Origin of the sequence: Luteibacter sp. Sphag1AF, from assembly GCF_014192715.1 — a bacterium.
Lineage (GTDB): Bacteria > Pseudomonadota > Gammaproteobacteria > Xanthomonadales > Rhodanobacteraceae > Luteibacter.
In genome coordinates this window covers 1-57,671 of sequence record NZ_JACHYH010000001.1, presented here as the reverse complement: position 1 = coordinate 57,671, position 57,671 = coordinate 1, and the positions used below count along the sequence as shown (strand labels likewise).

The 57,671-nt window shown below is 62.7% G+C and carries 47 protein-coding genes and 1 pseudogene (1 of these 48 running past the window's edge); 22 read left to right on the top strand and 26 right to left on the bottom strand.

The window, feature by feature from the left end; all coding sequences use genetic code 11:
- On the top strand, positions 1–440 hold the end of the coding sequence (cgtA, locus tag FHW69_RS00240; protein WP_183420998.1) for an Obg family GTPase CgtA. Its footprint begins 628 nt before the window's first position; 440 of the gene's 1,068 nt are visible here — the last part of the coding sequence; the start codon falls outside the window, past its left edge; it ends in the stop codon at positions 438–440.
- A gap of 412 nt (positions 441–852) precedes the next feature.
- On the opposite strand, the gene FHW69_RS00235 is transcribed toward cgtA, so the two are convergent.
- A complete protein-coding gene (locus FHW69_RS00235; RefSeq protein ID WP_183420997.1) occupies positions 853–3,333 on the bottom strand; it encodes an FtsX-like permease family protein in 2,481 nt (826 codons plus the stop codon).
- Positions 3,330–4,016: an ATP-binding cassette domain-containing protein gene (locus FHW69_RS00230; RefSeq protein WP_183420996.1), complete on the bottom strand. Its 687-nt coding sequence runs from the start codon at positions 4,014–4,016 to the stop codon at positions 3,330–3,332. The genes FHW69_RS00235 and FHW69_RS00230 overlap by 4 nt, the downstream gene beginning before the upstream one ends.
- Here FHW69_RS00230 and FHW69_RS00225 point away from each other — a divergent pair.
- From FHW69_RS00225 to FHW69_RS00210, 4 genes are all read left to right on the top strand, one after another.
- The gene (locus FHW69_RS00225; RefSeq protein ID WP_183420995.1) at positions 4,015–4,626 is read left to right on the top strand and encodes an arylesterase; all 612 of its coding nucleotides are present in this window, start codon (positions 4,015–4,017) and stop codon (positions 4,624–4,626) included. The genes FHW69_RS00230 and FHW69_RS00225 overlap by 2 nt on opposite strands.
- Before the next feature lie 133 nt (positions 4,627–4,759).
- Positions 4,760–5,488, top strand: coding sequence for a response regulator transcription factor (locus tag FHW69_RS00220; RefSeq protein WP_183420994.1), 729 nt, complete (start codon positions 4,760–4,762; stop codon positions 5,486–5,488).
- 25 nt (positions 5,489–5,513) lie between these two features.
- Positions 5,514–6,512 carry a HAMP domain-containing sensor histidine kinase gene (locus tag FHW69_RS00215; protein ID WP_183420993.1) on the top strand — a complete coding sequence of 333 codons (999 nt, stop codon included), beginning with the start codon at positions 5,514–5,516 and terminating at the stop codon, positions 6,510–6,512.
- A gap of 32 nt (positions 6,513–6,544) precedes the next feature.
- Positions 6,545–7,564, top strand: coding sequence for an isoaspartyl peptidase/L-asparaginase (locus FHW69_RS00210; protein ID WP_183420992.1), 1,020 nt, complete (start codon positions 6,545–6,547; stop codon positions 7,562–7,564).
- A 25-nt stretch (positions 7,565–7,589) separates the two neighbouring features.
- On the opposite strand, the gene FHW69_RS00205 is transcribed toward FHW69_RS00210, so the two are convergent.
- From FHW69_RS00205 to FHW69_RS00185, 5 genes are read right to left on the bottom strand one after another with little or no spacing between them, the layout of a single operon-like run.
- A complete protein-coding gene (locus tag FHW69_RS00205) occupies positions 7,590–8,054 on the bottom strand; it encodes a hypothetical protein (protein ID WP_183420991.1) in 465 nt (154 codons plus the stop codon).
- Positions 8,051–9,244, bottom strand: coding sequence for a sialidase family protein (locus FHW69_RS00200; RefSeq protein WP_183420990.1), 1,194 nt, complete (start codon positions 9,242–9,244; stop codon positions 8,051–8,053). Before FHW69_RS00200 ends, FHW69_RS00205 begins: the two co-directional genes overlap by 4 nt.
- 14 nt (positions 9,245–9,258) lie before the next feature.
- A complete protein-coding gene (locus FHW69_RS00195) occupies positions 9,259–9,840 on the bottom strand; it encodes a response regulator transcription factor (protein ID WP_183420989.1) in 582 nt (193 codons plus the stop codon).
- A complete protein-coding gene (locus FHW69_RS00190; RefSeq protein ID WP_343203933.1) occupies positions 9,837–11,120 on the bottom strand; it encodes an ATP-binding protein in 1,284 nt (427 codons plus the stop codon). Before FHW69_RS00190 ends, FHW69_RS00195 begins: the two co-directional genes overlap by 4 nt.
- Before the next feature lie 58 nt (positions 11,121–11,178).
- Complete coding sequence (locus FHW69_RS00185) at positions 11,179–12,729, bottom strand: oligopeptide:H+ symporter (RefSeq protein ID WP_183420987.1); 1,551 nt, start codon at positions 12,727–12,729, stop codon at positions 11,179–11,181.
- Positions 12,730–13,004: 275 nt separating this feature from the next.
- Here FHW69_RS00185 and FHW69_RS00180 point away from each other — a divergent pair, with 275 nt between their 5' ends.
- The 4 genes from FHW69_RS00180 to FHW69_RS00165 all read left to right on the top strand — a co-directional run bounded on the left by FHW69_RS00180 (position 13,005) and on the right by FHW69_RS00165 (position 15,478).
- Positions 13,005–13,376 carry a diacylglycerol kinase gene (locus tag FHW69_RS00180; RefSeq protein ID WP_183420986.1) on the top strand — a complete coding sequence of 124 codons (372 nt, stop codon included), beginning with the start codon at positions 13,005–13,007 and terminating at the stop codon, positions 13,374–13,376.
- 85 nt (positions 13,377–13,461) lie between these two features.
- On the top strand, positions 13,462–14,085 hold the full coding sequence (locus FHW69_RS00175) for a LemA family protein (RefSeq protein ID WP_183420985.1): 624 nt from the start codon (positions 13,462–13,464) through the stop codon (positions 14,083–14,085).
- Positions 14,085–14,978, top strand: coding sequence for a YgcG family protein (locus tag FHW69_RS00170; RefSeq protein WP_183420984.1), 894 nt, complete (start codon positions 14,085–14,087; stop codon positions 14,976–14,978). Before FHW69_RS00175 ends, FHW69_RS00170 begins: the two co-directional genes overlap by 1 nt.
- Positions 14,978–15,478, top strand: a complete 501-nt coding sequence (locus FHW69_RS00165; RefSeq protein WP_183420983.1) for a TPM domain-containing protein — start codon at positions 14,978–14,980, stop codon at positions 15,476–15,478. The genes FHW69_RS00170 and FHW69_RS00165 overlap by 1 nt, the downstream gene beginning before the upstream one ends.
- Positions 15,479–15,611: 133 nt before the next feature.
- Here the strand turns inward: FHW69_RS00165 and FHW69_RS00160 are convergent, their stop codons facing one another.
- From FHW69_RS00160 to FHW69_RS00145, 4 genes are all read right to left on the bottom strand, one after another.
- On the bottom strand, positions 15,612–18,851 hold the full coding sequence (locus FHW69_RS00160) for a DUF6543 domain-containing protein (RefSeq protein ID WP_183420982.1): 3,240 nt from the start codon (positions 18,849–18,851) through the stop codon (positions 15,612–15,614).
- 211 nt (positions 18,852–19,062) lie between these two features.
- Complete coding sequence (locus tag FHW69_RS00155; RefSeq protein WP_183420981.1) at positions 19,063–22,098, bottom strand: TonB-dependent receptor; 3,036 nt, start codon at positions 22,096–22,098, stop codon at positions 19,063–19,065.
- A 311-nt stretch (positions 22,099–22,409) separates the two neighbouring features.
- Positions 22,410–25,358, bottom strand: coding sequence for a TonB-dependent receptor (locus tag FHW69_RS00150; RefSeq protein WP_183420980.1), 2,949 nt, complete (start codon positions 25,356–25,358; stop codon positions 22,410–22,412).
- A gap of 124 nt (positions 25,359–25,482) precedes the next feature.
- Positions 25,483–27,453 carry a prolyl oligopeptidase family serine peptidase gene (locus tag FHW69_RS00145; RefSeq protein WP_183420979.1) on the bottom strand — a complete coding sequence of 657 codons (1,971 nt, stop codon included), beginning with the start codon at positions 27,451–27,453 and terminating at the stop codon, positions 25,483–25,485.
- Between the two features lie 151 nt (positions 27,454–27,604).
- Here FHW69_RS00145 and lgt point away from each other — a divergent pair, with 151 nt between their 5' ends.
- From lgt to FHW69_RS00125, 4 genes are all read left to right on the top strand, one after another.
- Complete coding sequence (lgt, locus tag FHW69_RS00140; protein WP_183420978.1) at positions 27,605–28,432, top strand: prolipoprotein diacylglyceryl transferase; 828 nt, start codon at positions 27,605–27,607, stop codon at positions 28,430–28,432.
- 13 nt (positions 28,433–28,445) lie between these two features.
- Positions 28,446–29,240, top strand: coding sequence for a thymidylate synthase (locus tag FHW69_RS00135; protein WP_183420977.1), 795 nt, complete (start codon positions 28,446–28,448; stop codon positions 29,238–29,240).
- Between the two features lie 136 nt (positions 29,241–29,376).
- A complete protein-coding gene (locus FHW69_RS00130) occupies positions 29,377–29,865 on the top strand; it encodes a dihydrofolate reductase (RefSeq protein ID WP_183420976.1) in 489 nt (162 codons plus the stop codon).
- Positions 29,865–30,803 (top strand): Nudix family hydrolase, encoded by a 939-nt coding sequence (locus tag FHW69_RS00125; protein ID WP_183420975.1) that lies wholly within the window; start codon positions 29,865–29,867, stop codon positions 30,801–30,803. The genes FHW69_RS00130 and FHW69_RS00125 overlap by 1 nt, the downstream gene beginning before the upstream one ends.
- A gap of 272 nt (positions 30,804–31,075) precedes the next feature.
- Here FHW69_RS00125 and coaE read toward each other — a convergent pair whose 3' ends face one another.
- From coaE to pilB, 4 genes are all read right to left on the bottom strand, one after another.
- Positions 31,076–31,693: a dephospho-CoA kinase gene (gene coaE / locus FHW69_RS00120; RefSeq protein WP_183420974.1), complete on the bottom strand. Its 618-nt coding sequence runs from the start codon at positions 31,691–31,693 to the stop codon at positions 31,076–31,078.
- Positions 31,690–32,559: an A24 family peptidase gene (locus FHW69_RS00115; RefSeq protein ID WP_183420973.1), complete on the bottom strand. Its 870-nt coding sequence runs from the start codon at positions 32,557–32,559 to the stop codon at positions 31,690–31,692. Before FHW69_RS00115 ends, coaE begins: the two co-directional genes overlap by 4 nt.
- 105 nt (positions 32,560–32,664) lie before the next feature.
- A complete protein-coding gene (locus FHW69_RS00110) occupies positions 32,665–33,930 on the bottom strand; it encodes a type II secretion system F family protein (RefSeq protein ID WP_183420972.1) in 1,266 nt (421 codons plus the stop codon).
- Positions 33,931–34,059: 129 nt separating this feature from the next.
- A complete protein-coding gene (pilB, locus tag FHW69_RS00105; RefSeq protein ID WP_183420971.1) occupies positions 34,060–35,787 on the bottom strand; it encodes a type IV-A pilus assembly ATPase PilB in 1,728 nt (575 codons plus the stop codon).
- 170 nt (positions 35,788–35,957) lie between these two features.
- On the opposite strand from pilB, the gene FHW69_RS00100 reads away from it, so the two are divergent.
- From FHW69_RS00100 to FHW69_RS00090, 3 genes are read left to right on the top strand one after another with little or no spacing between them, the layout of a single operon-like run.
- Entirely contained in the window at positions 35,958–36,812 is an 855-nt protein-coding gene (locus tag FHW69_RS00100; protein WP_183420970.1) for a glycosyltransferase family 2 protein, read from the top strand.
- Entirely contained in the window at positions 36,812–38,023 is a 1,212-nt protein-coding gene (locus tag FHW69_RS00095; protein ID WP_183420969.1) for a glycosyltransferase, read from the top strand. The genes FHW69_RS00100 and FHW69_RS00095 overlap by 1 nt, the downstream gene beginning before the upstream one ends.
- The gene (locus FHW69_RS00090) at positions 38,023–39,042 is read left to right on the top strand and encodes a glycosyltransferase family 4 protein (RefSeq protein WP_183420968.1); all 1,020 of its coding nucleotides are present in this window, start codon (positions 38,023–38,025) and stop codon (positions 39,040–39,042) included. The genes FHW69_RS00095 and FHW69_RS00090 overlap by 1 nt, the downstream gene beginning before the upstream one ends.
- On the opposite strand, the gene FHW69_RS00085 is transcribed toward FHW69_RS00090, so the two are convergent.
- The 9 genes from FHW69_RS00085 to FHW69_RS00045 all read right to left on the bottom strand — a co-directional run bounded on the left by FHW69_RS00085 (position 39,012) and on the right by FHW69_RS00045 (position 50,059).
- The gene (locus FHW69_RS00085; RefSeq protein WP_183420967.1) at positions 39,012–40,322 is read right to left on the bottom strand and encodes an oligosaccharide flippase family protein; all 1,311 of its coding nucleotides are present in this window, start codon (positions 40,320–40,322) and stop codon (positions 39,012–39,014) included. The genes FHW69_RS00090 and FHW69_RS00085 overlap by 31 nt on opposite strands.
- The gene (locus tag FHW69_RS00080) at positions 40,322–41,173 is read right to left on the bottom strand and encodes a hypothetical protein (protein ID WP_183420966.1); all 852 of its coding nucleotides are present in this window, start codon (positions 41,171–41,173) and stop codon (positions 40,322–40,324) included. The genes FHW69_RS00085 and FHW69_RS00080 overlap by 1 nt, the downstream gene beginning before the upstream one ends.
- Before the next feature lie 18 nt (positions 41,174–41,191).
- Positions 41,192–41,506 carry a hypothetical protein gene (locus FHW69_RS00075; RefSeq protein ID WP_183420965.1) on the bottom strand — a complete coding sequence of 105 codons (315 nt, stop codon included), beginning with the start codon at positions 41,504–41,506 and terminating at the stop codon, positions 41,192–41,194.
- 19 nt (positions 41,507–41,525) lie between these two features.
- Positions 41,526–43,490, bottom strand: coding sequence for a hypothetical protein (locus FHW69_RS00070; protein WP_183420964.1), 1,965 nt, complete (start codon positions 43,488–43,490; stop codon positions 41,526–41,528).
- Positions 43,487–45,490, bottom strand: coding sequence for a tetratricopeptide repeat protein (locus FHW69_RS00065; protein ID WP_183420963.1), 2,004 nt, complete (start codon positions 45,488–45,490; stop codon positions 43,487–43,489). Before FHW69_RS00065 ends, FHW69_RS00070 begins: the two co-directional genes overlap by 4 nt.
- A 36-nt stretch (positions 45,491–45,526) precedes the next feature.
- The gene (locus tag FHW69_RS00060) at positions 45,527–45,988 is read right to left on the bottom strand and encodes a pilin (protein WP_183420962.1); all 462 of its coding nucleotides are present in this window, start codon (positions 45,986–45,988) and stop codon (positions 45,527–45,529) included.
- 315 nt (positions 45,989–46,303) lie between these two features.
- Positions 46,304–46,741 carry a pilin gene (locus FHW69_RS00055; protein WP_183420961.1) on the bottom strand — a complete coding sequence of 146 codons (438 nt, stop codon included), beginning with the start codon at positions 46,739–46,741 and terminating at the stop codon, positions 46,304–46,306.
- A gap of 115 nt (positions 46,742–46,856) precedes the next feature.
- Positions 46,857–48,101 (bottom strand): hypothetical protein, encoded by a 1,245-nt coding sequence (locus FHW69_RS00050; protein WP_183420960.1) that lies wholly within the window; start codon positions 48,099–48,101, stop codon positions 46,857–46,859.
- A 140-nt stretch (positions 48,102–48,241) separates the two neighbouring features.
- Positions 48,242–50,059, bottom strand: a complete 1,818-nt coding sequence (locus FHW69_RS00045) for a peptide MFS transporter (RefSeq protein ID WP_183420959.1) — start codon at positions 50,057–50,059, stop codon at positions 48,242–48,244.
- 116 nt (positions 50,060–50,175) lie between these two features.
- On the opposite strand from FHW69_RS00045, the gene FHW69_RS00040 reads away from it, so the two are divergent.
- On the top strand, positions 50,176–52,263 hold the full coding sequence (locus tag FHW69_RS00040; RefSeq protein WP_183420958.1) for a S9 family peptidase: 2,088 nt from the start codon (positions 50,176–50,178) through the stop codon (positions 52,261–52,263).
- A gap of 109 nt (positions 52,264–52,372) precedes the next feature.
- Here FHW69_RS00040 and FHW69_RS00035 read toward each other — a convergent pair whose 3' ends face one another.
- A complete protein-coding gene (locus FHW69_RS00035) occupies positions 52,373–53,257 on the bottom strand; it encodes a methylglyoxal synthase (RefSeq protein ID WP_183420957.1) in 885 nt (294 codons plus the stop codon).
- A 458-nt stretch (positions 53,258–53,715) separates the two neighbouring features.
- Between FHW69_RS00035 and FHW69_RS00030 the strand changes: the two genes are divergently transcribed.
- The 4 genes from FHW69_RS00030 (at position 53,716) to FHW69_RS00015 (ending at position 55,810) form a co-directional block, all read left to right on the top strand.
- Positions 53,716–54,291: a hypothetical protein gene (locus FHW69_RS00030; protein ID WP_183420956.1), complete on the top strand. Its 576-nt coding sequence runs from the start codon at positions 53,716–53,718 to the stop codon at positions 54,289–54,291.
- Positions 54,292–54,434: 143 nt separating this feature from the next.
- Positions 54,435–54,674 (top strand): hypothetical protein, encoded by a 240-nt coding sequence (locus tag FHW69_RS00025; protein WP_183420955.1) that lies wholly within the window; start codon positions 54,435–54,437, stop codon positions 54,672–54,674.
- Between the two features lie 147 nt (positions 54,675–54,821).
- Complete coding sequence (locus FHW69_RS00020) at positions 54,822–54,962, top strand: hypothetical protein (RefSeq protein ID WP_183420954.1); 141 nt, start codon at positions 54,822–54,824, stop codon at positions 54,960–54,962.
- 212 nt (positions 54,963–55,174) lie between these two features.
- Positions 55,175–55,810: a hypothetical protein gene (locus tag FHW69_RS00015; protein WP_183420953.1), complete on the top strand. Its 636-nt coding sequence runs from the start codon at positions 55,175–55,177 to the stop codon at positions 55,808–55,810.
- Between the two features lie 65 nt (positions 55,811–55,875).
- On the opposite strand, the pseudogene FHW69_RS00010 reads toward FHW69_RS00015, so the two are convergent.
- Positions 55,876–56,973: pseudogene (locus FHW69_RS00010) on the bottom strand (IS3 family transposase).
- A 146-nt stretch (positions 56,974–57,119) separates the two neighbouring features.
- On the opposite strand from FHW69_RS00010, the gene FHW69_RS00005 reads away from it, so the two are divergent.
- The gene (locus tag FHW69_RS00005; RefSeq protein WP_343203983.1) at positions 57,120–57,593 is read left to right on the top strand and encodes an RHS repeat-associated core domain-containing protein; all 474 of its coding nucleotides are present in this window, start codon (positions 57,120–57,122) and stop codon (positions 57,591–57,593) included.
- Positions 57,594–57,671: the final 78 nt, after the last annotated feature.

The window sequence follows — 57,671 nt, the reverse complement described above, 5'->3', positions numbered from 1 at the left end:
TCATCGCCGACATTCCCGGCCTGATTGAAGGCGCAGCCGATGGTGCGGGTCTGGGCATCCAGTTCCTGCGTCATGTGTCGCGCACGAGTCTGCTGCTGCATGTGGTCGACATTGCGCCCATCGACGGTTCCGATCCGGTGGAGCAGGTGCAGACCATCGAGCAGGAACTGGCGAAGTTTGATGAGGAACTGGTCACGCGTCCGCGCTGGCTGGTCATCAACAAGGCCGACGTGTTCTCCGACAAGGACGAACTGAATCGTGTGGCCAACGACATTGTCGAGCGCCTGAACTGGACGCAGCCGTGGTTCCTCGTGTCCGCTGCTGGCGGTGAGGGCACGTGGGATGTCTGCATGCAGGTGCAGCAGTTCTTCGACGCTGAGCGTGCTGCTGCACGTCAGCGCACGGAAGAGCTTGACGACGTGCGCATGCGCGGCGAGTAAACGCCGCTTTACGCAACGCTGTTTTGAATCAGAACATCCCGCAGAAGACTGGCGTCTTCTGCGGGATTTTTTTGCGTGCATTGTTATCCACAGCGCATGTGGACAGTCACTGCATAAGCATGTGGATAAGTGCAAAGCAGCCTTGGCCGGCAGTGACTTGCGTTGCGCTGCTTAAAAATCGACCACGCACGGAGCATCACGTTGCTGCGGTGAGAACGAGCTTGCCCCCATGGAAAAGCGCGGTTATCCACAGCAGGTGTGGACAGTCACTGCATAAGCATGTGGATAAGTGCGATGGGGCCTTTGCGGCCAGTGACTTGCGTTGCGCTGCTTAAAAAACAACCGCGAAACGGTGACTCTGCGGTGGGAGTGAGCAGGCTCACTACACTCCCACAGGCAGCAGTGGCCTTGCCTATTCGCGCAGCAGTTCCATCGGCGATGTGCGCAGCACGCGGCGCGTACCCAGCAGACCGATCAGCATCACGACGAACGCGGCGAGTGCTGCTGAACCGATGAGTGGCCACACGGGTGGCACGAAGCCTTCGATGCGGAAGATCGCGGTGCCTATCCATAATCCGGCACCGGCCGCACCCAGTGCGGCCGTGAGCCCGGCGACCAGCCCGAGTAGCGCGAACTCGCATGCCGCCGCCGCGCGCAGCTGACCGCGACGTGCGCCCAGCGTGCGCAGCAGTGCGGCTTCGTGGCGACGCTCCTGCGCGCTGGCAGCCAGCGCAGCGGTAAGCACCAGGGCACCGGCAAGCAGGCTGAAACCGAGCACCCAGCGAACAGCGGTTCCCACGCGATCAACAATCTCGCGTACGCGATCGAGCAGCGCATCGACATCAATGAGGCTGAGGTTGCCGTAGTCACGCGAAAGGCGGGCCAGATCGTCCGCGTGCCCGCGCGACAGATAAAAGCTGGCCAGCCACGTGTGTGGCAGATCCGCCGAGTGCTTCGGGTCCAGCAGCAGGAAGAAGTTGACCCGGAACGAACTCCAGTCGACCTGGCGAACATTGGCCACGCGTGCCTCCACATCACTTTCGCCGATGACGAAGTGCATGTGATCTCCGACCTTCAGACCGAACATGTCCCGCCACGACGTGTCGATGGACACTTCCGCTTCCTCTGGCGACGCGCCGGACCACTGGCCTTGCACCACCTTGTTCGATGGCGGCAGATCGCCGCTCCATGACAGGCGCAACTGGCGATCCGCCCATTCTCTGGCGCGCTCATCGGTGAAGGTGAGCTGGTCGATGGGGCGGCCGTTGATCGCGGTGAGCTTGCCTACGGCCAGTGGCAACATGTTCAGCTTGTTGGCGCCGAGTGTGCCGAGGCGTTGCTCGAAGGAGTGGCGCTGATCGTCCTGAAGATTGAGGGCAAACCAGTTCGGTGTGTCGGCGGGCAGCTCGCGCCGCCAGCCGTCCAGCAGCGCGGGGGCAACGACGGCCAGCAGCAACAGCGCACACAGTCCCAGCGACAAGGCAGTGGCCTGAATCAGGCTGAGGCCACGGCGACGCGCCAGCGCCGCAAGGCCGAGACGCAACGCAGGATGCGCGCCAGGCGCCACGCGTCGTGCTACCCACAGCAGCAACGCGCTGAGGCCGGCGGCGACCAGCGCGACGCCGCTCAGGCTGACGGCGAGGATACCGGCCAGACGCGCGGAGTCGCTTTGCAGCCACACGAGCGCCAGTGCGACGACCAGCGGCACGAGATACAGCGCGTCAAACCGGCGCGCACGCCGTGTGACGCTGTCGCGGAACACGGCGACGGGCGGCACTTCGGCCAGGCGCACAAGCGGCGGCAACGCAAAGCCCGCCAGTACGGCCAGCCCCACGGCAGCAGCGGCGAATGCCGGGCCCAGCGGCAACGTGGTCGGTACGCCTGCAAACAACTGGCTGGCGAAGTACCAGGCACCCTGTGCCAGCGCCAGCGAAAGAGCCACGCCGATGGCTGCCGCGGGGAGGGCGAGCGCGGCCAGTGTGGTGACCAGCAGGGCTGCCACGCGACGGCGTGGGGTTCCCAGCGCGCGCAGCAACGCCACTTCAGCCGTCTTGCGGCGTGCATAGCGCGACGCCGCCAACGCAATGGCCACGCCAGCCAGCAGCGCGGAAAGCAGGGCGGTCAGGCGCAGGAAAGAGCTGGCGCGATCAAACGCGGTGCGCATGCGCTCCTGTGTCTGCTCCGGCGTGATGAGTTCGGCGCCCTGCGGAAGCGTCTGGCTTTCCACGAAGCTGCGCCAGCGCGCTACCTGCGTTGGCGCGCCCGACACCAGCAGGCGATGACGCGCGCGGCTGCCGGTGGCCAGCAGGCCGGCGGCGTTGGCGTCGTCCAGGCTCATCATGGCGCGCGGTGCCAGCGCGAAGAGTTCGCCGCCATCGGGAAGCCGCATGAGTTCCGCCGTGACTTTCAGGTCGCGGCCACCCAGTTGCAGGGTCTGTCCCGGCTGCACGCCCAGTCCCACCATCGCGCGATGATCGAGATACACCTCGCCCTGGGCCGGGCCATGGGCCACGCGATCCTTGCCGTCGATGCCACGGATTTCCAGCGTGCCGCGCAACGGATACGACGCGTCGCTGGCCAGCACGTCCACCAGCTGGCTGCGCTGATCGACGAACGCCACGCTGGGAAAGGTGGCGCCGCGCGTGACCGCCAGGCCATCGTTGCGTGCGGCCTCGGCCAGCGGGGCAGGCAGCGACGAAGGCGCAGAGATGCCCATGTCGCCACCAATGAGTTCGGCAGCACTGGCCAGCACGCCCCGCTCGATGCGCGTGGACAAGGTGGAGACCACGCCGAGCGCCACCACCGCCAGCACCAGCGACGCGGCCAGCGTCCTGAGTTCAACCAGATGCCATTCGCGCCTCAGCGTGCGGACGGCCAGGCGAAGGACGTTCACGCGCCCACTCCGAGGCGGCCATCATGTAGCGCGGCGCTGCGTGTACAGCGTGCAGCCAGCTTGGGATCGTGAGTCACCAGAATCAGGGTGGTGGCATGCGTCTTGTTCAACTCGAACAAAAGATCACCCACGTGCTCACCCGTGTGCTGGTCGAGGTTGCCGGTGGGCTCGTCGGCGAAGAGCACCCGCGGTCGATGCACGAAGGCGCGCGCCAGCGCCACGCGCTGCTGCTCACCGCCGGACAGCTGCGCGGGATAGTGACGGCGTCGTCCGCCAAGCCCCACTGATTCCAGCGCCACGCGGGCGCGTTCTCGGGCGTCATCGTTGCCTTCCAGCTCCAGCGGCAACATGACGTTTTCTTCCGCCGTGAGGGCGGGCAGCAGATGGAAGGACTGGAACACGAAGCCCACGAGGCGGCGGCGCACGGCGGCGCGCTCTTCCTCGTCCATCGCCTCCAGTGCGCCCCCGTCCAGCCGGATGCTGCCGGAGGTGGGTACGTCCAGCCCGGCGAGAAGGCCGAGCAGGGTGGTCTTGCCAGACCCTGAGGCGCCAACGATGGCGAAGCTTTCGCCGGCGGCCACCGCGAGGTTCACGCCGGTCAGGATATCGAGGCGGCCCTCCGGGCCTGAAACCGACTTGCTAACATCGACCACTTCGAGAAGAACACGGGAAGAATCGCTCATGCGTCGTTGCCTGATCCTGTTGCTGGTCCTGTGGTGCACCAGCGCCATTGCCGCGGCGCCTTCGCCGCGCAATGTGCTGGTGCTCGGGGATTCGTTGTCGGCCGCGCACAACATTCCGGTGGAGGCCGGATGGGTGCATCTGCTGGAAGCGCGCACGTCGAAGATGGTGCCGCCGTGGACGCTCGTCAATGCCAGCATCAGCGGGGAGACCTCGCTGAGCGGCCGCAACCGCATCGCGGGGCTGCTGGAAAAGTACAAGCCAGGTGTCGTGGTGATCGAGCTGGGCGCCAACGACGGGCTGCGAGGGCTGTCGCTGACCCAGTTCGCGGACAACCTGGACACCATGATTTCGGCGAGCAGGAAGGCCGGTGCGAAGGTGCTTTTGCTGGGTATCGAATTGCCGGTCAACTACGGCCCGCAGTATCGCGACGGGCTGCGCAAGGTGTATGCGGATGCGGCTGCCAGGCACCAGGCAACACTCCTGCCCTTCCTGCTGGATGGCGTGGCAACGAACCCTGCGGTGATGCAGGAAGACGGCCTTCATCCCACAGCGCAGGGCGAGCCACGGGTGGCGGAAAATGTGTGGTCGAAACTGCAGGCACTGCTATGACGACCACTGCGGTTCCCACACCTTTCGTGCACATCCCTCGCCGGAAAATGAATGGCATTTCCGGTCTTCACGCTGCTCTCACCGGCCCGACCGTTAACTCTTCACATTTGTGAATCAGCAAAGGAGCAGGTTGATGAGTGCACACGACTTACAGAGCGGGATGATCCTGCTGATTGAGGACCACCGCCAGATCGCCGAGATGGTGGGTGAGTTTCTTGAGCGCAAGGGCTACACGGTCGACTACGCCCAGGACGGCGTCATTGGCCTGCATCTTGCCGTTGCCAACAGCTACGACGTGGTTGTGCTGGACCTCATGCTTCCGGGCATGGACGGTCTGGACGTATGCCGCAAGATTCGCAAGGACGGCAAGAAATCGACGCCGGTGCTGATGCTGACCGCGCGTGACACGCTGGAAGACAAACTGGTTGGCCTGGAAGCCGGTGCCGACGATTATCTGGTGAAGCCCTTTGAAGTACGCGAACTGGAAGCGCGCCTGCGCGCCCTGATTCGCCGCGACCGCCGCCAGGTCTCCTCCGAAGTGCTGACGGTTGGCGACATGACGCTGGACACGGCCACCCTGCGCCTGACCCGTGGTGGTTCGGAACTGACGGTTTCGCCCATTGGTCTCAAGCTTCTGGCCATCCTCATGCGCGAATCTCCGCGTGTGGTCAGCCGTCGTGACATCGAACGCGAAATCTGGGGCGACACGCTGCCCGATTCGGACACGCTGCGTTCGCACCTGTACAACCTGCGTCGGGTGATCGACAAGCCGTTTGATCATCCACTGCTGCACACCATTCATTCGGCGGGTTACCGTCTGGCCGACCTCGATTCCGAAGTCGCCGCCTCTCAATCAGCTTGAATCAGGAAGGCTGGGTGTAGACAGGATGGAAGGCAGGGTCAAACAGGCAGTGGCGCGGCGTGGGACATTTGCCCACCGGCTGGCCATCGTATTCGTTCTCCAGATTGCCGTCGTCGTTGTGGCGATCTTCATGGGGATGAATAACGTTGCGCCGGTGTGGGCAGTCCTCGCCGTGGTTCTTTGCTCCGGCGGCCTTTCGTGGCTGGCGGTGGCACGGGAGTGGCAGCCGGTGTCCGCACTGGCCCGCGCCATGGAACGCTGGGATCCGAATCAGCCGGATATGGATGTGTTCGGCGCGGGCAGCTATGCGCGCAGGTCCGATCACGACGTGATCTCGCTGGTGAAAAGCCTCCAGGGGTTTGCGTCGCGCATCGAGAGCTTTGGTGAACGCGAGCGCAACTTCACCCGCGACGCCAGCCACGAATTGCGCAGCCCGCTCACGGTCATCAAGATGTCGTCGGACATGCTCTCCGATGAACCCGCACTCAGTGAGTTCGGCCACCGTTCTCTGGAGCGCATCCGCCGCTCCACGCGTGAACTTGAGGCGCTGGTGGAAGCCTTCCTCATTCTGTCGCGCGAGTCGGACAAGGGCCTGGTCGAAGAAGATTTCATCGTCAACGACGTGCTGCGCCAGGAAGTGGAGTACGCACGCGAGTTGACGGTGGGTCGCCCGGTCGAGCTGGTATTGGATGAGCCGGCGACGTTTGCCCTGCATGCGTCCCCGCGCGTCTTTGCCGTGCTCTGCGGTCAGCTGATCCGGCACGCGCTGCAACAGACCGATCAGGGCAAGATCGTGGTGACCGTGATGCCGGGCAGCGTGAGCGTCATCAATCCGTCCATCGATGCGCCGGGCTCGCAGGCTGTACGCAAGGCGCATGCCTCGGTCGACCGGCATGGCTTTGATCTGGCTATCGCCCGTCGCCTCAGCGACCGTTTCCAGTGGCCGCTGGAGCTTCGCGCATTGCCGGGTGCGGCGCGTGTGGCCAGCATTCGTTTTCCGCATCCGCAGGCCGTCGACGGCTAGCTATACTCGCTCCCGTCTCCAGGGAGTTAGCCATGAAGCGTCACATTTCATTTGCTCTGGCCATCGCGTCGATGGCGGTCGCAGGATGGGTATCCGCCGCGACGCCGGTTCTGGTCATTCATGGCGGCGCTGGCGTCATCAAGCGCGACATGTCGCCCGCCAGAGATAAGGCAGTGCGCGCGGCGCTGACTCAGGCGCTGACCGCAGGTTATGCCGAACTGAAGTCGGGCAAGGCGGCCGTGGATGCAGTGAGCGCAGCGATCGTGGTTCTGGAGAACGATCCGAATTTCAACGCGGGCAAGGGTGCCGTCTTCACCCACGAGGGCAAGAACGAACTCGACGCAGCCATCATGGATGGCTCCACGTTGAAGGCGGGCGCGATTGCAGGTGTACAGCGGGTCAGGAATCCGATTCTGCTGGCGCGCAGCGTCATGGACCACTCACCGCACGTGATGCTGGCTGGCGCAGGCGCTGAAGCATTCGCCAAAGAGAACGGCGTGGAACTGGTCGATCCATCCTATTTCCGTACCGAAGAGCGCTGGCAGCAATTGCAGAAGGCGCTGAAAGAAGACGCGCAGAAAGTGCCGCACGCGGATGAGGAAACAGCGAAGCATTTCGGCACCGTGGGCGCCGTGGCACTGGATGCCGCAGGTCATCTGGCGGCAGGCACCTCGACCGGTGGCATGACCGACAAGCGCTGGGGACGCATCGGTGATTCACCATTGATCGGTGCGGGCACCTATGCCAATGACGGCTGTGCGATGTCCGGTACGGGCTGGGGCGAGTTTTACATCCGCACCGTGGCCGCGCACGAGGTGTGCATGCGGGTGACGCAGATGCGTGTGCCGTTGTCGCGTGCCGCGGCGGAAGTCATCAATCAGGAAATTCCGTCACTGGGCGGCAACGGCGGCGCCATTGCACTGGACCGTGACGGGCATATCGCCATGCCGTTCAATACGGACGGCATGTTCCGTGGCTGGATCGGTGCGGACGGTGTGCCGCATGTGGCGATTTATGGCGACGAGGATGATGGATTGTCGGAGGCCGAGTGATTCGTTCGCGAGCGATCCGGCTCCCTCAGGGAGTCGCGATACGGCTCAGGGCTGCGGCATTCAACAGTCCACTGATTCCCATCCGTGACCCATCCGCCCGGATCACCAGCGTGCGCGGTGTTTCGCCACCCCAGCCCGGATCGATCAGAAAGTTGATGCGCTCCGGTGTTGCGTCGGCGTACGCGCGTGCGGTCAGCGTGGAAAGGCCCGCGTTGGCCAGCCGTGCGCGGATGAGTTCACGCTGGCTGATGCTGTCCGTGGCGACCGACACCAGCTCCATGTCAGCGTGGTCATGCGCGAGTTTTGCCAGCGCGCTCAGGTTCTCTTCGCAATAAGCACAGTCCAGTGCCCAGAGCGCGATGACGCGCTCGCCGCGTGCGGGCGGTGCGGTCAGTGCTTTCACGTCACTGGCAGACAGCACCGTGATGTCGCCGGCACACGCGGCGGCAGGTGCGAGACCCAGAACCAGCGCAAGCAAAAAGGCTTTCATTGCAGCGCCTCGGTGGGCACCAGACGAAACCCCTCTGCGGTATTCCACGCGACGAAGGCGCGGTCGCGCAGCAGCACCAGCTCGGGCCAGCCCGCGCTCGATGGTGTGCGGGCAATTTCCCGGGCGTCCTGGAACGATGTGCCGCCATCGGTGGACTCACGCACCATCAGCGAAAGGCCATCAGCCGACTGCTGGTGATAGACAATCCACACATGTTTGCCAGCGACGGCGATATCGGCATGGGAGGCGCCCTGCGTGGCCACATCCATGAGATGGACGGGTGACTTGCCCGGTTGCAGTTGTCCGTAGTGGATGGTCGCGTGTCCGTCCACCGCGCTGAACCACACGGCATGGCGTACGCCGCTGTTGCTGATGGCGAGCGACGGGCCGTGATGCGGACAACCTTCGATGTGCCATTGCTCGAACGTGGCACGCTGCGGCTGGACGGCAGCGTTGCTGGTCGGCAACACGGCGAAAGCGTGATCGCGGATATTGTCGCCATAGACCGCGCGGAAGAATGCGGCGACGTTGCCGTCCGGGGTCTTCGCCAGCGCGATGCGGCAACACTCGCAGCTGTGGTCGGTGATCTTTCGTTCCGGCCGGAATGTGGCGCCGCGGTCGTCTGACCACGTGTAATACGTGGCCGCGCCAAGATACGTTTTGCCTGCGGCGTTGGCCGCTTCCATGTCGCGCTTGTCGATCCACGCCACCACGATGCGGCCCTTGCCATCCAGGGCGATGGAATCGAAGCGGTGGGTGATTTCCTGGCGATCACTGTGCACGGTGACGGGGGTGTCGAAATGCGCGCCGCCGTCCAGCGAGCGCGCGAACCGCACGAAGCCGGTCCACGGCGCCTTGCGTGGCTGCGACCAGCTCACGTAGATCTCGTTGGCGGGGCCGATGAGGATCTTCGGCCGGTTCTCGCCTTCGGCATACACCGGTTCGGCCACCGCATTGACGATGGCCGGCTCGCTCAACGTGCGGCCCATGTCGTCGGAATGGCGCACCCGTACATGCTGGCCATCGACATCCACGACCCATAAGCGGCCATGGCTATCCAGCGCGGCGCTGAAGCCCAGCGTGGACGCGTGGCCTTCCATGGGCATGGCATGGTTCATGGACATGCCATCGTGACCCTGCGCGAGCGCAGCACACGGCAGAAGGCAGGCAAGCAGAAGTCGACGCCACATGGTTTTGTCTCCGGTCAGGATTCTTCGGGACGCTCGCGCACCGGATGCTTGCTGAGCTTGCGCTGCAGCGTGCGCCGGTGCATGCCGAGGCGACGGGCCGTTTCGGAAATGTTGCCTTCGCATTCGGTCAGCACGCGCTGGATGTGTTCCCACTCCAGCCGACGCAATGGCAGCGGGGCATCGGGAGCGTCCAGCAGGTCGTCGTTTTCAGTGCCGCTGTCGCCGTCCAGCAGGGCGCGTACCACGGCATCGGCGTCGACAGGCTTGGCCAGATAGTCGTGGGCGCCGCGCTTGATCGCTTCCACGGCCGTGGCAATGGAGGCATAGCCGGTGAGCAGCAGTACACGGATGTCCGGCACCAGTGCCTGCAATTCGGGAATCAGGCGCAGGCCATTTTCGTCACCGAGTTTCAGATCCAGCACGCAGTAGCGCGGCTGATGGCGACGGGTAAGGGCGCGCGCATCATCGGCGTTGTCGGTGGCGATGACTTCAAAGCCACGCGACGACAGCGCGCGGGTCAGCACCCGGGCAAACGTGGTGTCGTCGTCGATGATCAGCAGGGGACGGCCCGGAACGGGTACGGCGTGTTCACTCATGTGCGCTCTCCGATGACCGCAAGAGGCAGACGCAGTCGCATCTCGGCTCCCCGGTCAGTATTGGTGGCGGCCAGTTCGCCGTCGAGGCGTTCCGCCGTGGCTTCGGCCAGGGCGAGCCCAAGGCCGAGACCGGTGGTTTTGCGCGACTGGCCCAGTGTGCCGAGTTCGTCGTCTTCTTCGTCAAAGCCGGGGCCGTGGTCGCTGACGATCAGCTCCAGCCAGGCACCATCGACGCGGGCTTCCAGCGTCACGGCCACGCTGTCGTTGAGGGACGAAGCGTCCACGGCGTTGTTGAGCAGGTTGATGAGCGCGTGGCGCAATCCGGGCGGCGAACGCAGCAGGGTCGCGCCGGCAGCGTCACTGAGCAGCACTTCCAGGTCGGCTTCCGGGCGCAGCAACTGGAAGCGCTCCAGGCAGCCGTGCAGGAACGCGTCCAGCGTCAGCCGCTCAGGCACCTGAGACAGCTGCGCCTGACCGAAGGCCACCATCTCGCGAAGAATGGTGCGACAGCGATCCACCTGGCCCTGCAGCAATTCCAGGTCGTCGGCGAGCACCTTGTCCGCCGCGTGTTCGCGCTGCAACTCCGGCAGCAGCGTGCGCATAGTGGACAGCGGCGTATTCAGTTCGTGCGCCGCGCCGGCTGCCTGGGTGGCGATGGCGAGAATGCCTTCGTCGCGCAGGGCGCGTTCGCGTACACGCTGCACTTCGGACTGCTGCATGCGAAGCGTGCGTGCCAGGTTGCTGATGAACACGCCCAGCAGCACCGCAGTAACGATGAAGTTCACGCCCATGCCGGCCACGTGCAGATCGAAGTCGGTGGCCTGGCTGCCGCTGGTTGGCAGCGGCACGTGGAAAGGCACCAGAAGGACGTAAGCCAGACCGGCCAGCGCCGCAACGACCGATACGCCCCCCACCGTCAACGCCGCTGCCGCGAGCGCGATGGGTACCAGCAGCAGGGTCACGAAGGGGTTGCTGGCGCCGCCCGTGAAATACAGCAGATAGCCCAGCACCATGGTGTCGGCCGCGATGTGCACCACGGCTTCCCATTCGCTGAGCGGCCACGGCTGCAGCAGGCGCCAGGAGGCGTACGCGGCAAAGATGGCAAGCATGCCCACGCCGATGAACAGCGGCAGCAGCGCGACGTCCATGCCCATGACCGTGGAGCAGAACATGATCGCCACGCTCTGCCCGGCAATGGCACACAGGCGAAGCCACGCCAGGGTTCGCGCGAGGGCGAAGGGGCCTGAGCGGGGGCGCAGCGATTTGCGTTGATCGGTCACGGGGAAGGTGGCAATGCCATGAAGAAAAAGGCCACCCGGTGAGGGGTGGCCTTTTATTTTACAGGTCTTCGTTGTGTACCGGCGGAACGGGCGGGATATTCCCCAGCGCATGGCTCAGCGAGAGCTTCTTCATCAGCGGCAGCATGGCCACCGCGATGGCCGTGCAGAGCACGCCCGCAAAGCCCAGCTTGTTGAACAGGCTGGTGTAGATGGTCAGCGACTGCACCGGATCGGTCAGATCCTTCGGAATGGCCGCCAGATTGGCCACCACGCTGCCCACGTACTGGGCGACACCCACGGCCACGTAGTAGGCGCCCATCATGAAGCCACCCATGCGCGCCGGCACGTAGCGGGCGATCATGGCCAGGCCCAGGCCGCTGACCAGCAACTCACCCAGGGAGTACAGGCCATAGCCCCACACCATGTACCAGGACGACACCTGGCCGGCGATGGCCGAGTGGCTGCCCACGCCGTACATGAAGAAGCCGGCGGCAACGGCCAGGAAGCCCAGTGCGAACTTCGCGGCAATCGGGAGATCTTTGCCGGTGCGGCCCATCGTGTTGTAGATGAACACGAGGACGGGGCTGAGGACCACGATCCAGATCGCATTGAGCGACTGGAACTGTTCCGGAATCCAGTTGAACAGGTGCAAGCCGAACAGGTCGAACGAGAGGTTGACGTTGCGCTGGGCAAACAGGTTCAGCGAGGTCGACATCTGCTGGTAGAAGACGAAGAAGAAGATCGTCTGCACCGTCAGCACCAGTGCCGCCACCAGCCCCGCGCGCTCGTTGCGTGCGCTGGAGCGGATGAGGTGGGCGAAGATGAACAGGATCACCACACCGGCGGCGTATACGCAGGCCTGAGCGATGGCCTTGCTCTGGAGGATGAACGCAGAAGCGAGCACCAGCGCAATGCCGCCGAGGAAAACGCCCAGGGCGCGCGAGACGTTCAGCGGCTGCTCGTCCGGGGCGGAGCCCACGTGAGCCAGCGTGCGGCGCATCAGCGCATAGTTGATGAGGCCCAGCACGAGGCCGATCGAGCACACGCCAAACGCGGTGTGCCAGCCGAGGGCATCGCCATACTGCTTGCCCACGTAGTCGCGAATCCACGGGGTGAGCAGCATAGACACCGTGGAGCCGATGTTCACCGCCATGTAGTAAATGGTGAATGCGCTGTCGATGCGCACCTCGTCGCCCTCGTAGATCTTGCGCACGAGGTTGCCGGCGTTCGGCTTGAACATGCCGTTGCCGACGACGATGACGCCGAGCGCCATGTACAGGAAATACGGGTTGTTGGTCGGAACCCAGAGCAGGGCGTAACCCATTGCCAGGACCACGGCACCGGTAAGCATGGTGCGGCGGGTGCCCAGCAGTTTGTCGCCGATCCAGCCACCGATGGCGGGGGTGGCGTAGATCAGGGCCGCCGCAGCACCCCAGACGAGGTTTGCGTCACTGTCCCCGAAGCCGAGCTTCTTTACCATGTAGGTGACCATCAGCACCTGCATGCCGTAGAAGCCGAAGCGCTCCCACATCTCGATCAGGAATACGGTACTGAAGGACTTGGTCTGTGAAACGGGTGGTGTCTGGATTGCCGGGTTCTGGGTTGCCATTGGGTCTTCCGAAGTATTGCCGGGGACGAGGCGGCGCCGAAGTGCCGTCTCCCGCATCGCGAGCCTGAACCAGGCCACAACCGGTCAAGCGTAACCCAAATATTGCCGCCGGGCGTCATCGCAAGGACATGCGGGTGTGGCAGCCCCTGGCCGGGCCAAAGGGCCCTCCAGGCGAGTCGGGTGCTCCCCTATGGCATGATACGGGGCTTCCTGACGCACAGTCGGGCTTTGCATGCCACCCGCAATCTCCTGCATCACCGAGGGCGCCTGAATTCATGGCCAGTACCGAAAATCGAGGTCCGCGACAGATCGCGGCGGCCTTTGTCTGGTCGATGAAAGGGCTGGCCGCCGGCTATCGCCATGAGGCCTCCTTCCGGCTGGAGGTGTGGCTGGCCGTGGTTATCGTGCCCTTGGGCCTTTGGCTGGGGCACGGGCCGATTGAGAAAATTCTCCTCATCCTCTTCCCGATGCTGGTGCTGTCGGCTGAACTGCTCAATTCGGCCATCGAGGCCGTGGTGGACAAGGTCAGCCCTGAGTTCCACGAGCTGGCCGGGCGCGCCAAAGACATGGGATCGGCCGCTGTGTTCATCCTGATGACCATGGTGGTGGTGTCCTGGGCGCTGATTCTCGGGCCCCGCTGGATCTGAACGGCGCACCCCGTCATGACCGGGGCGATTGCATCGGCTGGCCTCGCGATGCTTCTATAGCGCTCCCATGCAAGGAGCCTTCGCCATGAAATTCCTGCGCGCTGCCGCAACGCTGCTCGTCGTCCTTCTTTTGTCCGGCTGTGGCTATAACGCCATCCAGCGAGAGGATGAGTCCGTCAAGGCCGCCTGGTCCGAAGTGCTGAACCAGTACCAGCGCCGTGCCGACCTGGTGCCCAACCTCGTCAATACCGTCAAGGGGTATGCCCAGCACGAAGAGCGCGTGCTTACCGAAGTGACCAATGCCCGTGCCAAAGTCGGCAGCGTGCAGGTCACGCCCGAACTTCTGAATGATCCGGAGGCGCTGGCCAAGTTCCAGGCGGCTCAGGGTCAGCTCAGCGGTGCGCTGTCCCGCCTGATGGTGGTCAGCGAAAACTATCCGCAGCTCAAGGCGGACGGTTCGTTCCGCGACCTTCAGGCCCAGCTGGAAGGCACGGAAAACCGCATCACCGTGGCGCGCAACCGTTACGTGGCCTCGGTTCAGTCCTACAACACGCTGATCCGGTCGTTCCCGAACAACCTCACCGCCAAGGTCATGGGCTACAAGATCAAGCCCAACTTCAGCGTCGAGAACGAAAAAGCCATCTCCACGGCGCCCACGGTCGACTTCGGCAGCACGCCCGCTGCTCCGGCGCCTGCGGCCACGCGCTGATGTTCCGCCTCCGGGGCCGGATGCTGGCCTGCCTGGCAGCCTTGCTGCTGCCATGGGCCAGCAGCGCGTGGGCCGATGAGGCCGCGGTCCCCACGTTGAGCCGTCACGTTACCGATCAGACCGGAACGCTGACGGCTCAGCAGATCGGCGAACTGGATGGCAAGCTCAGTGCGCTGGAAAAGGCGAAGGGTGCGCAGGTCATCGTGCTGATGGTCAATTCGACGCAGCCGGACGATATCGAAAGCTATTCGCTGAAAGTGGCCGAAGCCAACAAGGTGGGCCGCAAAGGTGTGGACGACGGCGTACTGCTACTGATCGCCAAGGGCGACCGGCGCGTGCGCATCGAAACAGGCTACGGGCTTGAAGGCGCGCTGCCTGACGCGATTGCGTCGCGCATCATCCGTGAATACATCGCACCGCGTTTCCGCAACAACGATTACTACGGCGGCATCAACGACGCGGTCGGCGCGATCACGCAGATCGTGCAGGGCGAAGCGCTTCCGCCGCCCGTGGCACCCGACGAATCGCACGAGCGTCGTCGCGGTGGCAGCAACTGGTTCTTCATCCTCATTGTGGTGGTGCTTGCCGTCAAAGGTTTCCTCAGCGCAACGCCCTGGTGGGTGCGCGCGCCCGTGGGCGGCGCTGTCGCGGGCGGGATTGTCTGGCTGATCGCAGCGTCGCTGGGTCTTGGCCTCGTGGCGGCCTTGGTCGGCGGCATTTTCGCGGCCATTCCCGGTGGCGCCTCCCGCTTCATCGGCGGGGGTGGTTGGGGTGGGTTTGGCGGAGGCGGGGGTTTTGGTGGTGGAGGCTTTGGCGGTGGGGGCGGCGGTGGCGGCGGTTTCAGCGGCGGCGGCGGCAGTTTTGGTGGCGGCGGTTCGTCGGGGAGCTGGTAATGGATATGCAGCGCGTGTTCGCCAATCTGTTCTCCGAATGGTTTCAGTTGCACCGCCAGTTTCCGGCCGACGTTCTGGATGCTATCGCGCGTGATGTGAGTGCCGGAGAAGCATCGCATCGCGGCGAACTTCGCGTGGTCATCGAATCCCGCTTGCCTGTGGGCGCCGTGCTTCGGGGCTATACCGTGCAGGCGCATGCTCTGGATGTGTTCACGCATCTGCGCGTGTGGGACACGCACGACAATTGCGGCGTGCTGCTTTACGTGTTGCTGGCCGAGCATCGCATCGAGATCGTGGCAGACCGCGGCATCGTGGCGAAGGTAGGGCAGGCCGAATGGGACACCATCACCGCACAGATGCGTCAGGCATTCAGTGCGGGACGCTGGCGCGAGGGCATGATCGCCGGGGTGGCTGCGGCCAATGCCCTGCTGGTACGCCATTTCCCGGCGGATGGAACGCCCCGGCGCAACGAGTTGCCAGATCGCCCGCTCGTTCTTTAGAGCGGGCACGTTTCTATCCACAGGCGCTGTGGAAACGCATGGCATAAACCTGTGGATAACCTTCGATACGAGTGATCTGCCAATGACTTGCGTTGCGCTGGTCAACGAGTGACCAGCGCAACGTCAGGAGTCGTTACAGGGGCTCCGCAGGCAGACTGGACAGGACTTCGTGCTCGCCCCGGTAGAGGTTGACCATCCGGTCAGTGTTGGTCCGCAACAAGTAGTGGTGTCCCTCACCACCTTCCCTGCGCAGCAAGTCGGCGTAGGGGGCCCCGGAGGGTTCGGTACGCGCGAGAACGCGCCGCGCGTTGATGCGGACGGCGAACGTTCGTATGCGCACCCTCACCGGCCCGGCTGAAACGGATCGGATCAAATGAAGCGGCGATGTCGGCGGGACGGTCGACAGGCGTATACCTTGCTGTCCCATGCCCAGGCTTTCCGTGTCGATGGCCGCCCAGTTGGGCCGGAATCCATGGTTGCTCGCGGCCATCGTTCTGTGGAGTGCGCTTGTCCGGAAGGGGCGGCTTCCGTAGTACCAGAGTTCCTCGGGAACGTCCGACGGCCGCACTGCGGTATAGCCCCGGGGTACTTCCGCCACGGGTCGCGCACCGGAGAGGTCTTGCGGAGGCAACGGATGCGCAGGCTGCGCCTGTCCGAGCCGGTGGCGTGCCGCGTTGAGGGCGGCGTGCCAGCGGTGCCGCTGTGTCTCACTGAGTTGGGCGGGCACGTGATGAAGCAGTTCGCGCTGCATCTGCGTATGGACCACGTCCAGTTCATGCGGATCGGGAAAGGCGCGCTCCATCTCGTCGGTGAATTCGTCATACACGTCGCGGCGCACAGCAATGCGTCCTTCACCGCGCCCTGTGCCCCCGCGCAGGCCGACGCGGTTGTGTGCCCAGCCCCCTGTGGCTGTGCGCTGGATCGCCGGCCCGCGGAATGCGGCCCCGCCGTTGGGGCGCGTGAGGCGCCAGGTGCCGTAGTCGGCGTCGTAGCGCACGGCGTACACCTGGCCGCCGTGTTCGATGTAATGCTTGCCCTCGCTGGTGAACACGCCTGCACGATTCGTGTCGCCTGTCCGCCGGACGCCTTTCGCCGCGAAGCGCGACTCGAAAACGACAACGGGCTGCACGGCGGGTCGCGCTTCGGCGAGGCGCCCGGCGTTCTGAAAGCGTGCGCCGGTGATGGAGTGAGCCAGCGCGGGCGTACTCAGCGCGTAGACGGGAGCCGCAGCGGTAAGCGAGGCGCTGTAGAAGTCAGCGAAGTCGACAAAGGCCTGCACGTCGTCGCCTGCCTTGACGTTGTCGTAGAAGCGCCACGCGGCCTGCGCTGCGCGCGCGGGTGCAGAGGCGATGCTGGTGATCGTGTCCTCGACGATGCGTGCGGTGAGCCCCGTGCGGTATCTGTCCACCAGCCAGGACCACTGAGCCTGTTCGGCGCTCCGCGTCAGCGTGTGAATGTTGCGCAGGGCGAGCTGGACCTCCACGTTGTAGGCAGCGTCAAGGAAATCGCCCGAGACTTCGCGCTCGCTGAAAGGCGCCTGGGTCTTCGTGTAGGCCGTGTCCGAGCCGGAGCCCAGTACCCAGTTGGCAAGATTGTCCCCGGCGAATGCTCGCGCGACGCCGTTGGGCAGCACCTGCGCAAAGTCGGCGGGCAGGCGGTCGAGCAGATATTCGCGGAAAGCAGGGTGATAGAAGAAGCGTCGTCCGGCTTCGGCCCGGTCTGCAAACTCGCGAAAGGTGATGCCGTCGGGCGCATCGGGCGTGTACAGCACCACGCTGCCCACACTTCGGGCGTCGCGCACGCTGATGGCCAGCACATCGCGCAGCGGTGTTTCCAGATACGTCATCTGGTTCACGACGATCTCGTGACCTTCGACGCGCGCGCGTCCCGCGGCGGCGGGATGGTCCAGCACAGCCTTGATCCACTGGTAGCCACGTTCGGATCGGTCAGGAAGGAATGATCGCGACGCGTCGTCCAGGTAGTACGACAGGCGCGCTTCCTGCGCGAGGAAAAACATGTGTGCCTGCTGCATGCTGACGGCGTGATTGCGACGCAGGGGTGCATCAGGTCCGCTGCGGAAGGTCGTGTCTGTGTAGGCGCGGTAGTGAGTATGCAGGTCGGCCGCTCGTATGATGCGGCGGATGGTCGCGTCGTCCAGTGCGGGAATGGGCTGCCCGTCGATGGTCTGGGCACTCAGTCGCGCCAGGTCGAAAGCGGCAACGTTCTGGCAGGCGAGCTCGATCAGGCTGATATGAGACGGCGTGGTGCCCTCGAACAGGGCTTGCAGCGACCCCAGGTAAGCGGCCGGATCATTCGAGGGGTCGATGCGGATGCGGATATCGGCCGGGTCCTGCGTGACGCCCTGTGCGTTGAGCGCATCGCGAAGCGCGCCGGTCGCATACTCGGCCAGGGACAGGGGTGCCGAAAGAAGGTTCGTATCCTCGAAGGTCACCGCATCCAGCGTTGCCTGGTGAATGGCTTCGGCTTCGCGCCAGTCGCTGGCCACCTGCACGGGAACACGCGTCAGGCGTTGTTCGTTGAACGCTTCGATCAGCGCGGCATGGCGCACGGCGAGCACCTGGCTGACATCAAGCATCTGATCCAGGCGCAGCGCATCAAACACGTTGTCTGCAAAGGCTGCGTTGCGTTGCTGTCCATCTTCACCGATCAGGAACTCAAACCACGCCTGGTTCAGCCTGCTGCGCTGAACGTCAATCATGCGTTCGGTCAGGGCGACGAAAGGCGAGGTGGCGACGTCACGCGAACTGACGACCGTGTCGATCGTCACCCGGGATGCGTCCTGATGCGCCATGCCGGGAAGATCATGCACCAGGGTCAGCGTGCGGCGCGCGCGTTGGCCCAGGGCGGCGTAGGCGGTGTCGGTATCCGGAAACGACTCCCAACCCTGTTCGACGGAGAAAGCGAGTACGCGCTCCGGAGCCTGATCGTCCTGTACGAGCAAGGTACCGGCATATGCCACGTCGCCGAACATCAGTTCGCTGACCCTGATGTGCGCCGGAAGTGGGGAAGGTCCCGCAGAGGTCATCTGACGGATGGTTGCCAGGGCAGCGTCGTCCATGTTGCCGTCCTGCCTGGCCAGTTGGCCAAGGTCGTAGGCTGCGACCGCGATGCGGTCTGCGAGCGCGGTACGTCGCGGCGTGCCATCTGTGGATGGCGCGTTCCAGTAAGCGGTGATGGCGTCCAGGAAGGGGGGCAGTGAGCCTGCGTCAATGACCTCGGGTGTGGACGGGATGGCGGCCTGCTCGGTGGCCAGCCATGCCTGCAATCCCACGAGGCGATCAAACGCCGCCGTGGCTTCCTGATGAACATTCCGGGTGATGGCAGGCGGGGCCTGCGGCGGCAGCATATCCATGTGCGTCCTTTGCGTGGGAAGGTCGCCAGAGTTTAGGAATGGGGTAGGCGGGCGTCGGTCAGCGCGCGCCAGATGGTGTGTCGGGTTTGCTCGTCGCGGTGGCGTGGCGTCGCCCGCGAGTGTTCGCTCCATTGCGAGCAACAAAAAAAGGGCCGCCCTTGCGGGCGGCCCTCCTTGTGCTCTTTGTCGCCGAGGCGACGCGGGGCGGGTATTACAGGGTGAAGTCGTACTGAGCCATCAGACGGAAGTAACGCGGCGTCTGGTAGTAGCTCGGCACGCGGTACGTGGTGTTGTACAGCGTCTGGCTGCCGCGCTCGCCGATTTCGTTGATCGCGATCGGCTTGCTGTTGTTCAGCACGTTGATCGCGTCGAACTGCAGCGTCAGACCCTTGGCAAATGCCGGGGTGTAGACGACGTTCGGGCTGAGCGTCCAGTTCCAGGGCAGGCGCTTCTGGGTACCGCGGTAGCTGATGTCGCCTTCGCAGTAGAAGTACGCCGAGTTGTAGCCCGGGATGTTGTACGGGATGTAGTTGCCACCGCCGAAGCAGTTGGTCGGACGACCCGACTCAACCAGCATGTTCAGGCCGACGGACCACTCGGACGAGAACTTGTAGCCGCCGTACGCCTTGATGCTGTGGCGACGGTCGTTCGGCAGGTAGCCGTTCGAGCCGATCATGACTTCCGGGTAATCGAAGTCGGTGGTCGTGCCGGTGTCGTCCTGGCCGTTGTCCGACTTCACCAGACCTTCGGTGTTGCCGTAGTTCTTCGACCAGGTGTACGACGCGTTGACGTACCACTTGTCCGACGCCTTCTCAGCCGTCAGCACCACAGCCTGGTAGCTGCGCTTCGCCTTCGGGCCGAGCTGGTTGCCCGGGATCGTGACGTTGCGGAGCGTGCCGCTGCCGTCCAGATCAATGTCGATGGAGAGCTTGCTGCCCGGGTTGTAGATGTAGCAGCCCGGCATCGTCGACGGCGGGGTGAACTCGTCGCCATTGGCGTTCATGTTCAGGCCGATGGACTGGCCGTAACGGTAGAACGGACGCCAGTCGCAGGTGTCGTCGATCGCGTTGTTGAGCTTGCGATAGATCATCTTGGCGCCGACAACCCAGTCGTTCAGGAACTCGTTGTCGCTGGTCAGGCGGTGCTGGAAGCCGAGGATGTACTCATCCTGCGAGTACGGCTTCAGATCCTTGGAGGCCACCGAGCGCGGGTCCGGCGTGCTGCCGTTCTCGCCGTTGACGATCTGGACCGGGCCCAGTGCGCCGCCGAGCGTCGGAACGCCCTTCGAGTCAACCGACGTGTAGGCGTAGTCCTGCGTCGTGAAGTACGACGAGGTAGCAGCGCGCAGAGCCACGTTGGCAGCGATGGGCAGCGAGTAACGACCAGCCGACGCGAAGATCTTGGTCGACGAGTCGCCGAACAGATCCCACGAGAAGCCCAGGCGCGGCTGCCAGATGTTGTTCTGCTTCACAAACGTCTGGTGAGCGCCGTTCATGTTGTCGAACGAGTCGTTACGCACGCCGATGTAGGCGAGGAAACGATCAGTGACCTGCCAGTTGTCCTGCAGGTAGAAGGACTTCTGGTCGATCGAGACCGAACCACCGGTGCGGTAGTTGTTCAGCTGGACGTAGTCACGACCCGGCTGGCCGTAAACGCCATCAGTGTCGGTCAGGTAGTAGTACAGCATGCCGCCGGCGTAGCTCTGGCCGGACTGCGAGCTCCACTTTTCCTTGCTGAAACCACCGGCGATGTCGTGATCGCCGACCTTCCAGTCAAGGTCGACGCGCCATGCGGTGCGCTGATCCTGGCCGTTGAAGATGTCGATGGTGCTGGCGGTGTAGCAGGAGCCGTACTTCGGCACGGAGCCGGCGATGGCGTTGTCACGTGCGTCGATGACGTACGGGCAACCGGCGTTGGCGCCGTTGATGTTGCCGTCGTACTTGGTCACGGTGCCATCGGGGCTGATGTACTGCGAAGAGTTCTTGCTCTTCATCTTGCCCCACTGGCCGGTGATCGTCAGATCATCGGTCACGTAGCTGGTGTACTTCAGCACGTCGACGTCGCCGCCGGTCTTCACCTGACGCTCGCCGCGGTACGTGGTTGCGTACGGCGTGCCGTCCGAACCATAGGCCGACGAATAGTAGTTATTCGTCTGGTGCTGGGTGTTGTTCATCCGCGTGTATTCGAGGATGTTGCTGTCGTTGATGTTCCAGTCCAGCTTGATCAGATAGAACGGGTCGTCAAACGAATTGCGCGTGGCGCCAGCGGTCGACGTCGCGGTCGGGTAAACCTGGGTGGTTTCCTTGTGCGACTGGAAGATGCCGTAGAAGAACAGCTTGTCCTTGATCAGCGCGCCACCGAGCCATGCCGAGTAGACATTGTCGTTGTCGTTGTTGCGCTCGTAGTTGCGGTACATCTTGCCGTTGTTGAGGTACGTCGTGTCCTGGCTGGAACGACCGTAGGCCGGGGTGTACACCCAGCTGGCGCCGCCCTTCCACTCATTCGTACCACGCTTGGTGATGACCGAGGTCACGCCGCCGGTGGAGAAGCCGTACTGGGCGCCGTAGCCGCCGGTCTGGACGTCGAGCTGCTGGATGGCCTGGAACGGCACTTCCGTGAACGACAGGTTGTTGTACAGGTTCGTGACGTTGAAGCCGTTCACGTAGTAGCTGTTCTCGGCAACGGAGGCGCCACCGAACGACGGCAGGTTGCCGAAGCGCGAGTCACCCTTGGTGGTGCCGGGGGTCAGCGCGGCAACGTCAACGACGTTACGCGGAACCGGGAGCTTGTCGAGCTGGTCAGCGGTGAAGCTGGTGCGCGACTCAACCGACGCGACGTCGATCGAAGCCAGGGCGTTGGCCGACACGGTAACCGTGTCCAGGGCCTGCGGGCTCGCATCGGCGCTGGTGGCCGGCGCGGTGAAGTTGATCTGTGCGTTCTGGCCGGCAACGACGTTGATGTCACGCGTGGTGACGGTCTGGCCGTTCTGCTGAACGTTGATGCGGTAGCTGCCGACCGGCAGCGACGAGACGCGGTAGCGACCGTCTTCACCAACAACAACCTGGCGGGTCTGGCCCGAGCCGAGGTTCTGGAGCTGGATCGTCTGCGAGGCCGTGGCGGTACCGTACACATCGCCAACGGTGCTCTGGGCGAAGGCGGAACCGGCGACGAGGCAGGCGCCAAGTGCGGACACGAGCGCAGTGCGCTTCAGCACGCGCGAACGCGTGAGCAGGGTGGAGCTTGACATTAGGTAAAATCTCCCTGGCCCTGCACACGGCAAGGCTGAACAGCTTGGAATTAGCACCGCGAACGGCACTGGTTGTGGGCAAAGAGGGATTGGGGATGGGGATCCCCACGTCGCGCCAAACCCCCGGGCGCTTTGCGACGTAACGCGAACATAACGCGCCAGTCACACGCATGCAAGGTTTTGGGAATGAATCCTATTTAGTTGCGATTCGGCGGGAATTCCGCCGGTTTCCCGTACGCACGCGTTTGTTCGTGCGGAAAACCACCGGTTCTCCACGAAAATCACGTGGTTTTGCGGCCTTCACAGGCGGCCTAAAACTTCTGGTTGTACCCGACGTACACGTAGCGGTCGATGTCGAACGCAGGATTGTACGGAGGGCTTCCTGTTCCTGCGGCGGTCACGGCGTAGTACAGCGGACCCTTCCGGTCGAAAAGATTGTTCACGCCCAGCGTGAACGTGCCATTCCAGCGCGCGCGGTAACGCACCTGCACATCGCTGAAGGTGACCGAGCCTTTGCGGCTTACTCCCATCCCTCCGGTGCGCTGGTTGAGCTCGTCAGGACGATTGCATTCAACGGTGGCGGTGTAGCAGGAGTCTTTCAGGCCGGAGTAATAGCGCAGTGTCCAGCTGGCACCGAACTGGCGGAAGTCCCAGTCGGCGCGCAGATTGCTGCGTACGCGGTACAGGCCCTGGGTGCCGTCCATGTAGCCGGCCAGTGCGCGCGAGGCGATTCCAGGGCCACTGGCGCGGTCGTAGCTGCTGAGGTACGTGCTGTCGGAGGCGACACGGAACGTGCCGATGGATGTTTCAGGTAGCCGGTAATGCAGGCCGAGGTCGTAACCGTCGGTGCTGAGGCGGCCGAGGTTGGCGAGACTTTCGTTCAATGCCGTGATCCGGCCATCCGGTGCGCGGGTGAAGCGCCCGCAGAACGTAGGGTCGTTGTCGATGTAGCAATAGGTGAGGATGTCGCTGGCCAGCACCGAGGAAATGATGTTGGCAACGTTGACCTTGTAGTAATCCAGCGTGACATCCAGCCCCGGCACGTAGGACGGGCTGTAGACGAGTCCTGCCGTGCGCGTGATGGAGGTTTCCGGTTGCAGACGGCTATTTGAACCGCTCTGGAAAGGCGTCAGCGACTGGCCCCCCGTGTTGGACACGATGGGCTTGCCTGCGGCATCTGTCTGTCGATAGTTCGCCGGCACGCCGGCGTTCGCGCAACGCGATGCAACCTGCGCATTGGTGGCGGCAGCGCCATACACGGCATCGCATGGATCAAGAAATGTTTCAAAACTTTCCGACGTGCCCGCGTACAGGTCGTCGATGGTGGGCGCGCGGAATCCGCGCGCGAAGGTGCCGCGCAGCAGAAGATCATCCACGGGCTTCCAGCGGAAGCTGTATTTGTTGTTGGTGTTGCCGCCGAACTCGCTGTAATGCGAATAGCGCGACGCCACGTTCACGGCGAGCTCGCGCGCGAAGGGCAGGTCGCGCAACAGCGGGACGTCCAGTTCGAGATAGGCTTCGTTGACGACGTAGCTGCCGCGCGTTGCGTCGGTGGCGAGGTTGGTGGTGAGGCCTGCTGCGTCGTTCGCGTCGGGGCGGAAGCTGCCGGTTTCTTTTCGGTGTTCGATGCCTCCTGCCAGATTCACCGTGCCGCCTTCGTCGGCATCGACAAGCCAGGGCAGGTCGATGATGCCGCCGGTGATGTTGGCGACGAAGTCGTTCGTCCGGCTCGTCTGTCGCGTGGTGCCCGTCGCGCCTATGTAATTCCACACGGCCTGTGGCGTGCCGCCAGGGCCTGCCAGCACATTCCATGGCAGGCAGCCTGCCGCGCGATCCGCCGCGCTGGCGCAGACGATCTGTCCGTTGATGACCGTGGTCGGCCCGAGCGCCTTTTCGGCATTCGGCAGATAAATGTTGCCCGTGCTGACCTGACGGCTTTTCGTTTCCGAATAGTTGTACGTCGCGTCCCAGTTCCACGTGTGGCTGCCAAGAAGGAAATTGCCTTCGGCGCCCACATCCACGTGGGCCATTTTTGCCTTTGACCACGTGATGCGCGGCATTTCCACGGTGCGCCGAAGGAATGAGGTGGCGTAGCCGGGGAACGGGTTGTATGCGTTGTCCGGATCAATGGTGAGGCCGCCACCGCGACCTGAGGCAGAGGTCAGCGGATAGCCTGCTACCTGACTGTCGCTGTCGCGCACGCTGTAGCTGGCCAGTCCGCGCAGGGCCACCGTGTCGCTGAGGTTGTAGCGCCCAGTGGCAAACAGGTTGCGCAGCTTGGAGCCCGCGCGGAACGTGCTGTCGCTTCGCGTGTTGTATTTGTCGGCGTTGCTGCTGGGGTCGTACGGGTGGTAGTTGGCCAGGTCGTTGGTCGCGGCAGCGACGCCACCGGGATGATTGATGACGTAGCTGTTGGGCACCCACGTGCCGTCAGTGCCATAGCTTCCGGCGCCTGCTGTGCCCGGTGCGCGCGGATCGGTCACCTGGCCATACGCGCCAAGCCCCAGGCCATCGCCCGGATGACGCGGTCCATCGGGGTAGGCGGTCAACTGGCGACGCGAGGCCATCATGGGAGCGGTGTCCAGATAGGACGCTCCCAGAATGATCGAACTGTTTTCCGTGCTGCGCCCCCAGGTGAAATCGCCTGCTTTCTGCGTGCCGTCGCCCTTGCTGTTGTCGCCATAGGACACGTTGGCTTCAGCACCTTCGAAGCGGTCACGGGTGATGATGTTCACCACGCCGCCGATGGCGTCGGACCCGTAGATGGACGAGGCGCCGTCTTTGAGGACGTCGATGCGCTCGATCATCGACACGGGGATGGTCGACAGATCGGTCAGGCCACTGAGGCTCGTACTCCAGCGTCGCCCGTTGACGAGCACCAGCGTGCGCTGCGAACCCAGATGGCGCAGGTTGGTATAGCGGCCGCCCGTGTCGGCGCCCGAGGTGAGAGTGTCCTGCGGCGTGATGTCAGCGGTGCCGACAGACGGAATCAGCGTGAGCAGATCGTCCACGCGCGTGAGGCCGCTGGCGCGGATGGCGTCGCGATCCAGCGCCACGATGGGCTGCGCGGTTTCCACGTCGGTGCCGCGAATGCGCGAACCGGTGACCGTGATGGTGTCGAGCATTTCCGAGCGGGAGGTCGCGGCCGGTGGCGCGTCCTGAGCCAGAACCGGCGGACACACAAGGCACGCACCCAGCGCCATGGCGAGCGCAGCACGACGAAACGCGGGGTACCGCGTCGGCGAGAAACCTGATTGCATGCTTGTAACACCCTCCCGAGGTCCCGCGGAAAATAGCGGGACTCGCGGGATTCTACGGGTTTGCCGCGCTTCGGGGGAGGGCCGCGTCACACCGTCTGACGGCGTGACGCGGCTCTTGCCGGATTTACTGCGTGGCGGCCGGGGCCTGCGGGTCGCCGATGTTGGCCTTCAGGAAGGCGTCCAGCTTGTCCAGGAAGGCGACTTCATTTTCCACCTTGTAGAAGCCGTGGCCTTCGCCATCAACGGCCATCCACTCATAGGTGCGATGTGCCTTGTCCAGCGCGTCGCGCATGGCCTTGGCCTGGGCAAACGGCGCCCGGTCATCCTCCTTGCCGTGGGCAAGGAAAACGGGCACGTCGATCTTGTCGGCCATGTTCACGGGCGAGTTGGCAGCAAGTTCGGCATCGTCGCGGCCGATGACCCGCTTGAGATAGCTGCGGCCGGTCTTCTGGTCTTTGACGTCGCCCTTGGAGTACATCATCTTCAGGTCGTAGATGCCCGCCACGCCTGCGGCACACCGGAACATGCCCGGTGCACGAATCACGGTCATCATGGCCGAATAGCCACCGAAGCTGCCGCCGTATACGCAGACACGCTTCGCATCGGCGTACTGCTGATCAATGCTCCACTTCACGCCGTCGATCAGGTCTTCCTGGATGCGCGTGCCCCACTGCAGATAGCCCGCTTCCAGGAAATCGCCGCCGCGCCCACTGGAGCCGCGATAGTTCACCTGCAACACGAGATAACCCCGGTTGGCGAGGAACTGCGCATCGGAGTCGAAGAACCAGTCGTCACTGACGCCGATGGGCCCACCATGCGGCATGAGTACCATCGGCAGGTTGGTTTCTGCCTTGCCCTTGGGGAAGGTCAGGATGCCTTCCAGCTCGCGGCCGTCACTCGCCTTGAAGTGCACAGGCCGGCGTTCGGCCATTTTTTCAGGATCAATCCACGGCATGGCGGCAAACAGGGGCTTTGCCTTGTAGGTGTGCATGTCCATGGTGAAATAACGGCCCGGATCGCGGTCGCTCTGCACGTAAGCGAGCAGCTGTCCGCCGTCTTCACTGAAATTGATGAAGCTGACCAGCTGCCCCGGGAATTTCTGGGACAACGCCATGTGCAGCTTTGCTGCGGGCAGCTGGGGGTCCAGGTACGTGACCTTGGGCACGCCGGTGGCCGGACGCGTGGCGAAAGGACGCGAAGGGGCCGGGGTCCAGAGGCCACCGGTACTGACGCTGCTGAAGCTGTCCTGCGCCAGCACCTTGCGGTTGCCGCCGGTCTCGTCCTGCTCAACCAGCTGCGACGGGCCACCCTCTGCGCTGTACGAGGCGAAGATGCGCGTGGAATCGGGAACCGGGGCGAGGGGGCTGAACGTGGCACCGGCCTGCGCGCGACCCCACTTTACCCAGCGCTCGCCTTCGCGATGGAACACGACGGTCTTGTAGTCGGTGTCCACGCCCCACGCAAAACGCGGCGTGCCGTCATCGGCCACCAGGAAGGAAATGTCGGACATTTCGAACTGGGCCAGCTGCCGGCGTGAGCTGCTCTCGGAGTCGACGTCGTACAGCAGCGTGCGTTCCTTGTTGTCCCAGGGCGTCGCGCGCATGAAGAAGTGGCCGTTGGTCTTGGACGGCAGCCCGTCCACAAACGCCCAGCCGCGATCAGAAGCGCGCGTGGCCGAGCGGCGACCGAAGGCTTCAAAACCGAAGAGATAATCCTGGCGCTTGCCGTTGAAATCGACGGCAAGCAACTCGCCGGTCAGCATCGGCTTTTCGACGGAGCCGAACTGGCGGCCTTTTGCCACCACGATGCGGGTGCTGCTCGTCCAGGTGATTTCCGCCGGTACTTCAAAGATCGGCAGGCGAATCAGGCTGACCGGGTTGTTCATGTCGCCGATGGCATAAATGGCCATGGAGTGCGACTTGCCATCCGGATCATCCACCTGCACGGCGATGTACTTGCCGTCGGGCGAGAGTTGCGGATTCAGGAACGTGGGCTTGCGCGCAAAATCAGCGGTCGGAATGAGATCCGCCGCCTGAGCAACAGGCACGAGCATGCAAGCGGCGGCCAGCAAGGACCGCGCATAACGTAACGACATCGAAGTTTTCCCCTGTAAAAGTGATTCCGTTCACCGCCATCCTCCCGGCGGCATGGACCGAGTATATGCAAGGCCGTCATGCTGTCCAATGCCGGTTGGCACACCCGCAGGAGCGGATACACTAGCGGCCTTCGGACCCTCCGGCGTGGTTATGACATCCCCTTTCGTTGTTTCTTTCGACCCTGTGGCTTTCAGCCTTGGCCCGGTGCAGGTGCACTGGTATGGCCTAATGTACCTGATGGGCTTTCTGGGCGCGTGGGGTCTTGGCGAATACCGTCGCCGCAAGGGGCGTTTGGCTGTCAGTGCGGATGCCTTCAGCGACCTGTGCTTCTACGCCATGATGGGCGTGGTGCTGGGTGGTCGCGTGGGTTACATGCTGTTTTACACGTCGATCAACTGGATCTGGACCGATCCGGCGGCGCTGTTCCGCATCTGGGATGGCGGCATGTCGTTCCATGGTGGCCTGGTGGGCGTGCTGGTGGCCGGCCTGTGGTGGTCGCGCCGTCACCGGGTGCATTTCATGGACGCCGTGGATTTCGTGGCGCCGGTGGTACCCATCGGCCTCGGGCTCGGACGCCTTGGCAACTTCATCAATGGCGAGTTGTGGGGCAAGCCCACGGACCTTGCCATCGGCATGATCTTCCCGCATGCCCCGGACGCCATGCCGCGCCACCCCTCACAGCTTTACGAATTCGCGCTCGAAGGCGTGGTGATGTTCACCGTGCTGTGGCTGTATTCGGCAAAGCCGCGCCATCGTTACGCGGTGTCGGGCCTGTTTGCGCTGCTTTACGGCAGCTTCCGCTTCCTGGTGGAGTTCGTGCGCCTGCCCGACGCGCAGCTGGGTTATCTGGCTTTTGGCTGGGTCACCATGGGGCAGATTCTGTCGCTGCCGCTGATCATTGTTGGCATCCTCCTGCTGTGGCTGTCCCGCCGCGCGCCCTATGCGCCGGTCGCAGCCCCGGCGGCGACCGCCTCCTGATATCGTCCGCGCCATGCAGCCTTACCTCGATTTACTCCGTCACGTGCTGGAGCACGGCACTGAAAAGGCCGACCGCACGGGCACCGGCACGCGCAGCGTGTTCGGCTGGCAGATGCGCTACGACCTGGCCCGTGGCTTCCCGCTGGTCACCACGAAGAAGCTGCATATCCGCTCCATCGTTCACGAGCTGATCTGGTTCCTGAAAGGCGACACCAATATTGGTTACCTCAAGGAAAACGGCGTCGGCATATGGGACGAATGGGCGGACGAAAACGGCGACCTGGGGCCGGTGTATGGCCGCCAGTGGCGCGCGTGGCCTACGGCGGACGGCAAGGTGGTGGACCAGATTTCCTGGGTCGTCGACGAAATCGTGCGCAACCCCGATTCGCGTCGTTTGATCGTTTCTGCGTGGAACGTCGGCGAACTGCCCCAGATGGCGCTGATGCCGTGCCACACGATGTTTCAGTTCTACGTGGCCAACGGGCGGTTGTCCTGCCAGCTCTACCAGCGGTCGGGGGATATCTTCCTGGGCATTCCGTTCAACATCGCCAGCTATGCGCTGCTGACCCACATGATCGCCCAGGTCACCGGGCTGGCGGTGGGTGACTTCGTCCATACCATTGGCGACGCGCATCTTTACAACAATCACGTGGAGCAGGCCCGCACGCAGCTGGCGCGTGAGCCGCGTCCGTTGCCCACGCTGACGCTTTCGCCGGACGTGCGCTCGGTCTTCGATTTCCGCTTTGAAGACATCGTCATCGAAGGCTACGAACCCCATCCGGCCATTCGCGCGCCCGTCGCGGTCTGACGGGCAGCATTCGCGATATCCCACGCGGTCAGTTTCGCTGGCCGCGCCTTGGGACTAATATCCGGCTCGGATCGAACGCAGGCAGGCCCCATGTGGCCTGTCGCGCGTGTCCAGACACACACCCAAAGGAATAGCCATGGCTCTCTCGCTTGTCGCCGCCCTAGATGAAAACTTTGCCATCGGCAAACAGGGCGGATTGCCGTGGCACCTGCCGGATGATCTGCGTTACTTCAAAGAACTGACGATGGACCGGTACATCCTGATGGGCCGCAAGACCGCGGAGTCCATCGGCAAGGCGCTTCCGGGCCGCACCAATCTTGTGATGTCGCGCAAGCACGAAGCGCCGTACGAGGGCCAGATCACGGTGCGCTCCGTCGCCGAGGCCCAGGCGACCTGCGGCGGCACCGGCCTGATGGTGATTGGTGGCGGCGAAATTTTCCGCGAGGCACTGCCGTATGCGCGCCGCCTGTACCTGACCTGGATTTATGCCGCCGTGGACGGTGCCGATTGCTTCTTCCCCGGCATTGATTTCAAGGAGTGGACCGAAGTTTCCCGCGTGCGTCATGCCGCGGACGCGCAGCACAAATTCCCGTTCGACATGGTCGAATACATCCGCAACGTCTGATGCACGTTGTGGCGGGGCTGCTGGTAGACGACCCGGGCCGGCTGCTGCTGGCCCAGCGTCCTCCCGGCAAACATCTTGCGGGCATGTGGGAAATGCCCGGCGGAAAACTGGAGCCGGGCGAATCGGCTTTGCAGGCGCTGGCGCGCGAACTCGATGAAGAGCTGGGCATCCATCTGGATGCAGGCAGCGTCGAGCCGCTGATCCGCATTCCGTGGACCTATGGCGATCGCAGCCTCTTTCTTGAAGCCATGATCGTGCGCCGATGGCGCGGTGAGCCGCAGGCGCTGGATGCGGCAGCCATTGCCTGGCACCTGCCGTGGGACATCGACGCGGGCATCCTTGCTCCTGCGGACAGGCCGATGCTCAACGCGCTTCGTCTTCCGACCTCTTATGCCATTACGCCGGCAGAGCTTTCGGTGGCGCAGGCACGCGGGTGGATTCTCGCCGCGCTGGATCGGGGAGGGCGGTTGTTGCAGTTGCGCCTTCCGGATGTTGCCGTCAGCGAGGTGCGCGAACTGGCCGCTGACATGCAGCCGCTGGTGCGTGCCTGCGGTGCGCAGTTGCTGCTCAATGGAGATATCGAGGGTGCCAGGGCTCTTGGCCCCGGCGTGGGCGTGCATCTTCGTTCGGCGCAACTGGAGTCGCTCAGCGCGCGACCGTTGCCGTATGGCCAGCTTGTGGGCGCGTCGTGTCACGACGCACAGGAGCTTGTGGCGGCCGTGCGCACTGGTGCGGACTTCGCGACGTTGTCGCCAGTACATCCCACGCGCAGTCACCCGGGTGCGCCCGCCCTGGGATGGCAGCGTTTTGAAGCCCTTGCCGAGGCGGCACCGATGCCGGTGTATGCGCTGGGCGGGATGCGTGTGGAGTGGATCGACGAGGCACGCCGCTTCGGCGCGCAGGGTGTCGCTGGCATTGGCGCGTTCGTCACCACTTGAGCGCGCTGGTCACGCGCTGACCAGTGCAACGCAAGTGATTGCCCCGCAAGGACGCTTTGCAGTTATCCACATGTTTATGCAGCGGCTGTCCACATTCGCTGTGGATAACCACAAACGTGGTGGCAGCCCGCTTGTGCGCGATGTGTGCCTGCCACTGCGCACTTTCTGATCAGCGCGACGCAAGTGTCTGTCGCGTAAAGGTCGTTTCAAGTTATCCACACGTTTATGCAGTGACTGTCCACATCCGCTGTGGATAACCGTGCGCGGTGCCGTCAGCGGCGCTCTGCGGCCAGCTGCGCGTATCGCGCGTGCTGCAAACCGACGGCGTGTTCCAGATGTTCGGGTTCGCCATCATTGACGATCACATCATCGGCAATGGCCAGGCGTTCTTCGCGGGTGGACTGATTGGCGATCATGCGCTCGGCCAGTGCCTGGTCGATGCCGTCGCGGCGCATGAGGCGCTGCATCTGCGTATCAACGGAAGCGTCCACGACCAGCACGCGATCCACCCACGCGTAATGGGCACGGTTCTCCACCAGCAGCGGAATGGACACGATGCAGTAAGGCCCCGTATCGGCGTCCACGGCATCGCGGAGCCACTGCCGGATGCGCGGATGAAGCAGGCCTTCCAGCGTCTTGCGTGCGGATGGATCATCAAAGATGCGTCGACGCATCGCGGCACGATCCAGGCTACCGTCCGCGTCCAGAACCCCGGGCCCGAAGACGCGCGCGACTTCCGCCAGCCCTTCGGAGCCCGGCAGCACCACCGCCCGCGCGGCCACGTCTGCGTCGTAGGCTGCTACACCCAGCCTGCGGAAAATGGCCTCGACGGCACTCTTCCCCGAGGCCACGCCGCCGGTCAACGCAATGACGAAAGGGCGATGCTTCATTGCATGCCCGCCAGATGCAGATAACCGGCAAGCAGAGGATCGCCGGCCAGAAACCATACCCAGCCGGCAGCGGCGATATAGGGCCCAAACGGCATCGGCACATCACGATCATGTTTGCGCAGCAGCATGAGCGTACCGCCAACGAGGGCGCCGATCAGTGATGACAGCAGGATGATGGGAAGCAGGGCGACCGGTCCCATCCACGCGCCCAGCGCGGCCAGCAGCTTGAAGTCGCCGTGGCCCATCCCTTCCTTGCCGGTAACCAGCTTGAACAGCCAGTAGACGCTCCACAGGCTGAGGTAGCCGATCATCGCCGCGAGTATGGCGGAGGAGGGCGCAATCGGGTGCGGTTGCCATCCGGGGATCAGGGTAAGGCCCAGGCCGATCCACAGCAGCGGAAAAGTCATTTCATCCGGGAGCAGCTGCGTGCGTGCGTCGATGCCGGACAACGCCACCAGCATCCAGGTAAACGCCAGTGCCGAAAGGGCAGCCATCGTGGGGCCGAACTGCCACACGACAACTGCACTGGCGATGCCGGTGAGCAGTTCCACCAGCGGATACTGCGCGGAGATGGCCACCTTGCAATAGCGGCAGCGACCGCGCAGCAGCAGCCAGCCGATAACCGGAATGTTGTCGTGCGCGGCCAGCGTGTGCTTGCACTTCGGGCAATGCGATGGCTCGAACACGAGGCCGGGTGGACGCGGCTCGTCGACCGGCTCAAGTTCCAGCACTTCACGTGCCTGCTTGCGCCAGTCGGCTTGCATGCGTTCGGGGGTACGCAGAATCACCACATTGAGAAAGCTGCCGACCAGCAGGCCGAGCACGCCCGCAAAGGCAATCCACATGATGAGGGGCAATTCGGGCATTACAGGCTATCCGGTGGGGGAGCGGGTCGAACGTGCCACAAAAAAACCCTTCCCTCCATCAGAGGAAAGGGTTCGTATTGTGCCCCGACGGCAAGGCTTGCGTCGTCAGACGGTGCCGGCGAGCTTGAAGATCGGAAGGTACAGCGAGATGACCATGCCGCCGACGAGCACGCCGAGGATGATCATGATGAACGGCTCAAGCAGGCTGCTGAGCGTGTCCACCGCCGTATTCACTTCTTCCTCGTAGAACTCGGCGACCTTGAACAGCATGTGATCCAGCGAGCCGGACTCTTCACCGATGGCCGTCATCTGCACGACCATGTTGGGGAACAGGTTGGTCTGGCGCATGGACAGCTGAAGCTGGTGACCCACGGCAATGTCGTCGCGCATCTGTTTCACGGCTTCGCCGTAAACGATGCTGCCGGTGGCTCCCGATACGGCATCCAGCGCCTCGACCAGCGGCACACCCGCGTGGAACGTGACGCCCAGCGTACGGGCAAATCGCGCGATGGCCGACTTGTGCAGCAGGTCGCCGATGACCGGAATGCGCAGCGACACGCGGTCCATGAAATGCGCGAAGGCCGGAATGCGGTTCTTCGCCATCACCATGGCAACCACGGAGCCCACGATGATGCCGATCACGGCCCACCAGTACGACTGCATGAACTTGGAGGCCGCGACCACGAACTGCGTGGGCGCTGGCAGTTCGGCCTTGGCTTCGGCGAAGGTCTGCTGGAACACCGGGACCACGAAGAGCAGCAGGATCATGCTGACCAGCAGGGCCACGACCAGCACCATGATCGGGTAGAACAGGGCCTTCTTGATCTTGGCCTTGATGCTCTCCATGCGCTCTTTGTAGGTGGCGACCGTGTCCAGCACGGTATCGAGCACACCTGCCGACTCACCGGCATGCACCAGGTTGCGATACAGCTCGTCGAACTGGACCGGGTACTGGGCAAGGGCTTCGTGCAGGGACGCGCCGCCTTCGATGTTGTTTTTCACATCGATCAGCATGTTCTTGAAGCGGATGTTCTTCTGGCCACCGGCGATGATCTCGAACGCCTGCACCATGGGCACGCCGGAGGCCATCATCGTGGCGATCTGGCGGCTGAAGATCGCCACGTCACGCGGCTTGACCTTGCTGCCGGTGTTGCCGAACAGGGGTTTGGGCTTTTCGCGGACGGTCTGGGGATTCATGCCCTGGCGGCGCAGCTCGGCTTTCACCAGCTGGGCGTTCTTGGCCTGCATCTCGCCCTTCATGCGCTTGCCGCGCTTGTCCAGGGCGATCCAGTCGTAAACGACCAGCTTGCTTACTTCGGCCCGAGCGGCGCCGATGGCGCGCGCATTCTTATTTGCGGTGGCGATGGCCATGACGCGGTGTTCCCCCCGATGAACTTGCCCATACGGCCCGCCGCGAAAGCGGGCCGTGGTTACTCTCTAGTGTGTACGCTTTGTGTGGCAACAACTGCTGCCTGGCGCACATCTTAATCGCCTGGCCCATCAATCCTTGGTCACGCGGTTGATTTCCGCGAGGCTGGTAACCCCGTTCCGGCACTTCAGGAGGGCGGAGGCGCGCAGGTCGTTGACCCCGGCTTTCCGGGCGACATCCGCGATCTGCATGGCGTTGCCGCCCTGGAGGATGATCTTCTGGATCTCGTCCAGCATCGGCATGACCTGGTAGATACCCACGCGGCCTTTGTAGCCTTCATTGCATCCGTCGCAGCCCGCGGCCTCATAGAGCTCCATGCCGCTGTCGATATCTTCCTGGGTGTAGCCCTCGGCCAGCAGGGCCGCGGGCGGCAGCTCGATGCGGCGCTTGCAGTCGTGCAGGCGCCGTGCAAGACGCTGGGCGATGATCAGGGTGACCGAGGATGTGATGTTGTAGGGCGCGATGCCCATGTTCATCAGTCGGGCGATGGTCTGCGGGGCATCGTTGGTATGCAGCGTGGACAGCACCATGTGGCCGGTCTGCGCAGCCTTGATGGCGATTTCAGCGGTTTCCAGGTCGCGGATTTCGCCGACCATGATCACGTCCGGATCCTGGCGCAGGAACGAGCGCAGGGCGGCCGCGAAGGTCATGCCGCGCTTGGTGTTCTGCTGGACCTGGTTGATGCCCTCGACGCGGATTTCCACCGGGTCTTCGACCGTCGAAATATTCCGGCCGTCGGTATTGAGGATGTTCAGTGCCGTGTACAGCGACACCGTCTTGCCCGAGCCGGTGGGGCCGGTGACCAGCACCATGCCGTAGGGTTTCTCGATGGCTTCCAGATACAGGTTTTTCTGGACTTCCTCGTAACCGAGCTTGTCGATGCCGAGCTTGGCGGACGAGCCATCCAGAATACGCAGCACGATCTTCTCGCCGAACAGTGTGGGCAGCGTGCTGACGCGGAAGTCGATGGCGCGGGTCTTGGTCAGGTTGAGCTTGATGCGGCCGTCCTGGGGCACGCGGCGTTCGGCGATGTCCAGGCCGCTCATCACCTTGATGCGCGAGGCGATGCGGCTGCCCAGCTTGATGGGCGCCGTGGCCACGATGCGCAGGATGCCGTCCATGCGCAGACGCACGCGGTACACCGTTTCAAACGGCTCGAAATGGATATCGGAGGCGCCGCGCTTGATGGCGTCGACCAGAATCTTGTTGACGAACTTGACGACGGGAGCGTCGTCATTCGCGTTGGCGTCGATACCGGTGGTGGTTTCTTCGTCGCCGTCGCCGGACTCCATGTTCAGTTCATCGAGGCCGCCGTCGTCGAAGCCCTGCACCGCGGAGCCCATGTTGGCCAGCGCGCCCTCGATGATGCGGCGCAGCTGGCTGCGCTCGACGAGGACAGGCTCGACCATGTGGTTCGAGTGGAACTTGATCTCATCGAGCGCGTGCGACTGCATCGGATCGGCGATGCCCACGAACAGGCGCTTGCCGCGCTTGAACAGGGGCAGGGCCTGATGCTTGGTGATGAGCGCCTCGGTGACCAGTTCCAGCGGCATGCTGGCCGGGGCCATCGAACCGATGTCCATCAGGGGCATGCCGAACTCGGTCGAGGCCACCTGGCTGAGCCGGGCACTGTCCACCAGGCCCTGGTCGACCAGCCAGGCGGAGAGCGACGTGCGCTTTTCCGTGGAGTCCAGCACCGCCTTGCGGACGTCGACCTCGGGCAAGACGCCTTCGGAGACGAGTCTGCGTGCCATGCCTGTGAGGCCGGCCATGGTTGGCTGCTGCATTTGTGACGCCATAGTTGCCCGATCCCCCGAGATACGGGCCTGAATCTACTCCAGAATGGGGTTGCGGTCACCTTCGGGAGCGTGAAGAGGGCGTCCGCTGCGCCCGGGACGGGGCCGTGCGGACGGCCTCGTTTCGGGGTACGCCCTTCCCGTATCATTCGCGGGATTGAAGGGGACGTATCTTGAGCCGTATCAGCATTATCCTGCCCGCAAAAAACGAAGCGGCCGCCCTCGCAGCCCTGTTGCCGCGCCTGGCCGCCGCCCAGCCCGACGCCGAAATCCTGGTGATGGATGACGGCTCGACCGATAACACCCGCGACGTCTGCGCCGCGGCGGGCATCCGTTGCGTGTCGGCCCCGTACTCGATGGGTAATGGCGCCGCGATCAAGCGTGGCGCCCGCGCTGCCACGGGCGACATCCTCGTTTTCATGGACGGCGACGGCCAGCATGATCCGGCAGACATCGCCCGTCTGCTTGCCCGTCTGGACGAAGGCTACGACATGGTCGTGGGCGCCCGCGACTGGGGCAGCCAGGCCGGCGTCGGCCGTGGTGTGGCCAATACCTTCTACAACTGGCTGGCGTCGCGCATCACCGGGCACGCGGTGGCTGACCTGACCTCGGGCTTCCGCGTGGCACGCGCGGACAAGTTCAAGGAGTTCCTGCACCTGCTGCCCAATGGGTTCTCGTACCCGACCACCAGCACGATGGCGTTTTTCCGCAGCGCCTACGGCGTGGCCTACGAGCCGATCAAGGCGGCCCAGCGCATCGGCAAGAGCCACATCAAGCCTTTGCGCGATGGTCTGCGCTTCCTGCTCATCATCTTCAAGATCGCCACGCTGTATTCGCCGCTGAAGCTGTTCGTGCCGGCCAGTGCGCTGTTTTTTGCGCTGGGTCTGGCCAATTACGCCTATACGTTCATCACCACCGGTCGCCTTACCAACATGAGCACGCTGATGTGGAGTGCCTCGGTGATCGTGTTCCTGATCGGTCTGGTGTCCGAGCAGATCACGGCGCTGACTTACCGTCGCGCTGACTGATGTCCGGAGCGTCCCGGCCGCATCTGGTCATCGTCTCGTCCACGTTTCCGCGCTGGGCGGGCGATCACGAGCCGGGCTTCGTCCACGAATACGCCCGTCATCTGCTGCCGTTCTATCGGGTGACCGTGCTGTGTCCGCGCGCCCCCGGCGCCGCCAGCCGGGAGACGATGGATGGTGTGGACGTGCATCGTTTCGGATATGCACCGCGTTCGCTCGAAACGCTGGTCAACGAAGGTGGCATCGCCAACAACCTGAAGCGCTTCCGCTGGAAGCTGCTGCTGCTTCCCACGTTCTTCCTGGGCGGCATTCTTGCGCTGCGCCGTATCGTGGCCCGTGAACGTATCGAAGCCATTCATGCCCACTGGTTCATCCCCGGCGGGGTGATTGCGGCGCTGGGAGCCGGGCGCGTGCCTTTCATGCTCACGGCGCATGGCTCGGACGTGCATGGTCTTCGCGGGAAGTGGATGCTGCGGCTCAAGCGCTGGGTTGCCGGTCGTGCGGCGCGTCTGGCGGCGGTCAGCGAACCGCTGGCAAAGGCGCTTGAGCGTGATCTCGGAGACGGTCACGCGGTGGACGTGTTGCCCATGGGCACCGACCTGACCCGCTTTCGTCCTTCCGGCGTGGCGGATCGTGACCCGGGAATGATTCTGTTCGTCGGCCGCCTGGTGCCGATCAAGGGCTGCGACGTGCTGTTGCGCGCGTTTGCGCGTGTTGCCAATACGCATCCTGAGGCACGCCTGGTCCTGGCCGGGTCGGGACCTGAGCGCGAACGTCTGGGCCAGCTGGCCTGCGCGCTGGGCATCACGGCGCGCGTGGACTTCCTTGGCGGCCTGGCGCAGACCGAACTGCCAACACTGTATCGGCGTGCGGGGATGCTCGTGTGGCCGTCCCTGCTGATGCCCGATGGTGAGCAGGAAGGGCTGGGGCTGGTGGTGCCCGAGGCTGCGGCATGTGGCTGCGGCGTGATCCTTTCCGCGCAGCCGGCCATGCGCTGGTTGCTGGGCGATACGTCTGAGGTCTTCGTGGCACCGGGCGATGTCGATGCACTGGCGGCCGCCATGCGTCGACGTCTGGATGATCCCCGTTCGTTCGATACCGTGGATCGTGCGGTGACGGCGCTGGTGACGGCGCGTCTGGACTGGAACAGCGTCGCTGCGGGCTACGCGCAACGCCTGCACGCGATGGCGGCAGGGCAGGGTGGGAGCGACTGATGCACGTATGGATTCCTTCGCTGCGCGCAGGAAGCGGCGCTGACGTTTTTGTGGAGCGCCTGGCTGACGGCCTGAGGGATGCCGGCGTGGACGTCACGGTCGACTGGTTCGATGCGCGCTACGAGTTTTTCCCGCAAGCGCTGGCGCGCGCCGCAAAGCGGCCGGCAGGCGCGGACCTTGTGCATGCAAACGCGGGCTACGCGTTTGCTTTCCGCCGCTTCGGATTGCCTCTGGTCGTCACCGAACATCATTACGTGCTGGACCCGAACTATCGTCCCTACAAGTCGTTTGCGCAGGCTGTGTATCACCGCGCATGGCTGGGGCATTTCCTGCATGCGTCGTATCGCGCGGCAGATGTGCTGACCACGGACAGCGAGTTCACGGCACGCGCGCTGGTCGCGGCCATGCCATCCCTCAAGCCGAAGGTTATCGGCCTGTGGGCCGACTACGAACGCTTCAGCCCCGGCGAGCGCACTCCGCGCGATGCCAATGCGCCATTCCGACTGCTGTTTGTCGGCAATGATTCGCGGCGCAAGGGCGCCGATCTGCTGGCGCCGCTGGCGCAGTCACTTGGCGATGCCTTTGAAATTGTGTGCACGGCAGGCCTGCGCGGTCTGGACGATGCATCATCGGTGCGCAATGTGCGCCGACTGGGACGGCTGTCGCCCGAGGCGCTGGTGCAGGCCTATCGTGATTGCGATGCACTGCTGTTTCCATCGCGCTATGAAGGATTCGGCTATTCCGCGCTTGAGGCCATGGCGTGTGCGCGGCCGGTGGTGGGGTTTGCGTGTGGTGCGGTTGATGAGGTGGTGGCCAATGGCCACAGTGGTGTGCTGGTGCCAGTGGACGATTTGCCTGCGTTGACTGCTGCTATTCAAGCGCTTGCTTCCGACTCTCCGCGCTGCGCCGTTCTCGCGGCGGCGGGGCGCCTGCGCGCAGTCGACGTATTTTCCGAAGACCAGGGTGTGCAGGCGTATATCGGGCTTTATCAAGCCTTGTTGTCGAGTCGCGCGGGGTAATCATTTCCCCTGCGCAGGCGCACGATGGTCAGATAGAGCAGAACAGTGGCCAGAATCACTTCGGTAGTCAGGGTTGTGATTACGATGCCGCCCAATCCGCGTCCCGGCATGATGATGGCGGCAAGCACAATCATGAGCACCACCGCACTGGCTTCGACGCTTGCACGTAATCCCGGATGTCCCGTGCTGGTCAGCACTGATCCTGCTATCAGGCGAATACTGAAAACAAACGGGAAGAGGACGAGCATGTTGGCTGCGGTACGAACAGCGTCGTAGTTTGCGCCGAGGAGCCAGGGCAGAAGCCGGGCAAGTACGAGCATGGCCACGGTGGCTGCGGCGCCATAAAAGCATGTGATGGCAATAAGCTTCTTTGCCAGCGCGCGTATGTCTGCGCGCCTGTTGGCTGCGGTGAGTGCAAACAGGCGTGGCTGGGATGCCAGAACAATTGTCGTCACGGGTGTGGCGAGAGCGGAGCCCATGCGGTAGGCGATGGTGTAGGTACCTGCCAGGGCGGGGGAGCTGAAGCGCAGCGCCAGTGATTTGTCCAGTTCGCCCAATGCATTGCTGGTGAACCAATTGGCGGAGAAGCGGAGCGCCCTTGTGATTTCGCGCAGCGGAATCCATGCGCGCTCTGCCGTGGGATGTAGGTGCTTGTGGACGGAACCGATGGCGAACAGGGTCGCCAGCAGGGATGCCGTCATGTGAAAAAAAGCGTAGTTAAAGAGGCTGTGCTCGATAGGCGCGCTAAGGAAGGCAAGTGCGCCGGCAAGTCTCGCGAACGCCATGCTGGTCGGAAGTGCGGTCGCCCAGCCTACGCGCTCGAAAGCCTGGAATGAAAAGCCCGCCAGGTAGACCAGCGGATAGCATATGAGGTCGGCCGCGCCCAGGGAGAGAACGGCTATCAGCGGTGCAGCGATTCGCAACAAATGTGGCGCGGTGAGTGCGTACAAAAGGAGCAGAACCATGCCGCTGCCTGCGGAAAGCCGGAGTGCTCCCGACCAGTAGCGACTCCATACCCGCGGATCGGCGGCGACCTCTTTGATCAGCAACATGCCTGAACCCAGGCCCGAAAGACCCGCAAGCACCGTCGCCAGTCCTGCAAAGCCCGCGAACATGCCGTAGTCGGTGGGTCCAAGTGCCCGCGCCAGCACGACTAGCAGCACCACCTGACAAAGCAGGCGTGACAGTTGCCAGAAAGTGCCAAGGGCGGTGTGGCGCAGCAAGGGGCTTGCCGCCACAGCTGCTCGCCAATGCACCACGCGGGAGCTCAGTCCGCTCATCAGTCGCGGAACGCTCGAGGATGCCCCGACTTGATCGGTTGCAGGTGATAGCGCACCGGCTCGTAGTGATGTTCAGCCGTATACGGCTGAGCGAATCGCTCGCCAACCTGGTCGCTGCGCACGAAAAATGCGTTGGTTCCCGTCAGGTCGCAGCCCACCAACTTGTGTCCCATTTGCTCGCCCAGATCCGCGAGGCTGGCGAGGCTGGCGCCGAAATGGCTCGTTCCCTTCCACCACTTGTTCGGATCGTACTCTACGATCCAGCGCATGTCGGCGGGGAAAATGGCGTTGTATTCGATGACCGACGCACGTGCCCGCAACGGAGCAAGGGCCTCCCACACGTAGTAGGTATTGCGGTCCACATCGACTGAAAGAAGGTCGACCTCGCGGCCGCTCAGCGCCGGGTTCAGTAGTTCAAGTACGTTTTCAGCGGTGACGAAGCTCTCGATGAGGACAAGCTGCCTCGAGGCAATTTGTTCCGCGAAGTGTTCACGAATGAACGCGCAGTTTGCTTTGGAGCCATCTAGCCACACGCCTGACCAGCCCTCGCGAAGGAGGAGCGCCGTATTGTTCTCAATCCCTCGTCCAACACCAATCTCGACAAAGACTCGCTGCCCTGGGCCAATGCGGCGGAAGATTTCGCGGATGGAGCCGTCTTCGCCATTTTGCGAAAACACTTGATGTTCAAAGCCAGCAAGTGTCAACGGATTTTCGGTGCGCCTACGCGTGCGCAGCTCCGCGATCTGTGTCTCGCGCAAGTTGACCGCCGTGGCAGTGAATCGGCTGATCGAGTAAACAAAGCTGCGTAACTTGCCCAGCAGCGGCAAGGTGACCGACGTGGTAAAGGACATGACGTGTCGAATCCGAAGTTAATGGCTTGTGGTCAACGAAGGCGTCGGCGGAGGCATGCTGGAGAGGCGGGTGGCCAGTTGCGCTATGTCCGCCCAATTTGCGCCGCCGATATCGCGGTAACGCAGTTCGTCCAGTTGCCAGCGCGCGCCACCCTGGTCGCCTGTTGCTCTGAGCATGCGGGCCTGCGTCAGCCGATAGGTCGGTTCGCCGGGCTCGACGGCGACGGCATCCCGAATGGCGCGAACAGCGCTGGCGGTGAAGCGGCTCAGCGAATAGACGAAGCTGCGCAGTCTGTTCAGCAGTGAATGGGTGATGGGGCGGTTGGAAGACATCTTCGTCCAGTTCCAGAAGTTAACGGGCGGCCGACGATGCGGGGGCGGGAGCGTTGGACAGGCTGCGCGCGAGCGCGCCAATGTCGTCTGCCATGGCGCCACCGATGTCTCGACGGCGCAGTTCATTGAGCTGGACCATCGCCTCGTCATGATGCCCGCTTGATCGCAGCATGCGCGCGTAGGTCAGTCGGTACGCCAGCTCCTTCGGCTCCGCTTCCACAGCGTCGTGGATGGTCCGGAGCGCCAGGGGCTTGTCGCCCATGATTGACCAGGCGTAATCAGAGTACATCGCGAGCAGCCGCGAGCGGGGGTGATCGTATTGCAGCGCAGCCGTATAGGCCTGGACCATGCGATCCACCGGCAGCTTGCAGTTGTCGCCCTTGGCGCACTGAGTCAGCGCGCCAAGCGAGCTTTCATCCTGCACGCCGGGACGGCGACGATTCAACTTCTCGACGATGCTGTCCCACCAGCGGGGCTCGATAGGCCGATTCATGCGGGCCCTCATGAAGATGAGCGCCTGCTCCGGAAGGATGGATGAGTCGGGCAGTTTCGCCGAGCGTTCGAGTGCGTGTTCGGCGGGCAGGATCAGCGGAGAATCTGCCTTGTACTGAGAGAAGATGATGTACGTGCGGCCCAGTTCATACTGCGCGCGCGGCGATTGCGGCGCCCGGTTGGCAAGATCTTCAGCAAGACGCAATGGCTCAGCCCATGCCCACGACGTGGCTGCCGTCTGCGCGCACCACAGGAGCATGAGCACCCCAAGCAACAGTGCGCGGGGCTGGAGCTTCCCGCCTTCGCTGCCGTGCTGCGGTGCCGCCAGCAGCAGCGGAACGAGTGCGAGCAGAACGCCGAAACTGGCGAAGTAGTTGCGATGTTCGTACACCAGCTCCAGCGGGAGCAGCGTGCCGGTCAGGAGATGGCAGCCGAAATAGAGCAGGATGCCGGCGGTGACCAGTCGCGCGCGGTTGCGGCATACCCAGGCGAGTGCGATGAGCGCCGCGATCACCACCATCGAGATCAGGGTCGATACGGGCGAGAGAAAGCCGGTCGAAACGACGAAATCATCGTGGTAGAACGACAGCCAGTTCGGCAGGGGCAGAAGCGTCCAGCCGATGTAGTCGACAACGATGCGCGCTTCGCTGAGCAGGCGCGTGGACATCGTGAAATTGCGGCTTGCCCACGCGCCCGGAATCAGGAGCGGCGGAAGCAGCCAGCTCAGCGCCGCCACGAGGGGAACGCCCAGAAGCGCGACGTACGTTACCCATATGCGGCGGGCATGAAGCTCGCCCTCCGGCGCCCAGACCCGACCACGATAAATCGTCAGTTCCAGAATGAAGGCGTACAGCGGAAGCAGCGCGGCCGTTTCTTTGGAGAGCAGGCCGATGACCGCATAGAACAGCGTCCACGCGATGGCACGGGTAAACCCGAAGCGGACATGTCCGGCTATCATGCGTCGCCGGATCGCGGCATAAGCCATCATGCCGGCGAATACGGCAAGGTTCGCCAGACTTTCCATGCGCTGCACGATATACAGCACGGAGGTCAGGTTGATGGGCAGTACAGCCCACCCGAACGCGACACCCAGTGCGATGAGCGGCGCGCGTGACGCCTGTGAAGGCGAGCCTGCGTCTTCGATGAGGCGACGCGCCAGCAGATACGCGAGCGCAGCGTTGGCCAGGTGAATCACCAGATTGGTGAGCTTCATCCAGAACGGGTCGAGACCCGCTGCCAGGAAGTTGGCCGCAAAACTCAAGGATGCGATAGGACGTTTGAGTTCGCTCGACGGCGACGAAAGAGCACTGCGAATCAGCGAGCTGACATGGGCGTCCGCTGGCTGAACGCCGTCGTTGTCGACGATGTTCGGGTAGTCGTCAAACAGAAAGCCGCCGCTCAGGCCGGGCCAGTAAATGGCGGCCACGATAATCAGCGCAATGAGGCCAATGATGATCCGGGTTTTGCGGGAATCGGTGAAAACGTGCTTCATCGCTGTCTCGTTGCCGCATCGCTGACCAGAACCTGGCGCAGATGCGAAAGCTCATGTTGCCAATAACCCTGACCTTGCAGCACGCGTTCGTGCAGCCATGGCATGCCTTTGCCAGGGGAGACGGGGCTCGGTTTCAGCGTCGCGAAGTAGTCCAGGTGCGCGATGCCCTGCGAAGGATAGCCTGAGCGGCCCAGGGTTGCGGCCTGTTCCAGCGCGACGGCAACTTTCGGGTCGTCGGTCAGTGCCCGGTTGAATGCCTCCAGGGCGGCGTCCGGCGCGTCCTGCCGGAGTGCCAGCAGGCCCTGCAGATGGGCCACATCCTGGCGCCGTCCCGGATTTTCGGCGAGCAGCGGGCTGTCTGATGCGGCACGAAGCAGGTTGCCGATGACGGTCAGATCCATTCCTGCGCACCGGCCGGAAGCCGCCTGCTCGATAGCGGGCGTGAACCATCCGGTGAGCAGTGCGCCCGGATCGCTGCGCATGCCGCGCAGGCTGCTTTCCGCGCTGGCGATGACGTCGCCACGCAGGCGATGAATGGCACGGCATGCCGTGTCGATGCGGTTGAGCTGGATTTGCGGCTCGTTGGCGAAGCGGTTGTCCAGTGGCGACAGGCGTCCCATGGCGCGCGAGTACAAGCCGGCGTCGGACTCCAGTTGCGCAGCGTACGCTTGCGCGCGCGGGGACGCCCAATTTCGGCTGGCCCAGTCAACGGCTTGCGACAATGGCTGGCCCCAAAGACTGGCATTCGTCCACGTGACGACGGCCAGGCCACCCAGAATCACGGCAGCAAGCAAGGCGGCCGGAACGCGGTACGGGATGCGTGCTATCCCCACGCCTATGGGCCAGAACATGAGCATGGCGGGCAGGTAATTGCGGTGCTCGAAGTAAAGCTCCAGCGGAATCGTGGTGGACTCCATCGCGTGGCCCGCCAGAAAAAACAGCACCGGCAATGCCAGGATTGCGTAACGCCTGCGCCCCATCCATGCCAGCACGCCTGTGACAAGAACCGCCGCGAGGGAGACCGCCGTTGATACGGGCTCCCATAGCGAGCGCGATGCGACGATGTCGTCATGGAAGAACGTGCCGACGCTGTCGCGAAGCAGCCATAGTCGGGCGGCGTAATCAACAAGAATGCGAGGTTCCGTCAACAGCCGCTGCGTCGTGGACCATCCACGGCCGGGAAGCGGATCGACGGCGAACGCCACGGCAATGAGGCCGATCAGTACAAGGCCTGCGCCCGCCATTGCAAAGACACGTACCCCTCTGTTGAAAGTGAGCAGCGCAAGCTGCTCGCCGCATGGCGCGGGAAGGCACGCGCTGACGACGAGGATCAGCAGGGGAAGGAGGATGCCGTTTGCCTTGGAAAACACGGCCAATGCCGTGACCACCACAAGTACGGCAAGCATTCGGCCAGTGTGTTCATGGCCGGTTTCCTGCACCACGCGCCGCGCGCGAAGCCACACCCACAGGCCAAGCGCCACGAAGGTCGTCGACAGCATGGCCTCGCGCTGCACGATGTACAGCACGGTGGAAACGAAAAAGGGGTGGAGCAGCCATATGCCCGCGCCCATGGCGGCGGCGATGGCGGCCTTGCCTGGCGCAAGCAGTGTCGCGCGACCAAGCTCCAGCAGCAACAGGAAAAGCAGCGCGGCATTGATGCCATGCAGGATCAGGTTCGTGCGCTTGAACGGCGCAGGTGATGCGGGCCAGTTGCGTGCGTCGACAAGAAAGCTGGCCATCGCCACCGGACGCCCCGCGGGATCGGCCTTGCCCGAGGTCAGGTAGCGAAGCGTGGAGGCGACATCATGCACCGGGCCTTCGGCGCCCAGGGCGGGCAGGTTGGCGGCATCGTCAAAGAGAAAGCCGCTGTTCAAGCCGGGGCGGTAAGCGAGCCAGGCAAGGATGAGTGCGGCAAGCAGGACCAGCGCGGCGGGCCACGTCTGCCTGAATATGCGGTGCGGTGCCAGATGAGCGTCCTCAAAAAAAGAAAAGGGCCGCATGACGGCCCTTTTCGCAAAGCATGTACCACCGAGAGCTTACTTGCGGCAAGCGGTCGGCAGGTAGGCTTCGTCGACGGTGGTCTTGGTCTTGCCACCGGCGGTCGACTTGCAGTTCCACGTGATCACGCCGCCGGTGTCGAAGGCCGACAGCACGACAGTCTTGCTGTTGATCTTGTCGTTGGCGTCCTGCGGGGCCTTATTCGCGAACGTGGCAACGATCAAGCCGTTCGACGCGTCCACGGAAGCGACATACTTGCCGCTGATGGACGTGGTCCCGGCAAGGCCGGCGGACGCGTTTTCAGTGGGCCAGTGACCCTTGTTGTTGTAGAACTCCGAGACAGCGGTCTTGGCGCCGTCAGCGAGGTTCATGCCTTCCGACACCTGGGTGCGGATGATGTAATTCTGGTACTGCGGGATGGCAATGGCGGCCAGGATCGCGATGATGGCGACGACGATCATCAGTTCGATGAGCGTGAAGCCCTTCTGGATATTCTTCATGGAGTTTCCTCGTACTTGGGTTAGCTAACCAAAAAAAAAGTGATGCCCCCTGAGCCCTAGTCCCGAAGTCGTCGTTCAGACCCCGAGTACTCCCTCACTTGCTTTGGTCAGGAACGACCAGGAAGCTCGCCGCAAAGCCTGCATCTTGCATGCCATTTCGCGACCGGCGTATTCCCGCATAATGCAGGCTTGCAGATTGTGCCCGGTGTCACGATTGATGAGCAACAGGAATATTTCGTGGATTCAGCAGTTTAATCGGGTTATCGCAAAGTGACATTAATCGTCTAAATGTGACGTGGCGCGTCACGTGTTGCTTCAGCTTGAGCGGCACGCGGTGGGAAGGTAGCGCTGGTTGATCGTCCCTTTGCACGTCCAGCTGATCGCCCCGCCTGTGTTCAGGGGGGACATTACCAGCGTGGTGTTTTTCAGTGAATCGTTGGACTCATTCTGTTCGTAGGCAATTTCGATGGTGCCGTCGTTCTGGATCGCTACGGACGACACGTACTTTCCGCTGATCGAGGTGGGGCTGGTGAGTCCGGCCGAGGCATTCGAGTGCGGGAAAACGCCCTTGTCGCTGGTGAATTCCCAGACAGCAACCTTTGCACCTGACGCAAGAAGGAATCCTTCGCTGGCCTGCGTACGGACGATGTAATCCCGGTAGGCAGGGATGGCGAGGGCAGCAAGGATTGCAATGATCGCGACAACGATCATCAATTCGATAAGGGTAAAGCCGGTGGAGCGCTTCGGTGACATGGACTGGATTCCCCTGGAAACGAGCGGAATCGAGCACGTTCTGTACCAAAGAAGCTCACCAGATGACGGCACACATGCAAAATGTGACCGTCGTCGCTCAGATGGCTAAGATGGCTCAGTGTGCAGGAGCTTCCGTCAAGCCGCGCTGTTTTCGGCGACGCACCCATTGCGCAGCGAGCGCCATCCCGTACGTCGCCATGATCATTTCTGCTCCGCGAAATGCAATGGCGTAGCGGGGCTCAGCCTGAAGGATCGTGTAGACGGCTGTTACAAAAATCAGGACGGATGCGATGCCAAAAGCCACCGGTTCCTTCGGGCGGCAAAGGCTGGCCACGCAACCCAGCAGCGCCAGGCAGGCGAGTAGCGGGTTGAGCACGTAGATGAGTGCCGCCAACGCCCGAAGCGGAGCCATGGTCCGGAAGGGTGAGTTGACGGTCGGGTACACATAGATGTCGCCATCACCCATCTGGATGTCCCAGCCCCACAGCAGGGCGGGTTTGCTTGCGTACCAGCCTGCATATCGAACCGGATTGTCCGCAAGGCGATGAAGGACGGCGTCATAACCGGCTTTGCGGTCGGTGCCGATGAGGTTCACTTCAGCGTCGATTCGCTCAAGCGTGCCGTCGTCGTGGCCCGGATTGAGGTAATGAGTGCGATAAGCGGAATGATAGTCAGGCCACGAACCCTGCACGAAATTCATCGCTGCCCGGCCGCCAGCCGAGTCCTGCGAAGCAAGGGCTGCGTTGCGCAGGAGCCACGGCGCACTGAACGCGAGGCTGGCAACGAGCAGCGTGATCCAGACAGGGCGCCAGGAGCGAAGCCAGATGAAGCCTGCAATGGCGAGCAGTGGCGCAACCGGAAGTACCACGGCGTTGGTCAGGGCTGCGCACGTGAAGAACGCAGCACCCCCGACCGCCCACCCTTTGCTGCGCCGTGCCGTCGCTTCGGCAATGCACGCAAAGGCCGCTGCCAGCAGAAATGCGAAAAGCGATTCGCTGACGATGTATATGGGTAACGTCACCGAGTGTGGCCATACGGCCATGAGCATACCCGCGGCGACCAGCCAGTGAAGCGGCAGCCAGCGCCGTGCAGCCAGCAGATAGCACATCACCGTCAATGCACCGAGGATGCACTGGGTCAGCATCACCGCCTGATACCAGGGGCCGAATTCAGGAGTGGCCTTGATCTGCATCGCCAGAATCAGCGGATAGCCGGGATCGCGAAAACTGTCTGGAACAACCGGCTGGGTTGTGTCGCGTGCCTGCTTCGAGAAAACGCCGTGCTCGGCGATATTCCACGCGTAATTGATGTATTCGCCCGCATCGCCGCGAACAGGATGATCCACATAAGCCTGCGTCATGAATCCAAGCCGGAGCGCCAACGCCAGAAGCGTAAGAGCGGCTATCCAAAGCCACGTTCGGCGCGTGGTGGGTTCGTGCATCGTGATCATTGGTGTCCTTCCCCTTGGCGCGGGCACTCTAGCGGAAGTGCCCGTGTCCGTCACTTCTCCGGCCGATGCATCCACCGCCGCAACCAGGGCGAAGCCATGAACGCCAGCGCTGCGCAGCCTAAGCCAATCCACATCAGCAACCAGAAAAGGTGCTCGTACTTGCCAGCGGCTTCCACCACGTTGAGTGACTGGCCGTCCACCACATCAATGGCCGCCAGCTTGCCGAACAACGCCGCCAGTGCTTCGGAGAATGCGGTGGCCAGGAACCAGGTGCCCATCATCAGGCTGACCACGCGCGGCATGGAAAGCTCCGTCACGGCCGAGAGGCCTACCGGTGACAGGCACATCTCGCCCGCTTCCAGAATGAGGTAGGCACCCACCAACCACCACACACTGGCCATGCCGCCCGTGAGGCCGGCGTGCTGTGCGGCCAGTGCCAGCGGAATGAAGCTCAGTGCGGCAAACAGCAGGCCTGCGGCGCTCTTCGCCGGCTTCGACGGATCGCGGCCCATGCGGCCAAGCCAGCCCCACAGGAAGGTGAAGAGCGGTGCCAGCAGCACAAGGAACAAGGCGCCAAGATAAGTGAGTGAGCCGGCCGTCTGCGGAAGAATGACCAGATCGCGGACCAGCAGCACCAGCATCAGCGTGAACACGCCACCGACAATGATGCGTGGTGCTTTCGACGCAGCATGCTTGTCCGAAAACCGTGCCGACACCACGAACGAGGCGGGCGCCAGCACCAGCGATGCAATCGACCACGGGGCCTGGCTGAAGAACAGGCCGACATTGGTCCATGTGCTGGCCGTCCACGCGATGGGCTCGCGGGCGCGAACCATGGCAGGGAACAGGTCCTTGGTCAGCAGGCGGTCGGTAAAGGCCACCCACGAGCCATAGGTTTGCTCGTAAAGCGTGTAGAAGATCAGCGCCATGAAAATCAGCACGATCAGCGAAATCATCTGCTGACGCTGCACCTTGTTGCACTGGGTGGTCACGAACCACACGAACCAGCCCAGCACCACAGCCAGCACTACGAGCATCAGCATGAGGGCCAGCGACACGTCGCCGCCCAGCGAGAAGGCGCCGTTGACGGCCGCCCACATCAGGGCCGCGATGGGCAGCAGGCCTGCGAGTGCGCCGATATAAATAAGTGCTTCGCGCGGCACGCCAAGTACGCGCTCGCGCAGCTTTTCCGGGTGCGGCGGCTCGGCATGGCCCTGCAAATACTTCTTGCCCCACAGGAACATCGCCAGGCCCAGCAGCATGCCGATGCCGGCGGCGCCGAAGCCGTAGCGCCAGCCCAGGGTCTCGCCGAGGTAGCCGCACACCAGCGACGCGAACAGCGCGCCGAGGTTGATGCCGGCATAAAACAGGCTGAAGCCCGAGTCGCGCCGGGGGTCATTTTCCGGATAGAGCTTGCCGACGATGGTCGACACGTTCGGTTTCAGGAAGCCCACGCCCATGATGATGAGCGACAGTGACAGGAAGAACATGCGCAGGGCGCCTTCATCGCGCACCACCACGCCGTCCACCATCTGCGCCGCGTGACCTTCGATGGCCATGCCTGCATGCCCGGCCACCAGCAATAATCCGCCGAAAATCACGGCCTTGCGCATGCCCAGCCAGCGATCCGCCAGTACGCCGCCGATGACCGGCAGGCAGTAGACCAGACCGCCGTAGGCGCCAATCAGGTCATAGCCGGAGGCGTCGGTGTAACGGTGGTACTTGGTGAGATACAGCAGCAGCAACGCCTTCATGCCGTAGAAGGAGAAGCGCTCCCACATTTCCGTGAAAAAACAGACGTACAGCCCCTTGGGGTGGCCGAAAAGCTCGTCGTGGCGGGGCAGGGGGCGTGCTTGCGTTGCGCTCATTCATGGATCCGAGGGTGGCGGCATCCGGGGATTATGCCAGCCCGGCCGACTTGCGCCGCGCCGCCTGTGGACTTACCGTCGCTGCCTGCCTTTTCTTACGCAACAAGGGACAACCCATGAAGCCTCTGTTTGCCGCGCTTGCCCTTGCGCTCGCGGCTGGCCCGGTCTGGGCCGCGGATTCTGACTCCGCCGCCGTCCATCCGTTCTCCATCCGCGACCTGGTGATGATGGACCGCGTGGGCGACCCGCAGCTGTCGCCTGATGGCCACTATGCCGCCTATACCGTGCGTGTGACCGATTACGCGGCCAACAAGGGCCTGACCTCGATCTACGTGCTGGACCTGGATAAGGGCGGCGCGGCGGTGAAGGTTGTGGAGAAGGGCTCGTCCCCGCGCTGGGCGCCGGATGGCCAGTCGCTGTTCTACACGGCCGCAAAAGATGGCGTGACCCAGCTGTGGCGCCGCAACCTCGGCGGCACGGGCAAGGGGCTGGCGTTGTCCGCTGGAGCCGGTGATGCGATCACCGATGCCCCGCTCGACGTCAACAGCTTCAAGCTGTCCCCGGACGGCTCCAAGGTGCTGCTGACCTTCGATGTGTTCACCGACTGCGCCGACCTGGCCTGCACGAAGGAGCGCCTTGACGGTCGCGAGAAGGACAAGTCCACCGGCACCGTGTACGACAAGATCTTCGTTCGCCACTGGGATACGTGGGCTGACGGTCGTCGCGCGCAGTTGTATGTGGCCGATGTGACCGCCGGTTCACAGCCGCTGCTGCTCTCTCGTGGCATTGACGGTGACGTGCCGAGCAAGCCGTTTGGTGGCGACGATGAATTCTCGTTCTCGCCCGATGGTCGCACCGTGTATTTCGATGCGCGCATTGCAGGCAAGAGCGAGCCGTGGTCGACCAACTTCGACGTCTACAGCGTGCCCGTGGATGCATCCGCCGCACCCACCAACCTGACCGAAGCCAACCTGGCATGGGACGCGAACCCGCTGCCCTCACCGGATGGCAAGACGCTTTACTACACGGCGATGAAGGACCCGGGGTCCGAAGCAGATCGTTTCGCCATCATGGCGCTGGATCTGGCCAGTGGCAGCAAGCGCGAAGTGGCCCCGTCGTGGGACCGCACGGCCGGAGCGCTGCAGATTTCGCGCGATGGCAAGACGCTGTACACCACTACCGACGACAACGGCCAGCATCCGCTGTTCGCCATTGATGTGGCAACAGGCAAAGTCACCACGCTGGTGACCGATGGGTCGGTGGGCGCATTTGACGCCCGCGGCGCCAACCGCCTGCTGCTGTCGCGCGACGACCTGAAGCATCCGGCTGACCTCTACACCGCCGACCTTCACGGCAAGGGTCTGAAGCAGGTCACTCATTACAACGCGAAGCGCATCAAGAGCGCACAGACCGGCGACTTTGAGTTCTTCACCTTCAAGGGCGCCAACGGCGACACCGTGCAGGGTTATGTGGTCAAGCCGGTGGGCTACAAAAAGGGCAAGACCTATCCGGTCGCCTTCATCATTCACGGCGGCCCGCAGGGCGCCATGACCAATAGCTGGAGCTATCGCTGGAACGCGCAGACGTACGCGGGTCAGGGCTTCGCTGTGGTGACGGTGAACTTCCACGGTTCCACCGGCTACGGTCAGGCGTTCACCGATTCCATCTCGGGCGACTGGGGCGGCAAGCCGCTGGTCGATCTGCAGCAGGGTTGGAAGGCCGCACTCGGCAAGTACAACTTCCTTGATGGCGACCGCGCCTGCGCACTGGGCGCCAGCTATGGCGGCTACATGGTCTACTGGATCGCCGGCGTGTGGAACCAGCCGTGGAAGTGCCTGGTCGATCACGATGGCGTGTTCGATGCCCGCGCCATGTACTACGACACCGAAGAGCTTTGGTTCGAAGAAAAGGAAAATGGTGGCACGCAGTACGACCACCCGGAAAACTACGAGCGCTTCAACCCGATCAACCACGTAAAGGACTGGCGCGTACCGATGCTGGTCATTCACGGCGGCAAGGACTTCCGCATCCCGGAAACCCAGGGCATGGGCGCATTCACGGCACTTCAGCGCCGCGGTATCCCGAGCCAGTTCCTGCACTTCCCGGACGAAAACCACTGGGTGCTGAAGCCGCAGAACAGCGTGCAGTGGCACGAGACGGTGAACGCGTGGTTGAAGCAGTGGACGGCTAAAGACGCGAAGTAAGAGGGAAGAGGCGGTGACATCAGTCACCGCCTTTTTTCCGTGCGGCCATAAAGACGCTTGAGCCGCTTGCAATGTGCCATGAATGGCGAGGTTGCACAGACGCTCGCGCTTACGTGGGATCGCGCAGCTGCACACGCAGGCAGGCGCTTTCCGCCCAGCGAAATGCCGGCTTTGCAGACGTGATGCATACAGTCTCGTATGTGGTGGCAGCGACAGCGCGCTCCAGAAGCTGGATGTCCGCTTCATGTTGGTGCGCTACATGAGGGTTCTCAAGGAAGACAACGCGTTGGCAGCTTCGCTCGAAGATGCGATTCGCAATTTGCGCATCTCCTCCCATCGGGCCGCTCTCGTAGCATGTGACCCAAGGGGTTTCATGTGACCAGCCAAGGCGCGTGGCCAGTTCGTTGAGAATGTCTCCCGTGGTGGAGGTTGCGATGCGTAGCGCGAACCGGCACAGGAGATTGAAGTGAGTGGTGGCGAACTCCAGCATCGACGCCTTCATGGCGTCGTGTGCAATCAGTGCGATGCCTTGTTCGGAGAACGCATGGAACCTGTCGGCGTTGGGGTTGCCGCGCATTCCCATTGCGATGCGCTCGGTTTCGATCCAGTCCTGCGCAGAGGCGACGGTGGACACGAACGGTTTCTGATGCACGACGCATTGGCGTCGAAGTGCTATTGACTCGGGGAACAGGGAAGATCCGTCGACCGGGTTGACCAGGTAAATGATCCCGTCCAGTGCTTCGCGTGAGGGACTGGAGTCAGCGATGCCTGCGACCAGTTTTACGAGACCCCCGTTGTGTCCGCTGGGGTAACGCACCAGTCCCGGATAATGCTTCAGCAGGCCCTCGCGGACAATTGCATCGTAGGTACCCCCAACAGCACATAGCTCCAGATCAAGCTCGCGAATGCCTGTTTCGCAGCTACGAATCCAGCGAAAGAGCGCAGCATCCGGCGTGCTGCGGTGCAGGTGACTGGCAGCCAATCCGAGACGCACAACGTAAGCCTCTTGGGCAGCGATTGCCCATCTTCCCTGCGTCGATAACGCAAGTGGCAGATGCTAGAGCGGACTGCCTGTTCGGCGAAATAAGCCTTCGGTTGTAGGGCGGGGGCGGATGATCGGGGGTTGCAAGGATCGAGCGAGATTGACGCCAATTCGCCGCTGCGGATGTGAGCGCTTCGCTCATCTTTGATCGGCATTCTTCGCCGCGAAAATGTTTCTTCTTTGTGACTGTTAAGTCATTCACAAAAACTGACGTGAGTCGCGAGGTGTAGGGGAATGCCTACAGACTATCGGCAATGCCTGCTCTAATGTTTTCCGCAAGGATATGGACAAGAAGAGCAAAATGGCGGCTCTGGAACGCACTACCATTTGCAGCTTCACACGGTGCCAGGTGGGCAGCCAGGCATGCCTCCCGGTGTTCAACCGCACCAAGGGCAATTCAGGGATAAGAGTTGAAAATTCAAATAGGTGTCGTCATAGCTTTGCTTTTTTCTCTTGGGCAAGCTCGCGCGCAAGAGAAACCTCCTTTGCCCTTTACGGACACTGGAAGTTGTCCATTTGAGTGCTGCACTTATGGGGATTGGCACGCAACGAAGCCTGTTGATGTTCATCGGAGTGCATCAATCGATTCACCTATTGCGTTCCGAATTGCACAGGGTCAGTTGATCCATGCGGTCACCGGTGTCGTGATAACTACGCAATACGGAATAACTAAGATTCTAAAGCCGCTAAGAATTGGCTATACCCGTGATGGCAAGTCTCCTGGGCTTTCTTTGGAGGCCGGTGATGTCGTATACACATTGCATTACTCCGGCGAGGCAAGTGACCTGTTTTGGTATCAGGGTAAAACTTACACGGATCAAATAGACGTACCTGAAGATGCGTTTGGAAGTCCGCCAAACGCATCAGCAGTGCAAGTTGTATCGAGGCCTAAGTACGAATGGTGGGTGAAGATTCGTGATGCAAAGAACGGCATCGGCTGGACAAAAGAAACGAAAAGTTTTTCAGGCGCGGATGCCTGCGAATAGCGCGACGGCTGATACAAGGCCAACCACGCACCAAGAAATTCGGCACGCCCCTGCAAGTGTTTTTGGCAGCCCATTGGCGCGGTCTCGGCTAGCGACCCTGTGTTCGGCTCGATCCCCATTGAAAATTTTGCGGAGTGACCCCGATGAAGTATTGCGATGGCCAGGTTAGTCAGCTAGGCGACATCGTTTCCTTGGGTGGAAAGCTGGGCACGGTAGTTAGCGATATCGACGGTGGTCAATATGGGATTTCTCCAGAATATTCGGCCGAACAGTGGGCGTATCTTGGAGCAGGCGTCATGATCGAATTTGAAAGTTACGGGCTCATTCATTACATCGAGCCCGAGCACGATTTGGTGCTGGTCCACCGTGCCGAGAGTAAATGACGTTTGATCGGGTGGGTTATGGGGGCAATGCTTCTCGACATCATAAATCCAGTCTACGAAAGGTATCCTCAGATCAAACCGCCACAGTTGGACTAATGGGGTAGAGGTGAGTAGCGCTACCGATGTCACGTGCGTGGGGAGAAGCTGATGAGCTATGCCACCGACGATGCCGAGAGATCGAGCGCCTGCGAAATCCTCTACGCGTGCCGGGCAAGATCGCGACGGATATCCGGCAAGAAGCGTCTCGCGGTCTCCCTGACGCGCGACGCCTCGCCGACCTGGAGCTGACAATGCCCACGATGTAGCTGGCGGCGAGGCACCCGCGGGTAGTGGGTACAGCAATGTTCGGGACTGGTTTGCGGCCACTAACCCCAACACGCTGTACATCGAGCTGCCTGGTGCGTCAGAAGATCAGGGAACGATGCAGGTCAACGTTCATACCCCGGATGGAATGCCTTGTCCCACAGGCACAACCAGTCTTTGATGAGGAGTATCCGGCTATGACGAAGTTATTCTCATTTGTAATGCTCTGGGTCTCCCTGGCTCTTTTTGAGATCGGCTACGTTCGAGCTGAGTCGACTGAGTGGCCGGTTATTCGTGAGGAGTCGGGCAGCATCTCCTTCGATAAGCCCTCCGAAGCGGATTTCGTCAAGGACGTAAGAAGCTTGGACGGTCGTCCGTTGTATGAGTTGCGATGCCGAAGTGGTGATCTCGATGACGTGGGTGACTTCAACTATTCGGGCTTACTTCAGTGTCGTCTGTCAGAGATTAATGCACCACGCGAAACGCCCAGGTCGCTTCTATTTGAAGATCGCGAGGCGACGTCTGACTGGGACGGTCGAGGGCGCTTCATGCTCAATGACGTCATAGGCACTTGCGGACGTTATCCGGACTTCGGGGATACGCGGATCTATCGGGTGCGGGGTATGCAACTGACTCTGAGAATCGAGGATGTCCGTCTGCGCAAATCCCAAAATGGCGAAGTATCTCCAACATCCTTTGTATTCTCGTATGCAGTGAAGTCAGATCGACAAGCAGTCGGGGCACTAACCGAGAGGCCAGTGACAAAGGAGCCAACGTGGTTTAGTGGTGAAAAGTGCCTCGATGACGCGAAGGCCACTCTTACAGGCAAATAGCTATGGCTATGTGTAATGACCCAGCACTTCCTGCACAGGTCATGAAGCGTCCTCGTACTTTCGAGTCATCTGGAAATAGAGGTGGTTGATGATGCCATGGCGTAACGGACGGGCGACAGGCCACCGAGAGGGCGATGTGGCCGGTCATGGTTGTAGCGGTGCTGCCAGTCTTCGGTCATGCGTCGGACTTCGGCGAGCGTGGTGAAGACGTAGCGATCCAGCACTTCGGTGCGGAAGGTGCGGTTGAAGCCTTCGATGTACGCGTTCTGGGTGGGCTTGCCTGGCTGGATGTGCAGCAGTTCGACGCCATGCCGTAGAGCCCACTGTTTGAGGGCCGCGCTGATGAATTCAGGGCCATTGTCTAATCGCAGTCGTCGCGGTGCGCCGCGAAGCTCAACGAGCTCGTCCAGAACGCGAATGACGCGTTGCGAGGGCAAGCTCGTATCGATTTCGATACGTAGCGACTGGTAATTGAAATCATCGTCGACGTTGAATGTGCGGAAACGGCGGCCCGACCATAGGGCGTCGCTCATGGAATCAGCCGACCAGGTGTGATTAGCCTGCATGGGAATCTCCAGCGGTTCGCGGGTGCGTTCGGACCAACGACGCTTGCCACGACGTAGAAGGTTCAGGCGCAAGCCCACATAGACCCGCCAACTGCGGGTCTTGCCAAAGCCCTGAGGCCGAAGCGCCTGGTCGAACAGCAGGCCGAAGCCGTGACCCGGGTTGCCTTTCAGGTGTGCCTCGATGGCGGTAAACGGCGGGCCATTGTCGCGCACCCGTGATCGGTAGTGGCGCGCCGAACGCGATCGCCTCGGCGCGCGATCCGCACGCCGTGCACTCAGACCATGATGGGTTTGCATCGCCAGACTCAGCTCCAGTCGCCGAGCCTGGCTTAGAGCTTTCGCGACAGGACATCCTTCAGCGCGTGGTGCTCCAGTGCCAAATCGGCGTACATGCGCTTGAGCCGCACCAGCTCGGCTTCGACATCCTTCAGATGCCGCAGCTGCGACACCTCCATGCCGGCGTATTTGTTCTTCCAGACATAGTAGGTCGGCATCGCTGATGCCGTGCTTACGGCACGTTTCGGCCACTTTCGCGCCAGCCTCGACTTCTTTAAGGATGCGCACGATCTGTTCTTCGCTGAATTTCGACTTCTTCAAATAGAGCTTTTTCTGGAGGAAACTCTACTTCTATCAACGAGGGCGCTTCAGATGCAATTGGATACAACGGTCGCAACCGGATGACGGTGGTTCAGCGGGGCGGCGCGACTGTAGGAACGTACGCATACAACTAATTCGGTCAGCGGATCAGCAAAAACGCGGGTGGCGTTGTCACAAGATTCGACTATGACGAATCGAGCCGCATGATCAGTGAAACATCGTCTCCTGGGTCACGCAGCTACGTCTATCTGGACGGTTTGCTTGTCGCTACAAGTGACGTTAACGGCAGCTCAACAAAAATCTCGTTCGTATACGTCGATGCCTTGGGATCGCCGCGCGTTGTTGCCGATGCTTCGGGCGAGATTGATTGGCGGTGGGGCGACGCTGGCAATGCATTCGGTGAAGTCGCTCCCGTGTCTTTGAACGGTTTCACACTCCATAGTCGCTTCCCCGGCCAGTACTTCGATACCGAGTCGGGCCTGAATTACAACGTCAACCGCGACTACGCGGCGGCGGCGGGCCGGTACATCCAGAGCGATCCTATTGGCCTTCAGGGGGGCGCGGGCACGTACGTGTACGCTCTGGGCAATCCTTTGGTCTTTTTGTCGACCCCCCGTTAGTTAGTGCCAACCATAACCCGAGGTTGCCGGGTCGTTTTGCTGCCTGAACTCGGCGGGTGTCAGCCCGCCGAGGCTGTC

Bases quoted from the DNA above. Each gene is read 5' to 3' on its own strand.
- FHW69_RS00075 (WP_183420965.1), bottom strand. From the start codon at position 41,506: ATGTCTTCCAACCGCCCCATCACCCATTCACTGCTGAACAGACTGCGC.
- FHW69_RS00080 (WP_183420966.1), bottom strand. From the start codon at position 41,173: ATGTCCTTTACCACGTCGGTCACCTTGCCGCTGCTGGGCAAGTTACGC.
- lgt (WP_183420978.1), top strand. From the start codon at position 27,605: ATGACATCCCCTTTCGTTGTTTCTTTCGACCCTGTGGCTTTCAGCCTT.
- pilB (WP_183420971.1), bottom strand. From the start codon at position 35,787: ATGGCGTCACAAATGCAGCAGCCAACCATGGCCGGCCTCACAGGCATG.
- FHW69_RS00045 (WP_183420959.1), bottom strand. From the start codon at position 50,059: ATGAGCGCAACGCAAGCACGCCCCCTGCCCCGCCACGACGAGCTTTTC.
- FHW69_RS00130 (WP_183420976.1), top strand. From the start codon at position 29,377: ATGGCTCTCTCGCTTGTCGCCGCCCTAGATGAAAACTTTGCCATCGGC.
- FHW69_RS00015 (WP_183420953.1), top strand. From the start codon at position 55,175: ATGACGAAGTTATTCTCATTTGTAATGCTCTGGGTCTCCCTGGCTCTT.
- coaE (WP_183420974.1), bottom strand. From the start codon at position 31,693: ATGAAGCATCGCCCTTTCGTCATTGCGTTGACCGGCGGCGTGGCCTCG.
- FHW69_RS00215 (WP_183420993.1), top strand. From the start codon at position 5,514: ATGGAAGGCAGGGTCAAACAGGCAGTGGCGCGGCGTGGGACATTTGCC.
- FHW69_RS00055 (WP_183420961.1), bottom strand. From the start codon at position 46,741: ATGTCACCGAAGCGCTCCACCGGCTTTACCCTTATCGAATTGATGATC.
- FHW69_RS00135 (WP_183420977.1), top strand. From the start codon at position 28,446: ATGCAGCCTTACCTCGATTTACTCCGTCACGTGCTGGAGCACGGCACT.
- FHW69_RS00060 (WP_183420962.1), bottom strand. From the start codon at position 45,988: ATGAAGAATATCCAGAAGGGCTTCACGCTCATCGAACTGATGATCGTC.
- FHW69_RS00170 (WP_183420984.1), top strand. From the start codon at position 14,085: ATGTTCCGCCTCCGGGGCCGGATGCTGGCCTGCCTGGCAGCCTTGCTG.
- FHW69_RS00095 (WP_183420969.1), top strand. From the start codon at position 36,812: ATGTCCGGAGCGTCCCGGCCGCATCTGGTCATCGTCTCGTCCACGTTT.
- FHW69_RS00085 (WP_183420967.1), bottom strand. From the start codon at position 40,322: ATGAGCGGACTGAGCTCCCGCGTGGTGCATTGGCGAGCAGCTGTGGCG.
- FHW69_RS00220 (WP_183420994.1), top strand. From the start codon at position 4,760: ATGAGTGCACACGACTTACAGAGCGGGATGATCCTGCTGATTGAGGAC.
- FHW69_RS00165 (WP_183420983.1), top strand. From the start codon at position 14,978: ATGGATATGCAGCGCGTGTTCGCCAATCTGTTCTCCGAATGGTTTCAG.
- FHW69_RS00040 (WP_183420958.1), top strand. From the start codon at position 50,176: ATGAAGCCTCTGTTTGCCGCGCTTGCCCTTGCGCTCGCGGCTGGCCCG.
- FHW69_RS00150 (WP_183420980.1), bottom strand. From the start codon at position 25,358: ATGCAATCAGGTTTCTCGCCGACGCGGTACCCCGCGTTTCGTCGTGCT.
- FHW69_RS00200 (WP_183420990.1), bottom strand. From the start codon at position 9,244: ATGTGGCGTCGACTTCTGCTTGCCTGCCTTCTGCCGTGTGCTGCGCTC.
- FHW69_RS00110 (WP_183420972.1), bottom strand. From the start codon at position 33,930: ATGGCCATCGCCACCGCAAATAAGAATGCGCGCGCCATCGGCGCCGCT.
- FHW69_RS00145 (WP_183420979.1), bottom strand. From the start codon at position 27,453: ATGTCGTTACGTTATGCGCGGTCCTTGCTGGCCGCCGCTTGCATGCTC.
- FHW69_RS00180 (WP_183420986.1), top strand. From the start codon at position 13,005: ATGGCCAGTACCGAAAATCGAGGTCCGCGACAGATCGCGGCGGCCTTT.
- FHW69_RS00155 (WP_183420981.1), bottom strand. From the start codon at position 22,098: ATGTCAAGCTCCACCCTGCTCACGCGTTCGCGCGTGCTGAAGCGCACT.
- FHW69_RS00225 (WP_183420995.1), top strand. From the start codon at position 4,015: ATGCGTCGTTGCCTGATCCTGTTGCTGGTCCTGTGGTGCACCAGCGCC.
- FHW69_RS00160 (WP_183420982.1), bottom strand. From the start codon at position 18,851: ATGGATATGCTGCCGCCGCAGGCCCCGCCTGCCATCACCCGGAATGTT.
- FHW69_RS00185 (WP_183420987.1), bottom strand. From the start codon at position 12,729: ATGGCAACCCAGAACCCGGCAATCCAGACACCACCCGTTTCACAGACC.
- FHW69_RS00125 (WP_183420975.1), top strand. From the start codon at position 29,865: ATGCACGTTGTGGCGGGGCTGCTGGTAGACGACCCGGGCCGGCTGCTG.
- FHW69_RS00090 (WP_183420968.1), top strand. From the start codon at position 38,023: ATGCACGTATGGATTCCTTCGCTGCGCGCAGGAAGCGGCGCTGACGTT.
- FHW69_RS00115 (WP_183420973.1), bottom strand. From the start codon at position 32,559: ATGCCCGAATTGCCCCTCATCATGTGGATTGCCTTTGCGGGCGTGCTC.
- FHW69_RS00065 (WP_183420963.1), bottom strand. From the start codon at position 45,490: ATGCGGCCCTTTTCTTTTTTTGAGGACGCTCATCTGGCACCGCACCGC.
- FHW69_RS00230 (WP_183420996.1), bottom strand. From the start codon at position 4,016: ATGAGCGATTCTTCCCGTGTTCTTCTCGAAGTGGTCGATGTTAGCAAG.
- FHW69_RS00070 (WP_183420964.1), bottom strand. From the start codon at position 43,490: ATGAAGCACGTTTTCACCGATTCCCGCAAAACCCGGATCATCATTGGC.
- FHW69_RS00020 (WP_183420954.1), top strand. From the start codon at position 54,822: ATGAGCTATGCCACCGACGATGCCGAGAGATCGAGCGCCTGCGAAATC.
- FHW69_RS00205 (WP_183420991.1), bottom strand. From the start codon at position 8,054: ATGAAAGCCTTTTTGCTTGCGCTGGTTCTGGGTCTCGCACCTGCCGCC.
- FHW69_RS00195 (WP_183420989.1), bottom strand. From the start codon at position 9,840: ATGAGTGAACACGCCGTACCCGTTCCGGGCCGTCCCCTGCTGATCATC.
- FHW69_RS00025 (WP_183420955.1), top strand. From the start codon at position 54,435: ATGAAGTATTGCGATGGCCAGGTTAGTCAGCTAGGCGACATCGTTTCC.
- FHW69_RS00050 (WP_183420960.1), bottom strand. From the start codon at position 48,101: ATGACGCAGGCTTATGTGGATCATCCTGTTCGCGGCGATGCGGGCGAA.
- FHW69_RS00175 (WP_183420985.1), top strand. From the start codon at position 13,462: ATGAAATTCCTGCGCGCTGCCGCAACGCTGCTCGTCGTCCTTCTTTTG.
- FHW69_RS00210 (WP_183420992.1), top strand. From the start codon at position 6,545: ATGAAGCGTCACATTTCATTTGCTCTGGCCATCGCGTCGATGGCGGTC.